At 69.3% G+C, this 57671-nt stretch carries 41 protein-coding genes (2 of these 41 only partly in view); 13 read left to right on the forward strand and 28 right to left on the reverse strand.

Features of this window, described 5'->3' with window-relative positions:
• Window positions 1-224, reverse strand: the beginning of a protein-coding gene (locus BO221_RS33625; protein ID WP_073564954.1) for a hypothetical protein. Its footprint begins 361 nt before the window's first position; the window shows 224 of its 585 coding nt (coding positions 1-224); it begins with the start codon at window positions 222-224; its stop codon lies beyond the left edge, outside the window.
• 146 nt (window positions 225-370) lie between these two features.
• Here BO221_RS33625 and BO221_RS33630 point away from each other — a divergent pair, with 146 nt between their 5' ends.
• From BO221_RS33630 to BO221_RS33640, 3 genes are all read left to right on the forward strand, one after another.
• Window positions 371-1660 (forward strand): GTPase family protein, encoded by a 1290-nt coding sequence (locus BO221_RS33630; RefSeq protein WP_073564955.1) that lies wholly within the window; start codon window positions 371-373, stop codon window positions 1658-1660.
• Window positions 1661-1796: 136 nt separating this feature from the next.
• Complete coding sequence (locus BO221_RS33635; RefSeq protein ID WP_073564956.1) at window positions 1797-2444, forward strand: TetR/AcrR family transcriptional regulator; 648 nt, start codon at window positions 1797-1799, stop codon at window positions 2442-2444.
• 11 nt (window positions 2445-2455) lie between these two features.
• The gene (locus BO221_RS33640) at window positions 2456-3373 is read left to right on the forward strand and encodes a sterol desaturase family protein (RefSeq protein WP_083681756.1); all 918 of its coding nucleotides are present in this window, start codon (window positions 2456-2458) and stop codon (window positions 3371-3373) included.
• On the opposite strand, the gene BO221_RS33645 is transcribed toward BO221_RS33640, so the two are convergent.
• Window positions 3293-4351, reverse strand: a complete 1059-nt coding sequence (locus BO221_RS33645) for a hypothetical protein (RefSeq protein ID WP_073565144.1) — start codon at window positions 4349-4351, stop codon at window positions 3293-3295. The two genes, BO221_RS33640 and BO221_RS33645, sit on opposite strands and share 81 nt — an antisense overlap.
• Before the next feature lie 121 nt (window positions 4352-4472).
• Here BO221_RS33645 and BO221_RS33650 point away from each other — a divergent pair, with 121 nt between their 5' ends.
• Window positions 4473-6299, forward strand: coding sequence for a hypothetical protein (locus tag BO221_RS33650; RefSeq protein WP_073565145.1), 1827 nt, complete (start codon window positions 4473-4475; stop codon window positions 6297-6299).
• A 178-nt stretch (window positions 6300-6477) separates the two neighbouring features.
• Here the strand turns inward: BO221_RS33650 and BO221_RS33655 are convergent, their stop codons facing one another.
• The 6 genes from BO221_RS33655 to BO221_RS33680 form a co-directional block, all read right to left on the reverse strand.
• On the reverse strand, window positions 6478-7854 hold the full coding sequence (locus tag BO221_RS33655) for a class II 3-deoxy-7-phosphoheptulonate synthase (protein ID WP_073564957.1): 1377 nt from the start codon (window positions 7852-7854) through the stop codon (window positions 6478-6480).
• Between the two features lie 38 nt (window positions 7855-7892).
• Window positions 7893-12203 (reverse strand): myxochelin non-ribosomal peptide synthetase MxcG, encoded by a 4311-nt coding sequence (mxcG, locus tag BO221_RS33660; protein WP_073564958.1) that lies wholly within the window; start codon window positions 12201-12203, stop codon window positions 7893-7895.
• 25 nt (window positions 12204-12228) lie between these two features.
• Window positions 12229-13134: an isochorismatase family protein gene (locus BO221_RS33665; RefSeq protein ID WP_073564959.1), complete on the reverse strand. Its 906-nt coding sequence runs from the start codon at window positions 13132-13134 to the stop codon at window positions 12229-12231.
• 13 nt (window positions 13135-13147) lie between these two features.
• A complete protein-coding gene (locus BO221_RS33670) occupies window positions 13148-14788 on the reverse strand; it encodes a (2,3-dihydroxybenzoyl)adenylate synthase (RefSeq protein ID WP_073564960.1) in 1641 nt (546 codons plus the stop codon).
• A complete protein-coding gene (gene dhbC, locus BO221_RS33675; protein WP_073564961.1) occupies window positions 14785-16011 on the reverse strand; it encodes an isochorismate synthase DhbC in 1227 nt (408 codons plus the stop codon). Before dhbC ends, BO221_RS33670 begins: the two co-directional genes overlap by 4 nt.
• Before the next feature lie 61 nt (window positions 16012-16072).
• Window positions 16073-16846, reverse strand: coding sequence for a 2,3-dihydro-2,3-dihydroxybenzoate dehydrogenase (locus tag BO221_RS33680; RefSeq protein ID WP_073564962.1), 774 nt, complete (start codon window positions 16844-16846; stop codon window positions 16073-16075).
• Between the two features lie 214 nt (window positions 16847-17060).
• On the opposite strand from BO221_RS33680, the gene BO221_RS33685 reads away from it, so the two are divergent.
• The 3 genes from BO221_RS33685 (at window position 17061) to BO221_RS33695 (ending at window position 19542) form a co-directional block, all read left to right on the forward strand.
• Complete coding sequence (locus tag BO221_RS33685; protein WP_073564963.1) at window positions 17061-18575, forward strand: HNH endonuclease; 1515 nt, start codon at window positions 17061-17063, stop codon at window positions 18573-18575.
• 2 nt (window positions 18576-18577) lie between these two features.
• Window positions 18578-19015: an SMI1/KNR4 family protein gene (locus tag BO221_RS33690; protein WP_073564964.1), complete on the forward strand. Its 438-nt coding sequence runs from the start codon at window positions 18578-18580 to the stop codon at window positions 19013-19015.
• Window positions 19016-19086: 71 nt separating this feature from the next.
• Window positions 19087-19542 carry an SMI1/KNR4 family protein gene (locus tag BO221_RS33695; protein ID WP_073564965.1) on the forward strand — a complete coding sequence of 152 codons (456 nt, stop codon included), beginning with the start codon at window positions 19087-19089 and terminating at the stop codon, window positions 19540-19542.
• A 49-nt stretch (window positions 19543-19591) separates the two neighbouring features.
• Here the strand turns inward: BO221_RS33695 and BO221_RS33700 are convergent, their stop codons facing one another.
• The 7 genes from BO221_RS33700 to BO221_RS33730 all read right to left on the reverse strand — a co-directional run bounded on the left by BO221_RS33700 (window position 19592) and on the right by BO221_RS33730 (window position 30062).
• Window positions 19592-20857, reverse strand: coding sequence for a reverse transcriptase family protein (locus BO221_RS33700; RefSeq protein ID WP_073565146.1), 1266 nt, complete (start codon window positions 20855-20857; stop codon window positions 19592-19594).
• Between the two features lie 212 nt (window positions 20858-21069).
• Window positions 21070-22683 carry an SWIM zinc finger family protein gene (locus tag BO221_RS33705; protein WP_073564966.1) on the reverse strand — a complete coding sequence of 538 codons (1614 nt, stop codon included), beginning with the start codon at window positions 22681-22683 and terminating at the stop codon, window positions 21070-21072.
• Window positions 22680-24572 carry a hypothetical protein gene (locus tag BO221_RS33710; RefSeq protein ID WP_073564967.1) on the reverse strand — a complete coding sequence of 631 codons (1893 nt, stop codon included), beginning with the start codon at window positions 24570-24572 and terminating at the stop codon, window positions 22680-22682. Before BO221_RS33710 ends, BO221_RS33705 begins: the two co-directional genes overlap by 4 nt.
• 34 nt (window positions 24573-24606) lie before the next feature.
• Window positions 24607-26973: an SH3 domain-containing protein gene (locus tag BO221_RS57445; protein ID WP_073564968.1), complete on the reverse strand. Its 2367-nt coding sequence runs from the start codon at window positions 26971-26973 to the stop codon at window positions 24607-24609.
• Window positions 26974-26976: 3 nt separating this feature from the next.
• The gene (locus BO221_RS33720; protein ID WP_073564969.1) at window positions 26977-27744 is read right to left on the reverse strand and encodes a PP2C family serine/threonine-protein phosphatase; all 768 of its coding nucleotides are present in this window, start codon (window positions 27742-27744) and stop codon (window positions 26977-26979) included.
• Between the two features lie 16 nt (window positions 27745-27760).
• A complete protein-coding gene (locus tag BO221_RS33725) occupies window positions 27761-28405 on the reverse strand; it encodes a VWA domain-containing protein (protein WP_233166369.1) in 645 nt (214 codons plus the stop codon).
• 127 nt (window positions 28406-28532) lie between these two features.
• A complete protein-coding gene (locus BO221_RS33730) occupies window positions 28533-30062 on the reverse strand; it encodes a collagen binding domain-containing protein (protein WP_158079958.1) in 1530 nt (509 codons plus the stop codon).
• A gap of 171 nt (window positions 30063-30233) precedes the next feature.
• Between BO221_RS33730 and BO221_RS33735 the strand changes: the two genes are divergently transcribed.
• Entirely contained in the window at window positions 30234-31640 is a 1407-nt protein-coding gene (locus BO221_RS33735) for a cytochrome P450 (protein WP_083681764.1), read from the forward strand.
• A 13-nt stretch (window positions 31641-31653) separates the two neighbouring features.
• On the opposite strand, the gene BO221_RS33740 is transcribed toward BO221_RS33735, so the two are convergent.
• The 3 genes from BO221_RS33740 to BO221_RS54170 all read right to left on the reverse strand — a co-directional run bounded on the left by BO221_RS33740 (window position 31654) and on the right by BO221_RS54170 (window position 35123).
• Window positions 31654-33708: an AAA family ATPase gene (locus BO221_RS33740; RefSeq protein ID WP_073564972.1), complete on the reverse strand. Its 2055-nt coding sequence runs from the start codon at window positions 33706-33708 to the stop codon at window positions 31654-31656.
• A gap of 207 nt (window positions 33709-33915) precedes the next feature.
• Window positions 33916-34701, reverse strand: a complete 786-nt coding sequence (locus BO221_RS54165) for a hypothetical protein (RefSeq protein ID WP_143195834.1) — start codon at window positions 34699-34701, stop codon at window positions 33916-33918.
• Window positions 34698-35123, reverse strand: a complete 426-nt coding sequence (locus BO221_RS54170; RefSeq protein ID WP_143195835.1) for a hypothetical protein — start codon at window positions 35121-35123, stop codon at window positions 34698-34700. Before BO221_RS54170 ends, BO221_RS54165 begins: the two co-directional genes overlap by 4 nt.
• 150 nt (window positions 35124-35273) lie before the next feature.
• Between BO221_RS54170 and BO221_RS33755 the strand changes: the two genes are divergently transcribed.
• The 5 genes from BO221_RS33755 (at window position 35274) to BO221_RS33775 (ending at window position 40848) form a co-directional block, all read left to right on the forward strand.
• Window positions 35274-36095, forward strand: a complete 822-nt coding sequence (locus tag BO221_RS33755) for a DUF2381 family protein (RefSeq protein ID WP_073564975.1) — start codon at window positions 35274-35276, stop codon at window positions 36093-36095.
• 11 nt (window positions 36096-36106) lie between these two features.
• Window positions 36107-37861 carry a serine/threonine-protein kinase gene (locus BO221_RS33760; RefSeq protein WP_073564976.1) on the forward strand — a complete coding sequence of 585 codons (1755 nt, stop codon included), beginning with the start codon at window positions 36107-36109 and terminating at the stop codon, window positions 37859-37861.
• Between the two features lie 302 nt (window positions 37862-38163).
• Window positions 38164-39477, forward strand: coding sequence for a transposase (locus tag BO221_RS33765; RefSeq protein WP_073565148.1), 1314 nt, complete (start codon window positions 38164-38166; stop codon window positions 39475-39477).
• 97 nt (window positions 39478-39574) lie between these two features.
• Window positions 39575-40015: an SMI1/KNR4 family protein gene (locus BO221_RS33770; protein ID WP_073564977.1), complete on the forward strand. Its 441-nt coding sequence runs from the start codon at window positions 39575-39577 to the stop codon at window positions 40013-40015.
• A 47-nt stretch (window positions 40016-40062) separates the two neighbouring features.
• A complete protein-coding gene (locus BO221_RS33775; RefSeq protein ID WP_233166370.1) occupies window positions 40063-40848 on the forward strand; it encodes a spermidine synthase in 786 nt (261 codons plus the stop codon).
• A 72-nt stretch (window positions 40849-40920) separates the two neighbouring features.
• On the opposite strand, the gene BO221_RS52985 is transcribed toward BO221_RS33775, so the two are convergent.
• From BO221_RS52985 to BO221_RS33825, 10 genes are all read right to left on the reverse strand, one after another.
• Entirely contained in the window at window positions 40921-42195 is a 1275-nt protein-coding gene (locus tag BO221_RS52985) for a hypothetical protein (RefSeq protein ID WP_158079960.1), read from the reverse strand.
• Window positions 42196-42839: 644 nt separating this feature from the next.
• Window positions 42840-43952: an FAD-binding oxidoreductase gene (locus tag BO221_RS33785; RefSeq protein WP_073564980.1), complete on the reverse strand. Its 1113-nt coding sequence runs from the start codon at window positions 43950-43952 to the stop codon at window positions 42840-42842.
• A 3-nt stretch (window positions 43953-43955) separates the two neighbouring features.
• Window positions 43956-46247 (reverse strand): lantibiotic dehydratase, encoded by a 2292-nt coding sequence (locus tag BO221_RS33790; protein ID WP_073564981.1) that lies wholly within the window; start codon window positions 46245-46247, stop codon window positions 43956-43958.
• Entirely contained in the window at window positions 46244-47752 is a 1509-nt protein-coding gene (locus BO221_RS33795) for a hypothetical protein (RefSeq protein ID WP_073565149.1), read from the reverse strand. The genes BO221_RS33790 and BO221_RS33795 overlap by 4 nt, the downstream gene beginning before the upstream one ends.
• On the reverse strand, window positions 47749-50052 hold the full coding sequence (locus tag BO221_RS33800) for a lantibiotic dehydratase (protein ID WP_073564982.1): 2304 nt from the start codon (window positions 50050-50052) through the stop codon (window positions 47749-47751). The genes BO221_RS33795 and BO221_RS33800 overlap by 4 nt, the downstream gene beginning before the upstream one ends.
• Window positions 50053-50088: 36 nt before the next feature.
• On the reverse strand, window positions 50089-53373 hold the full coding sequence (locus BO221_RS33805; protein WP_233166371.1) for a serine/threonine-protein kinase: 3285 nt from the start codon (window positions 53371-53373) through the stop codon (window positions 50089-50091).
• An 11-nt stretch (window positions 53374-53384) separates the two neighbouring features.
• Window positions 53385-54242: a hypothetical protein gene (locus BO221_RS33810; protein ID WP_073564984.1), complete on the reverse strand. Its 858-nt coding sequence runs from the start codon at window positions 54240-54242 to the stop codon at window positions 53385-53387.
• Between the two features lie 9 nt (window positions 54243-54251).
• Window positions 54252-56513, reverse strand: a complete 2262-nt coding sequence (locus BO221_RS33815) for a TonB-dependent siderophore receptor (RefSeq protein WP_083681768.1) — start codon at window positions 56511-56513, stop codon at window positions 54252-54254.
• Window positions 56514-56582: 69 nt separating this feature from the next.
• Entirely contained in the window at window positions 56583-57491 is a 909-nt protein-coding gene (locus tag BO221_RS33820) for a PhnD/SsuA/transferrin family substrate-binding protein (RefSeq protein ID WP_073564985.1), read from the reverse strand.
• Window positions 57488-57671 carry the end of a tetratricopeptide repeat protein gene (locus tag BO221_RS33825; RefSeq protein WP_073564986.1) on the reverse strand. Its footprint extends 2351 nt past the window's final position, so the window shows 184 of its 2535 coding nt (coding positions 2352-2535); its start codon lies beyond the right edge, outside the window; the stop codon is at window positions 57488-57490. Before BO221_RS33825 ends, BO221_RS33820 begins: the two co-directional genes overlap by 4 nt.

Consider the following 57671-nt stretch of genomic DNA (forward strand, 5'->3'; position numbering starts at 1 on the left):
AGGAAGTTGCCCTTCCGTTCATACGCGGCCTGCCACCGGACGCGGCGGCCGCTGCGAGAACACTCGAGCACCTCCTGCAACAGGTTGAGCGCGAGCCAGGGGGCGGGAATGACGAAGATCGAGCCCACGAGCACCACCAGGGTCCCGAGCAACAATCCCTCCACATTGGCCAGGAAGAAGTCCCACGTCCGCTTGAAGCGTTGATCAATCCGAGAGTCCAACATGATCCCACTCCTTCGGGAAAAGACAGGTTCCCTGTACGGAATCCCTGGCGACCCGTTGTGACTCCCCTCGGCCAGCGGAAGCGAGCCCCCGCCAGGCTGCCCGGTCCGGCCCCCTCCGCTGATATGTTCATCTCCGAGGAGCACCCATGGCCGACCCCACCCAACCCACGTTCCTCGAAATCTCCGAGACGGTCCGCCGCCTCGAGGAGATGCTCGACCGCGTCCCGGATCCGCTCGCCCGGGACATCCGTCAGAAGATCACCCACCTGCGCGCCCTGCTGCTCGAACAACGCTCGCCCAATCTCGTCCTCGTGGGCCGCCGCGGTGCCGGCAAGTCCTCCCTCATCAACGCCTTCTTCGGCGCCCGCGTCGCCGAGGTCGGCCACGTCAAGGCCCAGACCGGCCAGGGCCGCTGGTTCGATGTCCAGGGCGAGCTCGGCACCCTCTCCATCCTCGACACCCGCGGCCTCCAGGAGGGCTCCCGCCCCGAAGAGGCCGACGCCGCCGATACCCCCTTCGACTCCATCCTCGCCGAGGTCCGCCGCAAGGCCCCCGACGCCCTCCTCTTCCTCATCAAGGCCTCCGAGGTCGACTCCGCCATCGACGCCGACCTCGATGTCCTCACGCAGCTCGCCTCCGCCGTCGAGCAGGCCCATGGCTTCCGCCCTCCCCTCATCGGCGTCGTCACCCACTGCGATCTGCTCGAGCCCAAGCGCACCGACCTCCACCTCTCCGAATCGCAGGACCCCGCCGAGCTCCAGGAGAAGCTCCGTCACGTCGAGGCCGCCGAGCGCCAGTTGCGCGACAAGCTCCGCTCCCGCCCCGAGCTGCGCGGCGAGCTCGTGAACGTCCTCGGCGTATCCACCTACCTGTCCTGGCGCCCGGATGGGACGATCCGCTCGGATGAGCGATGGAGGCTGGGTGAGCTCGCCCAGGTGCTCTTTCGCGAGCTGCCCGAGCAGGGCCGGCTCGTCCTCGCCCGCGTGACGCGCGTGCGCTCCCTCCAGGAGGAGCTCGCCACCACCCTCACCCGCGCCATGGCCTCGCTCTGCATGGGCGTCGCCGCCGTCCCCCTCCCCGTCGCCGACATCATCCCCATCACCTCCGCCCAGCTCAGCCTCATCGCCGGCATCGGGTGGATCTCCGGCCGCCAGCTCGACCTCAAGGCCTCCGGCGAGTTCCTCGCCGCCCTCGGCGTCAACGTGGGCGCAGCCTTCGCCCTCCGCGAGGCCGCCCGCGCCCTCGTCAAGTTCGTCTTCCCCGGCGCCGGCAATGTCGTCTCCGGCGCCGTCGCCTTCGCCGGTACGCTCGCCATCGGCACCGCCGCCCGCGCGTACTTCCTGCGCGGCGTGTCCGCCGAGGAGGCCCACCGGCTGTACCAGTCCACCCGCTCCTCCGCCGAGGCCCACCCCGAGCGCGCCCTGACCGAGGGCTGAGCACGCGAGCATCCAGACCCTCACCCCGTCCCTCTCCCAGAGGGAGAGGGGTGGATTGCACGGTTTCCCCCACTGCCTCCATTTGGAGAGTGAGCACTCACTTTCTTTTTGGAGCCTCGGGCGCTACACTTCCTCCATGTCTGATTCGTCCCCGGGGCGGGAGGCGGCACCTCGCGTCCGGCGCACCCAGCAGGAGCGGCGGGACTCCACCCGCCTCAAGCTGCTCGAGGCCACCGTCGAGTGCCTCGTGGAGCTCGGCTATGCCCGCGCCACCACGCTCGCCGTGGCCCAGCGCGCCGGCATCTCCCACGGGGCCCTCTTCAAGCACTTCCCCACCAAGGCCGCCCTGCTCGGCGCCGCCGTCGAGCACCTCTTCCCGCGCATCATCGACGAGTACCGCTCCACCATCGACGCCACCGTCCCCTCCCCCGGAGACCGCGTCGCCCAGGCCATCGAGCGCCTCTGGTCCATCTACCAGCGCCCCGAGCTCCTCGCCGCCATCGAGCTGTACGTCGCCGCCCGCACCGACTCCGAGCTCGCCTCCGCGCTGAGCACCGTGGATCCGCCCCACCGGCGCCACCTCCACCGCGTCGCCCGGGAGCTCTTCCCCGACGTGGCCGCCACCCACCCCGGCTTCGACGCCATCATCGAGCTCATCCTCAACGCCGTGCAGGGCGCCGCCGTCGGCGGTGTGGCCCTCCCCGCCAATCCGGATCACCGGCGGATGCTCGCCCTGCTCGTCCAGCTCGCCCGCAGCGCGTTCTCCTCTCCACCCCCACCCTAGGGAGCCGCACCATGGCCGATCTCCAGTCCCTGGATCCCACCCAGCTCGCCACGCCGGCGTTCCTCCTCCTCATGGGCGTGGAGATCGCCTGGCTCGCCCGGCACCGCCAGGAGGGCTACGCCGGCTACACCGTCAAGGACTCGGCGGCCAGCCTCACCATGGGCACCGTCTACTCCCTCATCTACATGCTCTGGAAGGGCGTGGAGTACGCCTTCTACTCCGTGCTCTACGAGCTCACGCCCCTGAGGATGGGAGATGGGCTGCTGGCCTGGGTGCTGCTCTTCTTCGCCGAGGACCTCTGCTACTACTGGTTCCACCGCGTCCATCACGAGTCCCGCCTCTTCTGGGCCTCGCACGTGGTGCACCACTCCAGCGAGCACTACAACCTCTCCACCGCCCTGCGGCAGACGTGGACGCCCATGTCGGGTCTGCTCTTCTGGGCGCCCCTGCCGCTGCTCGGCTTCCACCCGGCCATGGTGCTCCTGGCCCATGCCATCAGCCTGCTCTACCAGTTCTGGATCCACACCGAGGCCATCGGCCGCATGGGTCCGCTCGAGTGGGTGCTCAACACGCCCTCGCACCACCGCGTGCACCACGGCGCCAACCCGCGCTACCTGGACAAGAACTACGCGGGCATCCTCATCATCTGGGATCGGCTCTTCGGCACCTTCCAGGCGGAGGACGAGCGCCCCATCTACGGGCTCACCAAGAACATCCACACGTACAACCCGCTGCGCATCGCCTTCCACGAGTACGCGGCCATCCTGCGCGACGTGCTGCGCCCCAACCCGCTGCGCGTGCGCCTGGGACTGGTGTTCCGCGGGCCGGGCTGGAAGCCGCCGGAGGCCTCAGTCCCGGCAGCAGGCGATGGCGCCGTCCTGCGAGCGGAAGAAGGCGGTGGTCAGCTGCCGTCCCACCCAGGCGCATAGCACCTCGTAGGTCCGCCGCCGCGCGCCGCCCACGCGCGCGGGCTCGCGGATGAGCGACTCGGGGTGCCGGATGAAGACGTTGTAGCCCAGGATGACGCCGTCCGAGCGCAGCACGGTGATGCCATCCGTGGCCATCATCCCGCGCAGCAACTGCGCCGCCGAGCTCACCGCCGACGCCGCCTCCACCTCCCGCGTCTCGTGGTAGCGCATCACCCGCGCCACCATGTCGATGGGCGCCTCCAGCAACACGCCGTCCACGAACAGCGGCGAGCCCTCGCTCCTCCGGGGCAACACCGCCACCAGGGTGCCGTGCGAGGCCTGCATCGCCTCGAAGAGGACGCGCCGGTAGAAGTCCCGCGTGTAGCCGCGCGCCGGCTCCGGTACGTCCGCCGTCAGCCCCAGCGCCAGCTCGTCCATGGCCACCGTGGGCAGCGTCGACTCCACTCGCGCACCCGACAGGAAGACGTGCCGGTAGAGGCCGCCCATGGCCCTCAGCTCGATGATGTTCTCCGCCAGCTGCAACACCCCCACCATGCGCAACGAGCGGTCTCCCGCTCGGCGCATGCGCTCCAGCGGCGTCTCCTCCAGCGGGAAGGGCTCCGTCCGGAACACCCCGTAGGCGAAGCCCTCCGGCACCAGCAGCACGTAGAGCGACCACCACCGCCCCTGCCCCAGCGGCGCGCACTGCTTGAGCGCCCGTTGGATCGTCTCCCGCGTCCTCGGGCCCCTGCCGATGGCCACCGGCTCCCGGCCACCCAGCACCCGCAGCATCCCCTCCAGATCGTCCCCGAGGAACGCCACGGGGAAGAGCGGCTCGCCCTCCTCGCGGTAGCGCGAGAGCGTCACGATGAGCTCGCTGAGGGGATCTCCCACGTCCGCGGGGCTCAACCCCGTCTCATGGAGGAACGAACAAACCGCATCCGACAGCATGTGCCGGAAGGACAGGACCGGGGACTCTCCCGGAGCCAAAGTGCTCATGGACGCCCACACTGTAGCAGCCCCCGGGGGTTTGACGGATTGCCGTAATCCAAGAAAATTGGGACGATAGGGCTGCAAAGGGCTGTTGCCCCTGCACGGTCCCTACCCCCCCGAGGTGGCTGTGAGTCAGCGAAGCGCGATCGCGGTGTTGGTCGATGGAGGCTCGCCCGCCGTGGTGCCAGGCCGGTCCATCGAAGTGGACGCTGGCGTGGCGCTGCCCGTGGCGTTCGGAGGACTGAGGAAGATCCTCCGGGCGTGCGAGGACGCGGCACCCGACGCCGTGCGTCCCCTGGCGCTCCAGCGCCCGGCCGAGTGGAACCGGCTCTTCCCCGGCGCCATCCAGGGCGCGCCGGATCTGACGGACCTGGCGCTTACCCCGTCCGAGCGCCGGCTCCACCGCGAGTCCGAGCAGATGTTCTGGGTGCTCAACCTGGGAGCGCGCGCCATCGTGGAGACGCTGCGGGTGAGCGGGCGGCCGCTCGTCATCCACGGCGCGGGCGAGTGCGATCTGGTCAGCCTGCGCGCGGTGATGCGCGCGGCCGAGTGGGGCCGGCTGGAGCAGTTGGAGGGCCGCATCCTGCTCACCGGATGGAACACGCGCCGGCAGCACTACGCGGCATTCTTCGAGCAGCGGCGGAGGGACTTCCTGGGCTCGCTGTGCGAGCGCATGCGCACCACGCCGCCTGGGGGCGGAGTGGGCCCCGTGTCCGGCCGGGCGCTCGAGCCGGCGGTGGACCTGGAGGGCCGCTACCTGGGCGCCGTGGTGGACGACGACGCTCCGCTGGAGCACCGCATCGCCGCGGCGGTGCTCGCCATCCGCAGCTGCTTCTTCACCACCAACTACGAGGGCGCGATGCTCGCCGCCGAGCGCGGGCTGGCGCTGCTCGACGCGGCGGGGACGGGACTCTCCCCCGCGCGCGTGGCCGAGGGCTGGGACGCGCTCGACACGGGCTTCTCCACGCCGGCCATCGAGATCGACAAGAGCAGCCTGGGGGACGCGGAGGAGCTGCGCGTGCTCTTCGAGCGCGGCATCGGCGTGGTGCACGTCTTCACGGGCCAGCACGACGAGGCCCTGGAGGCGTTCGGCCGGGCGCTGGAGCGGAAGGCGCCGCCGGAGCGGCTGGCGCACATGCGCATGTTCCGGGCGCTCACGCGGACCAAGCGGCTGGCGCAGCTTCCGGATGCCCGCGCCGAGGTGGAGGCGGGAATCGCGCTGATGGCGGGGCTGGACACGCCGCTGCGCAAGCTGCACGAGGCGTGGCTGCGCAACGTGTACGCGCTCACGTACTTCCTGGAGAAGAAGCTGCCCCTGGCGCAGGAGCAGGAGAAGCTGGCCATGCGGTGCGTGGGAGATCTGCACGACGCGAGCGCCACGCACCTGAAGATCAACCTCATCTCCAACGCCAGCTACCTGCAGGAGACGGCGAGGAACTTCGCGGAGTCCATCGCCATCTGGAGACGGTTCGAGAAGATCAGCGAGAACTGGGGCGCCAACTTCGCCAAGCACCACCGTTACCGGCTGGCCGCGCTGCAGATGGCCAACGGGGAGCGGGAGGCGGCCGTGGCCAGCTACACCGAGGCCTTCACGTGCGCCGGGGAGCTGGGAGACCCGCTGCACCAGCAGGTGATCGCCGCGGACCTGGGGCTGCACTTGCTGGCCACGGAGCCGGCCACCGCGGCGCAGTGGTTCTCACGGGCGGCGGAGCAGGCGCGGGCCATCGGAGATCCGCTGCGGGCGGCGCAGAGCCTCGCGGGACAGGCACTCGCCGAGGGCAGCGGGGATTGGACGGAGGCCCTGCGCTGCGCCCAGGCGAGCACCACGACGCCAGCGGAGACGGAGCCGCTGGTGCAGGCGCTCTCGCGCGGTGACGCCGAGGCCGTGCGCAAGGCCCTGCCCCGCGCACGCAGCAAGCTCAACCGCCCCTTCGACGCGGTGAACCTCTACTGAGAAGAATGGGCCTGCTGCGGAGCTGGCGCTACCGCGGACTCACCCGCCCCCCTCGGACGGAGGTTCTTGCGCCTGGGCCTCCCCGGCAACGAGGAGTCACGCACAGAAGAGAATGAAAATGGTTCTCATTCTCATTTTTACGTGGCGACTCGTCGCGGAGGGGCCGCTTCGTCTCCCCTCAGGCCGCCCGGGCCTCCTGGGGAAGGCGCTCGGCGCGGAGCTTCTCGGCCACCATGAAGGCGAGCTGCAGCGCCTGGTCGGCGTTGAGCCGGGGATCGCAGTGCGTGTGGTACCGGCTGGAGAGGTCGTCCTCGGTCACCGCCCGGGCACCGCCCAGACACTCGGTGACGTTCTGTCCGGTCATCTCCAGGTGCAGGCCACCGGGATGGACGCCTTCCGCCTCGGCCACCAGGGTGAAGGTCTTCACCTCCGACAGGATGCGGTCGAAGGGCCGGGTCTTGTAGCCGTTGCCCGCCTTCTGCGTGTTGCCGTGCATGGGGTCACTCGACCAGACGACGGGGCGGCCATCGCGCCGGGTGGCGGCCATCAGCCGGGGCAGACACTCGGCGGCCTTGTCCGCGCCGAAACGGCCGATGAGCGTCAGCCGGCCAGGGATGCCCTTGGGGTTCACGATGTCGATCAGCCGCAACAACTCGTCGGGCTCCATGGTCGGGCCGCACTTGATGCCGATGGGATTCTGGATGCCGCGCACGAACTCCACATGGCCCCCATCGGGCTGGCGGGTCCGCTCGCCGATCCACAGCATGTGGGCCGAAGCGTCGAACCACTCGCCCGACACGGGGTCCGCGCGGGTCATGGTCTCCTCGAAGTTCAGGAGCAGGGCCTCGTGGCTGGTGAAGAGATCCACCGGGACCGGCGAGGACTGCGTCTCGGGGTGCACATGGAGGGCGCTCATGAAGGTCAGCGACTCGAAGATCTGATCCGCCAGCCTGCGGTAGCGCTCTCCCTGGGGGCTGCCCGCGACGAAGTCGAGCGTCCACCGGTGGAGGTTGCAGAGGTCCGCGTAGCCGCTCTGGGCGTAGGAGCGCAGGAGGTTCAGCGTGGCCGAGGACTGGTGATAGGCCTTGATCAACCGCTTCGGATCGGGCGTGCGCTCGGCCGGGTTGAACTCCATGCCGTTGATGTTGTCGCCGCGGTAGGCCGGCAGGGTGACACCGCCGATGGTCTCGACGGCGCTGGAGCGGGGCTTGGCGAACTGGCCGGCGATGCGGCCCACCTTCACCACCGGGCGTCCGCCCGCGAAGGTGAGCACCACCGCCATCTGGAGGATGAGCCGGAAGGTGTCGCGGATGTTGTCGGCGGTGAACTCCTTGAAGCTCTCCGCGCAATCACCGCCCTGCAGCAGGAAGGCCTTGCCTTGGGAAACCAGGCCGAGCGCGGTGGTCAGGCGGCGCGTCTCCGCCGCGAACACCAGGGGAGGCAGACGCGACAGCTCGTCCTCGACGCGGGCGAGCGCTCGAGGATCGGGGTAGTCCTCGGGCATGTGCCTGACGGGCATTTCCCGCCAGGAACGGGGGGTCCAGTTTCGGGTCATCACGGTAGGGCTCTTCAAGCTGGGGGGAATGAAAGGGGTCAGGGAGCGGGCAACAGGCCCTGCTCCACGCAGGAATCCAGGTAGCGGAACAGCAGCTGGCGGTCGGCCGGCGGGCAGGAGATGCCGGTCCCCGCGAGCGCTCGGGTCAAACGTTCGCAGCGGGTGGGCCCCAGGCCGAAGGTGGGCTCCGATGAGCCCGAGCGCAGCTCGAAGAACGCCAGCGTGGCCTTGTGCGCCGCGCCGTCCTTGCTCTCCGCCACGCGGGTGCACCACTCGGGGACCGGAAGCAGGTCAACCGGGTAGCCGTAGTCGCGGACCTGGCGGAACAGCTCGCTCAGCCGCACCTCCGGCGCGGGCGTGAGGTTGAACACCGCACCGGGCTGGGGCACCAACGAGAGCCGGACGAGCGCCCGCGCCACGTAGTCCACCGGCGTCCACGCCTCGCTCACGTCGAGCTGGGGCAAGGCCCCCGCGGGGATGCCAGCCAACAGGATGCGCCAGACGAGATCCTGCGGATTGATGGTGCCGGTACCGGGAGCGCCCACGACCCGCCCCAGCCGGTAGACAGACACCGGCAGGCCCCGCTCCGCCGCCTGTTGCACCAGCCGCTCGGCGATCCACTTGCTCTGCTGATAGCCATCGCGCAGCCCCGCGTGGGCTGGCACGAACTCCTCGGGAACCTCGGGGGCGAGATTCGCCGGCGGGGCCACCGCCAGGGTGGAGACGTAGTGCAACGGCTTGGGCCGCACGGCGGCGGCCAGCCGGAGCAGCTCGCGGGTCCCCTGCACATTGACGGCCCGCAGGCTGCCGTACTCGCGCACGACGCTGACCACCGCGGCGTTGTGGTAGATGGCATCGCACTCGGCGGCCAGTCCGTGGAAGCGCGCGGAACCCAGACCGAGCCAGGGCTGGGTCAGATCGGCCGGCAGTGCCAGCACCCGCTCGGCGAGGCCCGTGTCCGGGAGCCGCCAGGCCTTCATGGCCGCGCGAATCCGCTCCATCGCATGCGCCTCGTCACGGGCACGCACGGGACAGACCACCCGCGCATCCGTCTGGCGCAACAACTGGTCGAGCAGATACGCGCCGACGAAGCCGGTGGCGCCGGTCAGCAGGACCTGCCGCGGTTCCCGGGCGTCCGTCCCCTGCCCCTTCCCCACCTGCCGGGGAACGATCTCCTCGGGGAGCTCGGCATCCACGAGCATGGCGGGCGTGAGACCGCCGCCGTCCGAGCCAGACTCCGCGCCACGCTCGAGCGCTTGCGCCAGCGCGGCGGCGGTGGGGTAACGGAACACCGTGGCCACGGGCACCTCGCGGCCCAGCGCGACGCCGAGCCGGTTGGCCACCTGGATGCCCTGGAGCGACTGGCCTCCGAGCTCGAAGAAGTCGTCCTGCGCCGACACACCGCTCACGCCCAGCACCTGCTCCCAGGCGTTCAACACCACGCGCTCGAGCTCCGTGGCCGCGGTGGTCACCGAAGCGGACTCACCGGCGGGTGACACGTGACGCAGCGCGGCCCGATCGAGCTTGCCCGTGCTGGTCCGGGGCAACCGCTCGGTGAACACGAAGGCGCTGGGGACCATGGGCGCTGGCAGCTCGGACAGGAGGAACCGGCGCAGCTCCGCCGCCGAGGGAACAATCTCGGCCGCGACGATGTGCGCGCACAGCCGCCGCGAGCCTCCGGGCAGCACCTGCCCGACCACGGCGGCCTCGCGCACCCCCGGGTGACCGAGCAGCGTGGTCTCGACCTCGGCCGGGTCTATCCGGTGGCCGCTGATCTTGAACTCGTCATCCACGCGGCCGGCGAACACCAACTGCCCATCCCCGCGAAGCCGGACCTTGTCACCGGTGCGGTAGGCGCGTGGGCTGCCGGGCAGTGCCTCGAGGGGGATGAAGCGCGCCGCATCCCGCTCCGGACGGCCCAGATAGCCTCGCGCCAGAGCACCGCCCAGCAGGTAGAGTTCTCCCTCGGTGCCCGGAGCGGCGAGCCGGCCATGCGAGTCGATAACCGCCGCGCTCACGCCGGGAAGCGGACAGCCGATGGGCACCTCGTCGTTGGTGGACGCGGTGCTGGTGCCGCCGCTGAGCGTGGCGGCGGTGGCCACCACGGTGGCCTCGGTGGGACCATAGGTGTTGAGCAACAGCACCTCGGGCCCCACGGCGGCGCGCCAGCGTGCGACACGCTCGGGCAGCGCGGCCTCGCCTCCGATGATCACCAGGCGGAGCGAGGAAGGAAGGCGGGCCGCGTCCGTCGAGACGCTGTAGGCCAGCTCGTGCCAGAACGCCGTGGGCAGGTCCAACACGGTGATGCCATGCGCCGCGCAGGCACCGAGCAACCGCGGCACCGACTGGAGCATCTCATCGGTGCGCAGCACCAGCCTCGCGCCCGCGCACAGGGTGAGGAAGATCTCCTCGACGCTGGCATCGAAGTGCAGCGGTGCGAACTGAAGCACCCGGTCCTCGCGGTTCACGCCGTAGCGCTGCGTTGCCCCCGCCACGAAGTGGGCCAACGCGCCCCGGGAGATCTGCACCCCGTTGGGCTGACCGGTCGAGCCGGACGTATAGATGACATAGGCCAGCTGCTCGTCCGCCTTCCGTGGCGCCTCCCCGGAGACACGGTGGGTGGCCTTCTCATTCCTGCTCACGACCAGATGGCCCGGGGCCACCGGGCCCGCACCGGGCGTCGTGCCTTGGGAAGAGGTGATGATCAACCCGGGCGCGGCGTCCTCGAGAATCGCGGTGGTCCGGGACGAGGGGCCGAAGGGATCGATCGGCAGGTAACCGGCCCCGGAGAACAGCACACCCAGGCTCGCGACGATCGCATCGATTCCTCGCGGAACCATCACCGCCACGGGAGTGTCGGCCTGAACACCCGCCGCGACGAGCCGGCCCGCCAGCGCGTGGGAGGCCTCGATCAGCTCGCGGTAGCTCAGCCGGTGCGGGCCGTGCTCCACCGCGATCGCGTCGGGCTGCTCGTGGGCCTGCTCGGTGATCAGATTCAGGACCGGACGCGCGGGCACGGGGAGTGGCCCGCCATCGAGAATGGACGAGAGCGGGCTGGAGCGGCCCACCGCCTTCTCGGGCGCGGCGACGCACGACTCCAGGAACTGGAGGAACTCGCGCTGATGGGAATCCAGTGTGTCGGCGCTGTAGCAGGCCGGGTTGGCGTCGAAGTCGATTCGCGGTCCACCGCCGTCGGACCTGGCGTACAGGCCGATCGACAGATCCTCGACCGGGCCCGCGGAGAGGTTGTGCGCGATGGCCGGCATGCCCGCGAAGCGCAGCGCGTAGTCGAACGGCATGATGTTGACCACCGGGCCGAACAGCCGGCGCTGCCCACCGACCAGCCGCAGATCCCGCCGGAGCTGCTCGTAGCGGTAGCGCAGATGGGGCCGCACGGTGCGGAGCTCCGAGGCCACCTCGCGGGCCAGGTCGATCAACCCGGTCCCCGGACGCACCGGGATGCGCAAGGGCACGATGTTCATCGCCATGCACGGCACCCGCAGCGCGGCCGAGCCCAGCCGCGACATCACCGGCAGGCCGAGCACCACCTCCGGCGCATCGGTCCTCCGGTGCAGCCAGGCCGCCGTGGCCGCGAGCACGAGATCCGACCAGGCCAGGCCCGCCTGGCGCGCGGCCGCCTGCAGCCGCTCCATGTCACCGGGTGACAGGTGGCGCGTCTGCCGCACGAAGCTGGCCGACATGGGCGCGGGCTCCGCGAGGCCCACCGGGGTGGGCCGGTCGGCGAAACGCTCCGTCCAGAAGGTCCGGTCGAGCTCGAACTGCGGGCCGGCCCGGTAGGCCGCGTCCTCGTCCAGCACGGCGCGCAGCGGGCCGAAGCCGCCCGTGACAGGCCGTCCCGCGGCCCGCGCGGTGTAGAGCTCGGCCACCCGCCTCGCCATCAGCGAGAAGCCAAAACCATCCAGGGCGATGTGGTGAGCGCGCTGGTACCAGAAGAACCGGTCGGGCGCGGCCTTGAACAGCGCCTGCGCGAAGAGGGGTCCCTGGCTGAGCTCCACGGGCCGGGCCAGGTCATCGCGCATCCACGACCGAGCCGCCTCCCACGGATCCGGAGTCCCGCTCAGATCGGCCACATGAAGTGTCCAGTCCTGTCGCGGCTCGAGGAGCTGCACGGGCCGCTCCCCTTCCGTCACGAAGCGAGCGTGCAGCACCTCGGCCTCCGAGACGGCCTGCCGCACCGCGGCCTCGAAGAGCGCCGGGTCGACGGGACCGCGGATCTCGATGCACTCACCGGCGTTGTACACCGGGCTCGTGCGGTCGAACTGTTGGCCCAGCCAGATTCCGTGCTGGGCCGCTGACAGAGGCCAGCGGACATTCTGTGGATCGTGCATCGCTCGGGACTCCATGTACCGCTGACTACGAAACGTGATGGGAAGGACGCTGGGGGGCCGCCGAGGACAGCAGCGCGTACCAGTCGGTCAGGGTCGGGCGCTCGGCGAGCTCCACGAAGGAGATCTCCGCTCCGGTGCGCCGCCAGCGCTCGACCAGGCTCATGAGCCGGATCGAATCGAGCCCCCGCTCCAGCAGGTTCTCGTCGTCACCGATGGAGGCCGCCTCCTGGAGCAGCTCGGCGACATCCGAGCGCACCTGCTGGCGGCTCAGGGGACCGTCTTCCCGCGAGGCCACGGGCCGCAGCTCGTCGATGACCTGCTGCGTGGTGGTGGTGACGGCGCACAGCTTCGCCGCGTAGTTCAGCGCCAGCATGTGCTGCTCGCGCGAGAAGTCGCCCAGCGCGTCGGCGACCAGGAAGGCCTTCACGTCGTGCATGAAGGCGTGGCTGGCCGTCTGCAGACAGCCGATGTGGGCGTAGATGCCGGTGATGATCAGCTGGTCGCGCCCGCGCTCACGCAGCAGCTCCAGCAGCCCGGTCTTGACGAACGCGCTGTAGCGCCACTTGGTGAGGAGGATGTCGCCCTCGCCCGGGGTGAGCGCGTCGACGATCTGCTTCTGGTCCGGACCGCCGTTGATGCCCGGCCCCCACAGGTCCAGCTGCAGGCCCCGCTGCTCGGGCGTCTGGCCGCCGGGCTGGGCCGAGTACACCACGGGGATGCCCAGCGAGGCGCAGTGCTGCCGCAGCCGCTGGATGTTGGCGATCAGCTCCGGCACCGGCGACTGCCCCTCGGTGAAGGCGTTGACGAAGTAGCGCTGCATGTCGTGGATCAGCAGCACGGCGCGCTGGGGATCCGGCGTCCACGAGACCTTGTTCTTGGGAAGGTCGGCCGTGCCGGGCATGGAATAGGGGGCGATGGAGGGGAGTGCCATGAAGTGACTCCTTTCAGGGGGTGGAGGCGGTATTCCGCCGGGTGAGCGTTTCGCGCAGGGCCTTCTTGCTGACCTTCCCGACTCCCGTTTTCGGGAACGCGTCGACGAACTCGACCCGATCGGGAATCTTGAAGGCGGCCAGTCCGCGCTCGCGCAGGAAGGCGGTGAGCGCCGTGGTGGGCGGCGGTGCTTCGCGGGGAATGACGAACGCGCAGGTGCGCTCGCCGAGGAACGGATCCGGGATGGCGACCACCGCCGCGTCGTGGACGGCGGGATGGGCCAGCAGGTGGTTCTCGATCTCCTCGGCCGCGACCTTGTCGCCGCCCCGGTTGATCTGATCCTTCTCGCGGCCCTCCACCACCAGGTAGCCCTCGGGCGTCACCCGCACCACGTCTCCGGTGCTGTAGAAGCCGTCGGGGGTGAACGCCCGCGCGTTGTGCGTCTCGGCCTTGTAGTAGCCACGGATGGTGTAGGGGCCGCGCGTCAGGAGCAGGCCCGTCTCACCGGGAGCGACCTCGCGGCCGTCCTCGTCCACCACCCGGATCTCATCATCCGGGGAGATCGGCCTGCCCTGGGTGCTGACGATGATCTCCTCGGGGTCATCCAGCCGGGTGTAGTTGACCAGACCCTCGGCCATTCCGAAGACCTGCTGCAGCGTGCACCCGAGCGTGGGGCGCACCCGCCGCGCGGCCTCCTCGCTGAACTTCGCCCCACCCACCTGCAACACCCGCAGGCTCGACAGGTCGTGCCGCCTGGCCGCGGCGGCCTCCAGCCAGATCATCGCCAGCGGAGGCACCAGCGCGGCGATGGTGACGCGCTCCTTCTCGATCAGCGGGAACGCCACGTCGGGGCTGGGATACGGCGACAGCACCGCCGTGCCTCCCGCGTACAGGGTGCCGAGCACGCCCGGCGAGCTGAGCGGGAAGTTGTGCGCGGCGGGCAGCGCGCACAGGTACACGCTGGAGCCATCGAGCTGGCAGATCTCCACGCTGCCGCGCAGGCTGTAGATGTAGTCGTCGTGCGTCCTCGGAATGAGCTTGGGGATGCCGGTGCTGCCACCCGACAACTGGAAGAACGCCACGTCACTGGGGCTCGGCCCCTGCAACTCGACCGGCTCGGCGTACAGACTGCTCAACGAGGTGAACGGACCGGCCTCACCGGCGACGAGCACGTGCCGCAGACCCGGCACCCTCTCGCGGACCTGCCCGGCCAGCGTGCGGTAGTCGAATCCCCCGTGCTTGTCCGGGATGATGTAGGCGGCCGCCTCGGTGAACGCGCAGAAGTAGCTGATCTCCGCGCTCCGGTGCGCGGGCAGCGCGAACACCGGCAACGCGCCCAGCCGGAACAGCGCGAAGATGACCTCGAAGAACTCGGCGATGTTGGGCAGTTGCACCACCACCCGGTCCCTCGGCTTGATTCCCAGTGCCTGGAGCCCGGCGGCCAGCCGGTCCGCCCGCTCGTCGAGCTCGCGGTAGCTCCAGCGCTGGGCTCCGGCGACGAGCGCCGTACGCTCACCGTGGCTCCGGGCCCGATCGCGCAGCAGCTGTCCGAAGGTCTCGCCGCACCAGTAGCCGGCCCGCCGGTAGCGCCTGGCGAACTCCTCGGGCCACGTGGGGCAGCCCGGAAGTGGAGCGGTTTCCAGATGCGCCGTCATCGCTGCACCTCGACGCCCTGCCCCAGCCCCATCGCCTGGAGCATGGTGCGGAACTTCGCCTCGGTCTCGGCCAGCTCGGACTCGGGCTTCGAGCCCGCCACGATTCCCGCCCCCGCGAACAGCCGCAGCGAGTTCTCGCCGGCCTCGGCGCAGCGGATGGTCACGGCCCACTGGCCATCACCATTCGCGTCGCACCACCCCACCGTGCCCGTGTAGAAGCCCCGATCGAAGGGCTCGATCGAACCGATCGCCTCGTGGGCCAGCTCGGCCGGGTAGCCGCACACCGCCGGCGTGGGATGCATCGCCACGGCCAGCGTCAGCGACGAGATGGATGGATCCAACAGCTCACCGCTGATCCGGGTCGACAGGTGCCACAGGGTCGGCGTGCTGACGAGCGACGGCTCCTTGGGCACCACCAGGTTCTTGCAGTACGGACGCAGCGCCTCCGCGACCGAGTCGATCACCACGGCATGCTCGTGGAGATCCTTGGGCGAGACCCGCAGCGCGGCGGCCCGCTCCTGATCCTCGACGGGGTCCGCGCTCCGAGGAGTCGTGCCCGCCAGCGGGTTGGCCACCACCTGGAACCCCGAACGGGAGACCAGCAGCTCGGGACTGGCGCCAATCAGCGTGCGCCGCCCCGCTTCGGGCGCGGAGCCCTTCAGCGGGGGCAGGTCCACCGCGAAGGTGTAGCCCGAGGGATTGCGCCGGGCCAGGTTGCGCAGCAGCTGGCGCAGGTCGATGGGCGTGGCGGTGCTGAGCTGGAGCGCGCGGGACAGCACCACCTTGCGCAGCGGCCCGCTTCCCATCAACTCCAGCGCCCGGCTCACCCCGTTGAGATACGCCGCGGGCTCGGGCACCGGCTGGACCGTGTAGCGCTCGGCCAGCGGGCGCTGCGCGGGAACGTCCGAACCGAACTCGAGCGGCCCCGCGCGCTGGAGCGTCATGGGCACCACCAGCTGGGCGGGAATCGAGCTGTCGAAGGGCACCGCGCCAACGGCCACGGGAATGTCGTGGTCGGCATCGCGGGCCTCGTTGAGCACCGCCGCCACGCGCTCGGGCAGGCGCGTCAGCGCGTTGGTGCCTCCGGAGTGCGGCACCGTGGCGAACGTGCCCCTCGCCAACAGCGTCCGCTTGGGCGAGGCGAAGAAGAACGACGAGCCCGCCTCGTAGCTCTCGAGCAACTGCGTCGCCAGCATCCGCGACGCACAGGAAGTTCCGACCATCTCAATCACCTCTTGAAATTGAAAATGACAACCAATCGCAAATTCTGGAGACACCAAGGCGCTACGCGCCCAGGGTCGCGCCCCCGTCGACACAGAGGTCATGCAGGGTGATGTGGCGGGCGCGGTCCGAGACGAGGAACGCCACCGCCTCGGCGATATCGGCCGGGGTGGCGATCCGGCGCAGCGGAATGCCCACGCGGAAGGTCTCGGGCGAGCCGGCGATCACCGCCTGGGCGCCGTGCTCATCGGCCCAGAGAGCGCGCTGCATGGCCGTGTCGGTGGAGCCAGGAGACACCACGTTGCAGCGGATGCCGTGCTGGGCCAGTTCGAGCCCCAGGCACTTGGTGAACATGGTGGAAGCGGCCTTGGAGGCGGCGTAGGCGGCCATCTGCATGCGGGGCACGCCAGCGGCGTTCGAGCCCACGGTGACGATGGTGCCCGACTGGCGCGGCACCATGCGGCGGGCGACGGCGCGCGAGACGTGGAAGACGCCGTGGGTGTTGACCGCGAAGGTGGCCGCCCAGTCCTCATCGCTGAGGGACACGGCCGGGGCCATCCGCAGCACACCGGCCACGTTGACCAGGATGCCAATGGGACCCAGCTCGCGCTCGATCCGCTCGACCGCCGCTTCCACCGCGGCGCTGTCACTCACATCGGCAGGAAAGGCGGCGGCGCGGCAGCCGCGCTCGCGCAACTCCGCGACCAGGGAGGACAGTCCCTCCTCCCGCCTGTCGAGCGCCGCGATCGACGCCTCGCCGGCCAGCGCCCGTGCCACGGCCGCACCGATGCCCTGCGCGGCCCCGGTGACCAGGGCCACTCTGGTGGTTGTTCCCATGTGCTCCCTCCCACGGCCCGGAACGCCCGGTCCGCGCGAGAATCAGAAGTTGAGAATGGTTATCATTATCATTCTCTAGCCGCCTTGGTGCCATGCTCTGGCACTCCTAGTCAAGAGGTATTCCTCGCAAGTCGTGCCAGATGGCAAGACGTGGGAGGTGGCATCAGCGGCCGCTCACCGCGACGAGAGAAGGCTCGTAAGCTGCCGTGCCACCATGCCGGACACCCATCGCAAGAGCATCCTCGGGACGAGGCAGGTGACGGCACGCCTGTTGGTGGCGAGCCTGCTGCTGGCCGCCTGCGCGACGGATGGGGCACGGGTGGCCGAGTCCGACCCCGGCGCGATGCAAGGTCCTCACAGCCGCATCCAGGTCCGCGTGGAGACGGAGGAAGGAGCCTCGCGGACTCTCGTCCCCCCACGCGCGATGCCCGTGGAGGTGACCGCGGCGCAGTTCGACTCGGCCATGGCCCGGCTGGTGGCCGGATTGGAGCTCCCCTCCCCTTCCCGCCATCGGCTGGCGCTCACCTCATGTGGCCAGCCTGGGCAGGAGGACCAAGGCGCGGCAGTGACTCGGGGCTATCGGTTCTGGTGCGAACGCCGGGGCACCCCCGGCGACTGCCTGTCACTGCTGGGTAACGCGCGCTCCCTGGGAGCCGAGGCACGGCGCACCCTGGCGCTGACCATTGCCCTGGGTTCTGTCTGGGAAGGCTCGGTGGATGTCTGGGCCAGCATGGTGGACCCGGTGGCACTGCAATCCATGGTGATGACTGCCCTCGCCGGCTACCTCGCCATGCTCGCGTTTCCCAATCCGGTGACCCAGGCGGCCGCCGTCTCCTTCGGCTGCTTCATGGTGGCCTGGCTGGGCGTGGACACGGTGTGGAGCTTGCTGCAGGGCTGGAGGCAGTTGGAGCTGGAGACCCAGCAAGCGCGCACCTTCGCCGAGGTGCGCGAGGCGGGTGAGCGCTTTGGCCGGGTGATGGGCGCCCAGGTGGGGCGCCTGTTGGTGATGCTGGCCACGGCCGCTCTCGGCTCTACGACGAACCTGTTCATGAAGGGGCCGGGTCTGCCGGGTTACGCACAGGCCTCCCTCATGGCCAGGACGCAGATGGGCCTGGAGCTGGCGGCGGTGGGTCAGGTGCGGCAGGTGCTGGTGGGCCAGGGCAGCCTCACCCTGACACTGGCTCCGGGCGCCCTCGCCATGGCCTCCCAGGGCAAGGACGGGGGCGGAGACGCTCCTAGCAACCACCGCCTGCCGTCCATCGAGTCATGGCGCAAGCCGAGGTTCACCGAGGATGGGAAGATCCTGCCCTACCCTGGTACAAGAAATCCGCCCAAGCCCATCACGAACCTGGGCCGTAACCGGGCTGGGCAAACAGTCACCAATGGCAAGCGCACCCTCCGCTTTGACAAAGATGGCTTCGCGGAGTTCAATACCAAATTTGAGACTCTGCTGGATGACATCCATATCGGTAGCGGTCAGCGCTTTTCACATTACAAAGCCGCGAACCAGAAACTCTCCCAAGCCATCAAGAAAGCCCCTGGTCTGGCCAAGGAGCTTGGGCTCAGCACCGAAGCCATCGAGAAGCTCCCTACCTCCACAAAGCCACCGGAGGGTTACTCCTGGCACCATCATCAGGATATTGGAAGAATGCAACTGGTGAACCTCGATGAACACCAGCTTGCTGCGCCACACACGGGTGGCATGGCAATCTGGGGAGGAGGTCAGTAGCCGTGAAGATCCAATGGGAGCCCTACTTGTGGACCGAACCCCATCCAGTGGACTCGCAGGTTCTCGACCAGCTTGAGCAACAGTGGAAGCTCAAGCTACCTGATTTGTACAGAGAACTCGTCTCCACATACCAGGGAATGGGGCCGGAACCTTGCGCCTTCAATGTCGGCACAGGCAATGACGCGTTCAGCGTCTTGTTGATCGTCAGCGCGGACCGAGAAAAGGAAGCGTACTCCATCAGCAGGGCGCATGACGTATTGAGTCCGCATGTTCCAGCGGGGATTTTCCCCTTCGCCCTTACTCCCGGCGGTGAGTACTTGTGCTTCGACTACAGAAACGCACCAGAGCAGCCCAGGGTTGTCCTGGTGACGGCGGAAATGTCCATCCACCCCATCGCGGACAATTTCATGTCGTTCATGAATAGCCTCTACAATGGATAGACCGTCTCCAAGAAATACACGTGACACCATTTGCTCACGGGAAGCATGAAAATCTGGAGCGGAGGACACTGATGACGACACTGAAATGGATACCCTATCTCTGGGACGAGCCCCACCCTGTTCCGTCTGGAGAGTTCGAGCAACTCGAGCATCAGCTGGGTATTACTTTTCCCAAGGACTACAAGGAAGTAGCCGCTCAGTACCAGGGGATGACTCCCCATCCTGATGTTTTCAACGTGGGCAGAGGCACCAATGTCGTCAATGTGCTGCTGACGATCATCGAAGACCATAAGTGGTGGACATACTCCATCATGAGTGCGTACGAGGCAGTGAAGCCACATGTCCCCGGCGGCGTCTACCCGTTCGCCAGCACCCCTGGTGGCGAGTACTTGTGCTTCGACTACAGAGAATCATCGGAGCAACCCAAGGTCACCCTGGTCACCGTGGAGATGTTCATCTACCCCGTAGCAGACAGCTTCACTGACTTCATGGCCCGCCTGCATGACGGCGAGGACCTGCCTGGGTAACCTCTTCACGCCCGGCGGCAAATACATGTAGCACCGGGCTGAGTTGCACCTACCCGGACGGCTTCCACCGCTTGCGCAGGACGGCGGCCTGCTCGGGGTTGAGCATGGAGAGGTAGGCCAGCTTGCCCTCGATGCGCGCGGCGGCCTCGGGGGCGGTGCCCTCCTTCCGGGCCTGGTGGATGGCGGCGCGCAGCTTCCGGCGCTCCTGGCGCGACAGGCCGAGCGTCTCGTTCACCACCACCCCTGTCACCTGCTGCCGGCGCCCACGCCGGGCCACTCGCGTCTTGGCCTCGTTCACCCGGAAGCCCTCCGTCTCGATGAGCCGCTTCGCCCCGGCGCGCAGATCCTTCAGCGCATCCAGCGAGCCTCCCGAGAAGCACAGGTCATCCGCGTAACGTGTGAAGGAGAATCCGTGCTTGCGCGCGAGCCCCGCGAGCCGCAGGTCCAATCTCCTCACCACCGCGTTGCACAGGCCCGGGCTCGTCGGAGCCCCCTGTACACAGGCACGCGGACCCACCGGCACGTGCAGCCGGACTCCGTTCACCTCCACCGGCTGGCGCTCGGCCTCCGTCATCAGCGCGGCGAGCGTGGCCGCCACCGTGTAGCCATAGCCCAGTGAGATCAACAGACCCCTCACCCGCACGTACGTGACCGAGGGGAAGAAGTCGGCGAGGTCCATCTTCAACACCACGGCCTTGCCCACGTGCGGTTCGGCTCCGGTGCGGATGGAGCGCCCCGCCCGGAAGCCGTGCGCGTGCCCGCTCACCGGCAGCTTGTCCACCAGCAACGGCAGGAGCTTGCGCTGCAGCGCCTTCAGCCGGCGCTTGGGCGCCATGATGAGCCGCCTCCCCCCGTTTCGCTTGGGAATGGCGAAGGTGACGTAGTGCGGAACGCGCTCGGCCTCGCGGTGGATGGAGAAGAAGCGCAGTTCCTTCACGGAGACGCCCAGTGCCGTGGCCATCGCTCCCTCGTCCCGCCACACAGGGAGGCCGAGCCGCTGCAGCTGCTCCTCGTCTGGGAGCAGATCGCTGATCTGCCGGTTGCGCGTGCGCAGCGTCCCAGCGAACAACCGGCGGGACTCGCTCGCAGCCATCCACTTCTTGCGCTTCCCACGCAGCGGAACCTTCGGCTTCGGCTTGGGCAACAGCCGGGGATCTCGCCGGACCGTGCGGCGGTGGCCCGGCTTGAGGGGGCCGGACTCGGGCCGCACCTCCTCCACCACCGTGTCGAGTGAGCCGCCCTCCCGGTCCAGTCGCGAGACGTCCCGCACCAGCTTGGGACGGAAGAGCCCCTTGAGCCAATCAACGAAGCCCATGGCACTCCCCTCCTCTGGCTCGAACGCCTGCATCCGAGGGAGCCGGTCGCGCGTCACTCTCGAAGCTCTGGACCCATGGGTCCCAGCGTTCCGTACGCTGGGTCCCGTGGCGAGGTGAAGGCAACATGACACCGCCGCAGCGAAACACCACGGCACGAATGGCTGACTCCCGGGCGAACGGCTCCCTCGGATGAAGCTCCGCCCTTATCGTCCTACGTCTCTTCACCGTCAAGCTCCTCTCCGGCTCCGCCACTCCCGCCCTCCTCCGTGAGACGTGGAGGCTTCGACAACGCCTCGGCCTCCGGCGACACGGCGGCCGAGGTCGCCATGTCCCGGCGTGCTCCCGCGCTCGCCGTCAGCAGCGCCAGCATGTGCTCGCACGGCCCCTGGTTGAGAATGTTCTCCAGGAAGAAGTCACAGCCACAGGTGGCGAAGATGAGCCGCTCCTCGTCGTTGAGGACGAGCTCCACCCGGGTCTGCTCCGCGACCGCACCCACCACCACCTGGTCACGATGGATGATCTCCCGGCGCTCCGTTCCCTCGGGCGTGCGCAGCCACTTGATCTTCCGCGTCTCGCGCGGCGTGACGGACTCCACCTTCACCCGGCCCTCCTGGAGCAGCGCGTGGGCCCGCTCGCGCCGGATGTCCGGTGGGAAGAGGCGCTCCTCGTCCACGGGTGTCTCGAAGAGCTCGCGGTGGCGGTACTCGCGGCGCTGCACGTCGAAGATCGTCATCCCCGCCCGGCACAAGTGGAACAGGGCCCGGCTCGTGTCCGGCTTGTCCGCCCCCACCGCCTGGGACAGGGCCTCCACACTCGCGGCCTGCCGCTCGCGCAGCACGGCGAGCACCCTCTCCTTCAACCCCGGAGGCACTGGCGCATCCGGCGTGAGCAGATCGAAGCTCCCCGTGCCGCTGAAGCGCTGGCCGCTCCACCCGGTGAGCCCCAGCACCCATGTCACCCCGGGCAGCTCCACGGCATAGAAGCTCGGCAGGGCCCGGCCCTTGAGGAAGACGTCCACCTTGTTCGCGTAGGGCAGCAACGGCTCGAGCAGCCGCAACCGGCGGCGCCCCCAGGTGCGGATGGTGCGCGGCTCGTCGTAGCCGTGCTCCGCCCCTCGCAGGACGATGCGCTCCTCCCACGGCTCCAGCACCAGCGCCGCGGGCTGGCCGGGCTCGAAGACGTAGCGCAGCGCTCGCGGCGACACCTTCGCATGGCTGAAGCGCAGGAAGCGCAGGGCGGCGACCAGATCCACCGGGCGCACGGTGAGCCGCGTCCCCGGCAGCGCCATGGCCCCCTGGAGCTGGAGGAAGCCACGCACCCACGACTCCGGCAGCTCCACCTTCTTCTCGAAGCGGCCTCCAGCGCCTTCCGTTCGCACCTCGAGGCCGGGCTTCTCGATGCGCAACCACGTGTCACGCGAGGAGCGCATCTCCCCCAGCGCCGCCCACAGCCACGCCGTGAAGTCGACGTTCGTGGTGCCGCACTCCACCGCCCCTTCCGTCTCGAACAGCTCCCGATCGACGATGACCAGGCCGTAGGCGCTCTGGTCCTGGCTGAAGGCCTCGAAGAAGACACGGTCGCGATGCACGGTGACGACCGGGTCGAGCACGCCCCAGAGGTATTCCTCCGTGGAGGCCCAGGAGTCATCGGACCAGATGAGCTCGCCGAGCGCCTGGAGCGCGAGCCTCACCGAGAGGACGTGCTCGCGGATGCGGCCGTGGAAGCGCAGCGGGCGGCGGAGGTTGGGAGACAGGCCGAGTTGCGCCCGGTCCCGGTCCGAGGTGAAGGCGCTGGGGATGGCGTAGTCGACGAGGAGCGGAATCACGCGGCACCTCCGTACACCACCGGCTGCTCGGAGGGGCCCCGGAGCGCGGGCCAGCGGTGGAGGATGCCGGCGAGTATCCCGAGCAGCGCCTCCTTCGGGTACCGCTGGTCCGGCAGGTCCAGGGCATCCCGGATGCGGCCCACGAGCTGACGCGCGGCGGCCTCGTCCCGGGCGGCGTTGCGCAGGGCCCCCAAGGCCATCAGCCGCGTCTTGCGATGCAGGGGACGCAGGAGGGTGGCCTGGAGCAGATCCACGTTCCGCGCGGCCAGGGTCCGGGCCCGCTCGTCGTCCCGGCCGAGCACCCGGAAGGCGAGCGCCTGCACGTGGATCTGCGGTGACTCGAGCAGGTCCCTCATCGCGCGTGCATCCGCCGCGTAGTGCGCATGGGCCCGTTCGAAGAAGAGCCGGGCCAGCCGGTTGTGGCGGACCAGCATGCCGTAGTTGCCGATGGCGAAGGCCGGCATCTTCCCCAGCACGGTGGCCGCCCGGGACACGAACGCCTCGGGCGAGCGTGCCAGCAACGCCTCGTAGGAGGCCGAGAGCCGCTCGATGACCTCGGCCCACTTAGAGGGCTGCTTCGAGGCGCCGTAATGGACGCTCTGGAGCGCCACGCGGCTGGCGAGGTAGTCCACCAGTGGCTCGTCATCCCGCTCGATGGCTCGGGTGGTGAGCTTCGGATAGGTGCCACTCCACCCGGGAGAGACGTGCCGCAGGAAGGGGCCGCGCACGAGGTCCGGGAACCGCTCGTACAGCAGCACCGCCGTCTCGTCCTTGAGCGGCTGCACCTGGACGAGGCCGAGGCCGGGGAAGTTGAGCTCCCTGCCCACTCCCGTGAGCAGCAGGAGCCGCCTCCGCACCTCATCCCCGGGCAACCGCGAACGCTGGATGAGGCCGAGCACCTCGCTGTCATAGGTGTCGGGTGACGCCGAGGTGCACATCAGCGCGGACCACAGATCGAACCATTCCCGCTCGCGCGCCAGCTCCACCAGTTGGGAGAAGCTCCGGTTCAGGGGCACCCAGGGCTGGCGTACGTCGCGCACGTGGCGCAGCAGGTAGGGCACGGCATCCCGGCCGCGCTCGCGGGCGAGTGCGAGGAACGTCGTGGCCGCGTCCTTGAGCCATTGCGCCGGGTGCCGCTGCTCGAGCGCCTCCACCAACGCTCCAGGCTCCCGGACGCTGCCGCACAGCGCCAGCACGTCCTGCTTCCAGGTCTCCTCCGGCACCTGCCGGCGGTAGAGGTCGAGAGCGAGCGCCTCGTCGCCGCGCTCGCGCGCCAGGACGGGCAGCTTCTGCCAGGGGGAGCTCCGGCCGAAGCCGTGCCACCGCCCCCAGGGCAGGTGCGCGAGAATGAAGCCGCGCGAGACCACGGCGTCCGCGGTGTAGAGGGTGATGGCCGCCAGCTCGTCGAGATTGAAGGGGAAGTCGAACTGGTTCAGCACGAGCTGGCGCTGGGTCCGGGTGGAGGCCGCGCCGTAGCGGGCCAGCAAATCCCCGAGCCAGCGCTTGCGACGCGCATCCCAGGAGAGGTCCTGAAGCTGGAGCCGGTACAACCGGCGGAACAGCTCCACGTCTCCGGATCGCTCGACGTCCTGGAGCCACTTCTCGAAGAGCTCCGCGGTGGGCCCCTTGAAGACGGATTTGGGGCGGCCTCGCGTGTCGAAGGTGAACTGCGGGAACCGGGCGAGGATGAAGGGACGGAAGACGGTGCGGTTGCGGTAGTAGAGCCCGGGACCCCAGAGGGCGATCAGCCCCGGGAAGGGCCAGCGCGTGGCCATCTCCTCCATCCCCTGCCGCAACTGTCCGTCATCCAGGTCCATCGCGAAGAGGCCCCGCAGGGCCTGCTCCACCTCGCGGCTCTCCCGTAACCACCGTTGCTGCGGAGTTTCCACGCGATCCCTCCCGGTACGAGCGTACCCGAAGGGCTCACGGAGGTGACCAGCAACCTGGACCCGTCCACCCCTCGCGGCCTCCCGCGAGCACCACCTTGCGCCACCCGCCCTCCCTCGCCACCACCTCCAACAGGCTTCCCGCCGTCAGCCGCTCCACCACCGGCGCTCCGGTGGTGGCCTCCTCCCGCGCCAGGCAGTCCAGTGGCAACACCGCCGCGGCGGGCTCCTCGGGAGCTTGCGCCACGGGAGGCGGAGCCACCTTCACCGGATCCACCGTCCCCGTCGTGGCCCGGTTCACCAGCCCCACCACTCCGCCCAGCATCACCGCCAGCAGCATGGCCAACAGGACGCGCCGGTCCTCCCACGCCGGAGGCTTCAGCGCCGCCTCCACCGCCGGACGCGTCGCGGGCATTCCCAGGTTGGCCCGCATCACGCCCTGCCAGGCCTCCTCCAGCTTCGCCGCCAGCTCGCCCGAGCGCTTCGTCATCTCCCGCGACCACGTCCGCAGCGGCGCAACCTCCGCCTCCAGCCGCGAGCGCAACGACGCCTTGCGCTGCAGGAAGTGCGACACCAGCGCCCGCCGCTCCGCCTCGCTCACCGCCAGCCCCGGATCGAACCGGAAGCCCTTCTCCACCTCCTTCGCCCAAGCGATCAGCTTCGTCGTCCGCACCTCGCCGAAGCCCGGCACCTGCCTCACGTCCTCCTTCAGCACGTCGTACGCGGACTCGATGCCCCAGCGCACCAGGTTCGCCTTCAGCACCTGCTTGATGCCGTCGATCTCCTGGTCCTCGATGAGCACACCGCGCAGGAACTGCTCGCGCTGCATCGCCTCACGGTGCTGGAGCTGCCGCCGCTGCTCGGCCTCGAACTCCGGCTGCAGCTTGCCGTACTCCGCGCGCAGCCCGTGCAACAGCTGGCGCGCCCGATCCGCCATCCGCTGGAGCTCGTCCTTGAAACGCTCGGACTCGGCCTGCGCCGCGAACAGGCCCGCCTCCGCCTGCCGCAACAACCCCTGCTGCTCGGCCACCTCCACCGGGAGCCGCTGGCGCTTCCGGCTCAGCCACCACACGACCGCGGCACTGCCCAGCAGCGTGCCGCCCGGCACCAGCAGCAATCCACCCACCCTGGCGGAAACCAGCATCACCAGCCACCAGCCCACCGTGGCCAGCACCCCGCCCACCAGCATGGCCACGCTGGCCTGCCGCACCCGATCCACCTCGGCCTGGAACTCCGCCGGCAGCCGGTCCGGTAGCGCGGGCATCGGCGGCGGCGCCACGGGCGAAATGAGGTTCGGCGCCAGCAGCCGTTGCGACTCGGTCCACAGCGGCTCCAGCTCCTGGAAGGTGCAGGTGAAGCCCTGGGGCCCCGGGGCCGTGTTCTGCGGCGCGCCGAAGAAGGCCACCCCGCGCGTGGCCATCATCTGGCACCACGGGCAGGTCGGCAGGTGCTGCGGGTACTTGTGCGTGGGCTCCTGGGCACAGCTGCGCAGCGAGCGCGCCAGGGCCTGCAGGGCCCGGTACCACTCGGTGGCGCCCGGCCGGCCCACCCTCGGTGCATCCGGGGCGAAGGCATCCTCGAAGAGCCGGCCCAGCTCCGGTGTCAGCGTCTCCAGGGGCAGGTGGATGGCCGGCGGCGTCATCTGCAGCGCCCGCGCGTTGCGGCCATAGGCGAAGCGGAACTCGCGGATGGCCCGCTCCGGCGTCATCTCCCCCTGCCCCGTGAAGACGCCCGTGAAGGGATGGCGCCCCAGGAACAACAGGTGGAAGAGCAACACCCCCAGGCTGAAGCCCTCGTGCGACGGCGTCCGCTCCAGCCCCCCGAAGGGCTGGCCCTGCAGCTCGGGAGGCGTGAAGAGCGGCACGCCCACCTCGCAGCGGAACACCCGTTTGTCCGTGCGAATCTGGAACGAGTCGCAGTCGATCAACCGCACCGTGGCGTCCCGCGGCGACACCAGCAGGTTGCTCTCGTTGACGTCCCCCACCAGGTGGCCGACCGCGTGCAGCTCCTCGAAGACGCTGGCGCAGTTGAGCGCCGTCTGCACGAGGAAGGACCAGTCCGCGGTGGGGAACTCCTTGCGGCGGCTGGCCGTGGAGTACAGCAGGTGGATGGGCTTGAGGCCGCTCACCCGGGGCATGGTGAAGCCCCGCACCGGGCCTCCCGCCCGGCCCTCGTGCAGCACCTCGTGCGGCCAGGCCGCCAGCTTCTCCACGCCCGGCGGTGCATGGGCCGCCATCCACGTCAGCTTCTGGCCCTGCTCGGCCGGCGGCGCCGTCAGGTACACCTTCGCCACGCGCGAGGCGTCCTTCGGCAGCACGTACACCACGCCCTCGCCTCCACGCCCCACCTCGGGGCCCAGGGCCACCCGCTCACCCCGCGAATTGAAGAGGACGGGCTGGGACACGTGCTACCCGGCTTCTGGCGAGGACTCGCGCACGGCGAGCACGAGCGTCTTGTCATCATCCGTGCGCTCGTTCACCGCGGGCGAGTCCAGGAACGAGCGCAGGGGCACCACCAGATCGTCCGGATTCGCGGCGCCACGCAGCGCGGTGAACAGGGGCTCGAAGAAGGGACGGTGCACCGAGCGCGAAGCGAAGTGCAGCGCCAGCATCTGCAAACCATCGGTGAACAGGGCCACCTCGTCCACGGACTCCCGGCTCACCACCTGCAGCACCTGCTCCAGGTCCGCCGAGGTGAGGAACCACGTGGTGTTGGCGTACTCGCCCGCCTGCGGCCAGAAGATGGGCACGTACCCCTCGCCCTCGCGCACGACGATGGCTCCATCCCCCACCTGCGCGAAGACGGCGGCGTGCTCGCCCACCACCGCCGTCAGCAGCGTGCAGGAAAGCTCGCGCAGCGGCACCTCCCGCCGGGCGGCCTCCTCCTCCAGCGCCCGCCGCACCTGCCGGTACCAGTCACGGATGCGCTCCGGATCCCGCACGGCCTCCGGGCCCTCGCGCTCGAGCGCCTCGCAGGCCACCTGCACGAAGCGCCGGCACGCCAGCGCCGAGCCTTCCTGGCTCAACCCGGCGCTGCCCGCCCCGTCCGCGCAAGCCACCACCAGGAAGGTGTCCTGCCCGGGACTCGTCACCGTCCCGTCGCAGCTGTCCTGGCAGGGCGTGGCCGAGCGCCGGTGCGAGGTTCCCTCCAGGGACTGCTGGAGCAGCCTCCACATCGCGATACTCCCCGCCCTACACGGAGGCCCAGCCGCCGGGTGCCGCCGGGTTGGCCAGCCGCACCTCGTCGGTCGTCTGCGAGCGCGAGACGGCCTTCTGCGAGTTGGACAGCCACTGGAACAAGTCCCGGAAGCGCAGCCCGTCCAGCTTGAGCGGCTCGCGCACGGAGATCTGCTTGAGCACGTCCAGGTTGGCCCCCTCCACGCCCACGGAGAAGAAGGAGAAGGCCTTGCTGGCCTCGCCCTGGCGCACGCGCTCGGCGGCGGCCTGCCACGCGTCCGTGGGGCCTCCATCCGTGATGAGGAAGATCCATGGCCGGTAGAAGAGGATGCCGTTCTGCCGGTAGAGGCTCTTGCGCGCCGACAGCATGTCCGTGGCGCGGACGATGGCCTCGCCCATGGGGGTGTTGCCCTCCGCCGTCAGCGCGGTGGGGAAGAAGGCCTCGGCGGTGGAGAAGTCGTGCAGCGTCTGCACCTGGCCCCCGAAGGTGACCACCGCCACCTCCACCCGCTTGGAGGCGAGGCTGTCCGCGGCCAGCTCGTCACGGTACTGGAGCAGTCCCGCGTTGAGCGCCTCGATGGGGCGCCCATTCATGGACCCGGAAGTGTCCAGCAGCAGCACGCACGGGCAGCGCGGCTCCGGGTTCTCGGCGAACGACAAGGCTCCAAATGGTACTTGCTCGGCCACGAGGCTCCCTCTCGGGTGCGCGGGGCGGATCTCCCCCCCTGGGTCGAGGGCGGATCTACCAGGGCTGCCCCGGGTTGAACAGGCACGGTTCGTCCAACCCTCACGGGCGGCGGTCCTCCACCGCGGGCCCTCGAAGCAGCTTGAGCCGCAGGTTCGCCGCCGGCAGGCGTACCTCTCCCCTGGCCGCCTGGAACCGCTCACCCGGCGAGAGCTCGTACGCATAGCGGCCCGGCGCCAATCCATCCACCTCGAAGCTCCCATCCTCGGCCGTCGTGGCGCTGCCCCCGCTCCGTCCATCGAGCGCGGTCAGGACGATGCGGACCCCGCCCACCCCGCGTCCCCCGGGATTCACGATGCGCCCCTTCGCGGGCGCGGCTGGAGGGAGGACGGCGTCGGCCGGGAAGGTGTCTCCCGCCTTCAGCTCTCCGGCGAGGGGCTCCGGCGGGGAGACGTGGCCACGGGCCTTGAAGGAAAGCCGCACCTGGCCCCGCTCCACGCATTCGAAGCGGAAGCGCCCCTCCGTGGAGGTGGTGGCGAGCATCTTCCGCCAGCTGCCCTCGCGGCCGAGCAGCAGCTCCACCTCCGCCCGGGGGATGGGCTCCCCGGTGGGACGCGAGACACGCCCGGCGACTTCGGCGCAGGGCTCCAGGGTGAGCCGGATGTCCGTGGCGTCCCGGTCCTCGGGGATGAGGACCGTGGCCATCGCGAGCTCCCGCCCCTCGCGCACCGTCAAGGCGTAGGAGCCGGGCGGGAGTCCCGCCAGGTGGAAGTCGCCCTCCTCGCGGGTCTGGATGAGCCCTTGCAACCCCTGCCCCTCGAGCCGGACGCGGAGGCCGGCCTCGCCATTCCCACCCGGGCGGAGCACGCGGCCCGAGAGGCTCCGGGGCACATGGAGGTGAAGGGTGGTGCCCTCGGCCCCCACCGGGCCCGCGTCCGCGAGGCGCCCGGAAAGCGAGGCGACCACGTGGTACTCGCCCGTGGGCACCGGGGAGAAGGTGGCCTTTCCCCCGGCATCCGAGACCGTCAGGAAGGCCTGGCCACCCACCTGGGGCAGCAGCGCGACCCGGGCCCCGGACAGAGGCCTCCCCGAGCCTCCATCCTCCACGGCCACCTGGATGCTCCTGCCCTTCTCCAGCGACACCCCGACCACGTTGGCCCCGGCGGGAACGGCGGCCAGGAAGGCGGTCCCCTTCGGGCCACTGGCCCAGAGGTCATAGGTGGACTCCCGGAGCTGGGTGAACTCGAACCAGCCATCGGCACCGGTCACGGTCCGGGCCATGGGCGCCTCGAGGCCGAGCCACTCCGCGGTCCGCGCCAGCTCACCCTTCATCGCGCCGCACCCGGGGTCGAGCATGGTCATCCCGGGCACCCCGGAGGAGCAGGCCCGCGCGGACAGGGGCACATCGGCATGAGGGACGGCGCTCACCGTCACGCCCCCCGCGGGCTTGCCCTCCCAGGTCACCACGCCCCGGAGGACGAGCGAGCCACTGGGGAGCGGCTCCCGGGAAGGCCCGGCCGGCCGCTGGGGCGCGGATTCCCCGGAGGACGGGAGCGTACCGGTCTCGTGCGCACAGCCCGCGGCCCCGAGCACGAGGACTCCCACCACCACTGATGCCAACAGGCGCGACACACCAGACTCCCGGACGTTCATGAAGACGGCGTGGACTCTACCCTGCTCCCCCTCCGCCGGAGTGACCGGGGCGTGACGGACCGGCCGGCCCCTCGCGCCCGGGGCGGTCACCCGGGAATCACCGCCGTGCGGCATCTCTCCGCGCACGACCCTTTCCGGAGGATACCCACCTTGCAGCCCACGCCCATCCGCCGCACCCCACCGGGGCCGCCTCCCATGCCGCTGATCGGCGAGTTCGGCAGCCAGTTCCGCCTCTTCAGCGACTTCATTGGCGGGCTCTCCGAGCTGCAACGCCATGGCCCGCTCGTCAGCCTGGCCAGTGGCTCCGGCCGGCACATCCTCGTGTTCGCTCCCGAGTACGTCCAGCAGGTACTCAGCAACCCGGGCCTCTTCCTCTCGCTCGAGCCGGCGAAGAACGCGCCCCCGGGCTCGTCCCTGCGGCGCCTGTGGACGGGGCTCGGCACCACCAACGGCGAGGTGCACAAGAAGGGGCGCCGGCTGATGCTGCCCGCCTTCCACAAGAAGCGCGTGGAGGGCTATCGCGACGACATGGTCTCCCTGTTCCAGCGCATGCTCGACGGCTGGCGGCCCGGCGAGACGCGCGACCTCTCCGCGGACATGCGGCGCGTCACCCTGCTGGTGGTGACCAAGGCGCTCTTCGGACTGGAGGATGAGCAGGAGTGCCTCGCCCATGGCGAGCTGCTCTCGGAGTGGTTCCGCCTGTTCGGCAGCGCCTCGGTGCAGTTACTCCAGCACGATTGGCCGCTGCTGCCCTACCGCCGGGTAATGCGCATCTCCGAGCGGGGCGAGGCCGCCATCCGCGACCTCATCGCCCGCAAGCGGCGCGAGGGCGGCGGAGGCAATGACGTGCTCTCGCTGCTGCTCGAGGCGCGTGACGAGGACGGGGGCTCGCTCTCCGACGAGGAGTTGGTGGGGCACATCACCATCCTCTTCATTGCCGGCCACGAGACCACCGCGAACGCGCTCACCTGGACCCTGTTCCTGTTGGATCAGCACCCCGAGGTCCACGCCGCCCTGGTGGACGAGCTCCAGGGCACCCTGCGGGGCGAGGCCCCAGCGCTCGAGCAACTGGAGCAGTTGCCGCTGCTGGACCGGGTCATCAAGGAGAGCATGCGGCTCCTGCCTCCCGTGCCGCTGAGCCAGCGGGTGGCGGCGGCTCCATTCGAGATGGGCGGCTACTCCTTCGACGCGGGCACGGAGCTCATCTACAGCCCCTACGTCACCCACCGGATGCCCGAGCTCTACCCCGAGCCCGCGCGCTTCCTCCCCGAGCGCTGGAAGACGTTGGATCCGCCCGTGTATGCCTACATCCCGTTCGCCAACGGGCCCCGCCGCTGCATCGGCGCCACCCTGGCGATGATGGAGCTCAAGCTGGCCCTGGCCATGATGCTGCAACGCTACCGGCTCGCCCTGGTGCCCGGCTCCCGCATCGATCGCGAGGTGTTGATCACCCTCAGCCCCAAGCACGGCATGCCCATGACGGTGCACGCCCAGGATCGGCGCTTCACGCGCGCACCTTGGCGCGGCAACGTCCGCGAGATGCTGGCGCTCGAATGAGGCGTGGCCGCTGTCAGGGCTCGCTGCCTCGCAGGGAGGCGGCGCGCTGACGGCAGCGGGCTTCCCGGGCCCGGACGAGTGCCGCCTCGTCATGGCGGCCCGCCTCGAGGAGGAGCGCGGCGGCACGGGCGTACAGCTCCGCGGCCTCGGCGGGGAGGAGGACCTCCTCGTCATCGTTCGCAGCCCGGAGCAGCGAGGGGAGCGCACGCTGGGGCTCGCCCGCTTCGAACCAGTGGTGCGCCACCACCACGGGCGGTGCCTTCATGCGCTCGAGCACCTCGCCCAGACGCACGTGGAGCATGCGGCGCAGGGGCTCGGGGATGGCCCCCGCCACCGCCTCGTGGACGAGATCGTGCGTGAAGCGCTCGCCCGCCATCACCTGGGCCGACTCCAGCTCCACGGCGGCCTCGCCCACCTGCAGCGCGCCCACCTCCAGCACCGCGGACGCCAGCGAATAGGAGAACCACGTGCGGGCCAGGGCCGCCACGCGCGCCAGCCGGAGCGCCGCGGGGGACAGCGCCTCCAGCCGCCGCTGGATGAGCCGCCCCACCCTGCCAGGAGGAGGCAGCCGCTCGGGCCAGTCCCCCTCCAGTGCGCCCGTCTCCACCAGGTGCTTCACCGTCTCCACCGCGTAGAGCGGATTGCCACCGGTGTAGCGCGCGATGCGCTCGGCGTGCCGCTCCGCGCCGCCCAGGCCCAGCCCGGCCAGCAGGGACCGCACACCTTCGGGCCCGAGCGGCCGCAGCTCCACCACCTGGGCCACCCCCGCGTCCTCCAGGCCGCGCACCAGGCTCCACAAACTCTCCGAGCCCTCCCCTTTGCGCAGGCCCTGGATGCACCGGGGGAGACCCGCGCCATTCGTGGGGTACATGCGGCCGAAGGAATAGCGGGCCAGGGCCAGGTCCGCCTCGGAGAAGTAGTGCATGTCGTCCGAGACGAGCGTGTCGTAGGTGCCCATCAACCGCGTGGACATCTCGGTGATGGCGTCGAAGAGACGCATCCGGTCCGGCTCGCTGCTCACCGGAGGCAGCGCCTCGCCCGGCTCGGCCAGCTCGGGGAGCAGCCGCGACAACTCACGGCGAGCCCATTCTGGAATCTGGACGTCCGGGCGTACCGCTCGCCATTCCCGCAGCGAGCGGACCGTGGTGGCGAAGGGCACCTCCCTGTCTCCCGGGCGCCCCTCACAGCGGACCCAGCGCCCACGCGACTCGGCGAAGTCGGTGATGAGCCGGCTCTTGCCCACGCCCGGCTCTCCGACGATGACGAGCACCTGGCCCGCCTCCCATGCATCCAGGAGCACCTGCCACTCCGCCTCGCGCCCGGCGAGGACGGGAGGGCGCAGGATGTTCATCGGCAGGGGCCTGCGCGTGGCGGTGGCGCCGGGAAGCTGGGTGCCCTGCTCGAGGAGCCGGGCGAGCGCGAGTGTCTCCGGCAGGGGCTTCACGCCCAGCTCGCGCTCCAGGGTGCGCTCGAGCCGCTCGAAGACCTTCAGGGCGGCGCCGCGCTGGCCCTGTAGGTAGAGGAGCCTCATGAGGTGGCGGCCGGCATCCTCGGACTCGGGCTCGCGGCTGGCCCAGGCCTCTGCGAGCGCGAGCGCACCCGCCAGGTCTCCCGCCGCCTCTCGCCGGGAGAGCTCCGCGACGCGCGCCTTCCGCCACCAGCCCTCCACCCTGGCCCGGGCCCCGTCGAGCCAGCGCGCCAGCTCGGGGCTGTCATCGAATTGCAGACCGGCGAGCAGCTCTCCCTCGGACGCCCCGAACGGGAGGACGGCGTCCCGCAGTTGCAGCGCGTCCACCACCACGTTCCCGGAGAGCTGGAGTGACTCCTCGCCCTCGAGCAGCTCGTCTCCATCGCATGCGAGCCGCAGCCGGCGCTTGAGCTGGCGCAGGTTGTTGCGGGCCGTCGCCTCGGGAGAGCCGGGCCACAGCAGGGCGGACAGGACGGCCCGGGAGCACTGCCCCTCCAGCGCCACGTAGGCGAGCGCCACCGCGCCGGTATCCGCGAGGGAGACCTGACGCACACCATCGGAGAGCGAGGGAATGCCGAGGAGAGACAAGCGCCAACGCATTCCAGGTGGACGGGCCACCCCCCCGGGGGCCCCAGCTCTCACAGATGGCGGGCTCATGTGTGAGCCATGATTCTATCACGCGCGCGCAGTGGGGAGCGTGCGCTCCGAGGCAGGTAGAAAAAAACCGGCGAGGATTGCTCCCCGCCGGTTCCGGCACTCCGCTCTGCCGGCTGTCCGGGGACCTCGGCGAGGCCACCCCGGCCCCCGTCATTCACTCCGGAACCACTCCACCGGAATGCCCAGTGCCGCGAGAATCCGGTCGGGTGAACGCTCGCCCTTGATGTCGTCAACAACTGGGAAGGGTGGCACCTCATACGGCGGCTGCGCGAACTGTCCAATGCACGCCCCTCCCCGAAGTACGTTGACAAAGAATATGTCCAGGCTCGGTGAGGCTGTCACCCCATATACGGTCGCATGTGGGAGTCGTTCTGAAAGAGTAATATGAGCGAAGCCCAAGCTGCCTGTTCCGCCAGTTAGAAGGAGCCCTTGCGGCGTATCCTCCAAGCGGTAGAGCCCTGGAGCGAGTGGCGCGCCAGCCTCTTCCCCCAGTACGAGGTGTGCCTCCCGCGCACGGATGCCTTCCACCAGTGCGGCTTTCCGGAGCGGTTTGCTCACAGCCATGTCCGACGTGTCCTCGCTGTCCGGCAATGGGCAGCCCAGAGACTTCGCCAGAGCCTCTGGAGCTACTTCCTTGACCTCGCCTACGCCGTTTCGCCAAGACATGACGAGCCATGGGTCGTTGGCACGATCAATCGAGTACACGGGCTCGTCACATTCGAGCGAAAGTTCCTTGGCGATTTGAATCTCGGCGCCGACGTCAACGGGGTTTGTCCCCACGAGGGCGTGGTAGCGGCCACTTCCCAGGCTCATCTCAAAAGGCGACCCTTCTTCGTCCTCCTCACCTTTTTCCAAACACAATGCATCGTAGGCGCGGCTCTCCAGCCATGTCCGCTCACCTGAAGCCAGGACCGCCCAGAGTGGCCACCGGTTCATGGTGCACCTCCAGACAGTTCCTCCGGAAGCCTGAGAGTCGCGCGCAACTGCTTCGTTTTATTCAGGATCTCTGAGTCCTCGACATTGAGCGGGTATTCGACGAGCACGCTAAACCCGCCATTGGCGCATACCTCGGCGAGGTTCTGGTGCGCAACCTCGGTGGCGAATGGATACCTCGCCGGAAACTCGACGAGGCACAGGTTCGAGAACGTCCGGCACAGGCTGGAGCCCGGAGGCGTCGCGGAGCACAACCTCGCGCTCGAGGAGCAATGGAGCGTGGCGTCGCGAATCGAGACCTTCGCCCGGGCTCCGTCGAGCCAATGCGCCAGCTCGGGGCTGTCATCGAATTGCAGGCCGGCGAGCAGCTCCCCCTCGGACGCCCCGGCCGGAAGGACGGAGTCCCGCAGTCGCAGTGCGTCCACCACCACGTTCCCGGGCACTGCTCCGGGTTCCCGGGCTGTGGTGTCCCGCTGGAACTGGGGCCGCTCGGGTTCGACATCTGCTAGGGTGGACTCTGGAGGTATCCTACTCTGGTACGACTTCTCCCGTGGCTTCCACTCACCCTCGTCCTGGTGGGGAGTGCAGCGGCAGCGCAGCAGTCCCAACCCGTCGCCCGCGAGCGCCAGGAACGGCAGGTCATCATCCTGAGCAGTTCGAGCGAGCCGGTGCCGGAGGTGCGGGTGGCGGCCGACATCGCCACCACCCTGGTGTTCGACGCGCCCATCGACAGGGCCTCCGTGGAGGTAGAAGGACAGCGGACGCGCTTCCGGTTGGTGGACGTGGGCGAGCGCACGCTCTTCCTTGAACCTCTCGTGGTTCCTGGAGATGGAGAACGGCTGGGCGTACGGGTGCGCTACAAGGATGGAGCCTCCCCGGCGTATGCCGTCCTCGCGCTCGTCTCCCACCCCACGGAGGTGGACACCCGGGTGGACATTGCACGCATGCAACGTTCCCCGGCGGCATTGGAGGCGGCATTGGCCCGGTGCGAGGCGGGTGAGCCCGCCAACCTGGTGCTGTCGGGTCGGTTGGACCGGAGGGGCGTCCGAGCAGAGCGCATCATCATCGCCTCGGGTTCTCAAGTCCAAGCTGGCATGAAGCTGGAGGATGGCATCGGGTACCGGGCAGGCACCTGGGCGTTGGCCACGATCCGGGTGCACAACCTGCCCGGACAGCAGCCGTGGACGGCCGGGGAGGCGCGACTCACCAGGGCAAACGGCACACCCGTGCGGGTTGTCTCCGTCCGCATGGACAGGCCGCTGCTCGCTCCAGGAGACGTCGGCCTGGTGGTGGTGGAGACGGAGATGCCCTACTGGACGGCCGGGGAAGTGTTCCGCTTCGAGCTGCGGGAGAAGGGCGGTGGACGGCACCTTGTCATCGGCGCAGTGGAACTCTAGGAAGGTCGGCCATGACCGCTGACGCCCTGCACCCGGACCACCTCAAGGTGGGTGACATGGTAGGCCCCTGGCGCATCGTCCAGGTGCTGGGTCGCGGAGGCTCGTCCCGTGTCTTCAAGGTGGAGCGGGACGGCCGCCCCTACTCCATGAAGATGGCGCTGCTCCCCCTCACCCAATCCAAGGAAGCGCTTTCCGAGGAAGCGTACGTGGAGGAGGAGAGCGCCTACCGGCGGCTGGCACGCGAGGCGGCGGCCCTCTTCATCTACGCCTCCCACCCCAACCTGCTGGCCGTGTATGCGGTGGACTTCTGGCCCAACCCCACTCAGGGCTACCCCTTCATCGTCACCGATTTCGTGGACGGAGAGGACTGGCACCGGTGGCGCTGGAGCAAACACCCTCATGCCGCCAAATTGGTGGAAGCCTTTTCCAGCGTGGTGCGCACCGTGGGTGTTCTGCATGCACGCGGCGTGTACCACCGGGATTTGAAGGCGGAAAACATCCTCATCCGCCGGCACGATGGCAGACCCTTCCTCATTGATTTCGGCACCGTACGCCTGCCGGGAGCCCTGACGAAGACGCTGGGCTTGCCCGAGGGCGTCCTCCACCTGCTGCCGCCCGAGCTCCTGGCCTACACGCGCACCGAGGCGTGGAAGCGGGGCGAGCCCTTCCAGGGTGGCGTAGCCGCTGACCTGTACGCCCTGGGAGTGCTGCTCTACCAGGGCCTGACGGACCTGCATCCGTTCAACCCGGAGCTGCCTGACAAGGAACTGGTGGCCGCCATCTCCACCATTCCGCCGGCCGCGCCCCACCTCCTCAACCCCCTGGTGCCCCACTCCCTCAGTGGCATCACCATGAGGCTGTTGGAGAAGAGGCCCGAGGACCGGTACCCCAACACCGATGCGGTGCTCCAAGCGCTGAATGAGGCCGCCGAGGAGGAAAGGGCGTCCCCGGCCTGGAAGGTCCCCCTTACCGTCCCGGAGAAGAGCCCGGCGGAGGCGCCGCTCGAGCAGGCACGGAGTGCTGAGCACCCGCGGGCAGCGCAACCGCAAGAGGCGCCCCCAGGAGAAAAGGCGAGCCCCACCGCGCGCAGCTCGCGGAGGAAGTGGCTCCTCATCGCCCTGGCCTGCGTTTTCCTGATGGGTGCCATCGGCCTGATCATCGGACGAGCGCTGCTCAACCCCTCATCCATGACGCCTGGTGCGTCCGCCACTGCCCAGAAAGGAACCCCGCCCGTGCCTGACTCCACTCGCCCTGTCGCCGCCCCCCGCAGCTCCTCACTCTCCAGCATTCTCGCCGCATGGCTGTGCGCCGCCACCGGCGTGGGGTGCGCCGGGGCCCAGGTAAGGCCCGAGCCGGCCGACTGCCCAGCGGACGCCGTCGAGGCCATGTTCAAGGAGCTCAAGATGAGCGCGGGCGGCTTTACCAACGCTCTCATCGACGTAAACCAGCCGGTGGAGGGTGGTGACTACGGGATCTACGCGGACGGCCCCATCGTTGGCCGCGTCACGAAAGGAGAGGGGCTGCTGGTGGAGGGCACGCTGCTGTATGGGCGGCTGTGGACGGGCCCCGGTCTGACAGATGACCTTGGCCGGGAGTCCGTCATCGGCCGCTACACACGCGCTGTGCTGCCGAACGGCAAGGAGTACCCCGTGTGCATCGCTCTGGGCGGTCCGTACGGGCGTGTGCGCCGACAGCCTGGCCCCAAATCCGGCACCGTCCAGCTCGTGCGAATTGATGCAATCAACGCCGTGTGGCGGTGGCCTTGAGACGCTCAAGGGTTGGCAGGTGCTCCCGACTTTGGACGCGGTGAAAGGCGGTCAATGACGAGGGCAATAAGTTCGAGTTTCGCAGTTTGTGGCGGACTGGAGGGGCGAGCGGCGGATGCGCTGGTGGGCTGAGTAGCCCTCGCGCCCAGTGACGCCTTCCAGCTTGCCTGAAGATGGCGCAGGGAAGCGGAGGTGGAGCGGGCATCGGCAGGACATTAGAGGTCATGCTGGAGGAGATGATGGGAGAGGTGGGCTGCTGGAGCCAGGGGCAGACACCGCCTCAGCCCAACAGGAGGCCCGCCATGATGCTGCCCGACATGTTCCTGCAACTCGTCCTGCAAATGGGCGCCAGTATGACGACGCCGACGCTCAACTCGTTGGCGACGGTGGTGAAGGGGTGGCTGTTCGCCGGCAGGCACACCCTCACCGGGGTGCTGGTAGCGGTAGGTGCCGGTGGCCCCAAGCACCATTCGGCCTACTACCGGCTGTTCGCCGCGGCCCGCTGGAGCCTGGACGTGCTGGGCCTGGCGCTCTTCCACCTCATTGAGACCCTGCTGGCCCCGGGCCCCGTGCCGCTCACCCTCGATGACACCCTGGCGCGCAAACACGGGCTGAAGGTGTTCGGCGCCGGCATGCACCATGACCCTCTGGCCAGCAGCCGCAACTACGCGGTGACGAGCTGGGGGCATTCCTGGGTGGTGCTGGCCGTGCGCGTGCAACTGCCCTGCATCCCGGGCCGCTTCTTCAGCCTGCCCATTCTCTTCCGGCTCTACCTCAACCAGAAGGCCGCCGCTCGCTGGCGCATGGCGTACCGCACCCGGCCCGAGCTGGCCGTCGCGTTGCTGGAGCGCTTGTGCAAGAGTTGCCCCGAGCGACACTTCCACGCGTACGCCGACTCCGCCTACGGAGGGCAGAGCGTGCTGGCCTGGCTGCCGGCCAATTGCGACCTCACCAGCCGCCTGCCTCGGGACGCGCGCCTGTACGCACCGCCCCCTGAACATCGACCCGGCACGCGTGGCCGGCCTCGCAAGCGCGGCGAGCGCCTGCCTTCGCCGCAACAGATGCTCGAGCAGCAACAGGCACGCCGCCTGACTCTGCAACTCTATGGACGCCAGGATAAGGTGCGCCTGGTGGAGGCCGTGGCCTATTGGTACTCCGTGCCGCACCGTCCTCTCAAGGTGGTGGCCGTCGAGCCCCTGACGGGAGGTCGCCCCGTACAAGCCTTCTATTCCACCGCGACCGACGAGCCCGCCGAGCAGGTACTGGGTGGATACGCGGGGCGCTGGTCCATTGAAGAGGCCTTTCAGGGCAGCAAGAGCCACCTGGGTTTCGAGGAGCCGCAAGGCTGGAGTCGTCAGGCCGTACGGCGTACCGCGCCCCTGGCCATGCTCCTCTACAGCCTCACGGTGCTGTGGTTTGCCCAGGAGGGTCACGCCCTCTACCAGCCTCCCTTCCGGCCCTGGTATCGGCACAAGGTACGTCCCTCCTTCGCCGACATGCTCACCACCCTGCGCTACGCCTGCCTCCAGGCCGCAATTTCTGCGAACCCTCATGGCAACCAGGGTCGACAAAACCTCCTCCTGCTACTGCCCGGCTCCTTGAAGGCAGCGGCTTGAACGCCGCTAAAAAGTGCGAAACTCGAAATAAGAGCGCCTAACAAAAGTAAGGTTTGAGCGGCATGGTCCCTCTGGAGGGAACGCCCAGTTCTTACTTTTGTTAGGCGCTCTAAGCTGGAAGCCCTATCTCTGGGATGCACCACGGCCAGCAGGCACGGGGGAGATCGAACTTCTCGAGCGGGAATGGGGCGTGACGCTTCCCGGTGAATACAAGAAGCTCATCTCGGAGAATCAAGGCATGGCCCCAAGCCCATGTATCTTCAACGTGGGCAGGGTCGAGGATGTGATGAGTGTTCTCTTGACCCTCATCACGGCGCCAAAGCACGAGTCCTATTCGATCAGAGATTCGTACTGCGTCTTGAAGCAGTACATCCCCGCCAAGGTCCTTCCCTTCGCATTGACCCCGGGCAGCGAGCATCTGTGCTTCGACTACAGGGACTCATCCGTCGAGCCCAGGATCGTCCTGGTCACAGCCGAGATGGACGTCCACCCCATCGCGGACAGCTTCTCGGAGTTCCTGGCCCAGCTACACGAGTAGCGCATCCGGCTTCGACAGCGCCCGCCCGTCCGTGCTACCGAGAGGGTGTGAGTGTCTCGGAAACAGTGGTCCACGAGGCCGACTCGCCCTTCGGGCCCGTGTACGTGGTGGACGTGGGCGACGAGCGCACACTCCGCTTCGACAGCCCCGAGGGCACACTCCAGAGCGCCATCCTCAAGAGCGATCCCCTGGCGGTCCCCACCAGCTATGTGCGCGTGGCCACCGCCGGGCTCGCGCTTACCGAGGGCCGTGCCCGCATTCTGGTGGTGGGCCTCGGCGGGGGTGCGTTCCCCATGCTGATGCACCGGCTCCTGCCCCGCCGGTCGCAAGTGGACGTGGTGGAAATCAACCCCGTGGTCGTCGACGTGGCCCGGCGCTTCTTCGGTGTCCGACCGGATGCCCGGCTCCACATCTCGGTGGAGGACGGGGCCGACTTCATGGCGCGGCAGGGGCCCCTCTACGATCTCATCCTCCTGGATGCCTTCTGGGATTACGGGACGCCGGACCACTTGAAGGAGTCGCTCTTCTTCCAGGACGTCCGGCGAAGGCTTGAGCCCGGAGGCGTCGCGGTGCTCAACATCGCGCTCGAGGAGCAGTGGAGCCTGGAGTCGCGAATCAAGACCTTCGCCACAGCCTTCGAGGACTGCGCGATGCTGCGCGGAGTCTCCCGGTACAGCAACCTCATCCTGGTGGGTACCCAGACGCCGTTGCCCTCCGAGTCCCTGTTCCGGCAGCAGCTCTGGCGGCTCGCTCGCGAGCTGGATTTTCCCGTGCTGATGGAGAGCGTGATGACCTTCGACCGGGTCAAAACTCTTTGCCCAACACACGAGTAGGGCCTCACGGAAGCCTCCGAAAACTCCGCGAAAGAATTCCCCTCGGAGAACGCTCGAAGCGACCGAACAGCATCAATCCCCTTGCTGCGTTTCGTCTGGAAAAAGATTCTCCCATTCCTGCGTCAGGAATCGGTAACAAAATTCAGCAGCCGTATACGCAGCGTAATGCTGCCAACTATCTGCTTTCTTATGAGCAAAATCACAGATTGACTTAAGACATAGAAATTTGGGCTCTGGAGACACAGTATCGTGGCACGCTCGATGAACTGCGTAAGCCTCCATCTCAATTCCTATGAGTTTTCGCCAGTGCGTCATGATGTCGGAAACCACCTGCGGATCATCAATGACCGAAGCACCTGACCCAAGGGACCCCACATGCAAATTTAGAACTGTCTGAGGCTTTTCTGCCGGCCAAGATTCGTAAATTTCGTCAAGTTCAGTGCGGTGGCTCTCCCAAATTTTCAATCGCGACTTGAGTCGAGCGTCAATCGGCAGAGGCATAGGATCTGGCTGAAATTCGACCACTCCCTTGTTATCCATGACTTTACCTGAACCGTAGTCAAAAGTAGTGTCTGCTGCCAAGATATTGCCGTAGCCTTGCTTGTCTCCGCTGGCGCCTGCGGCGATACCAACCATAGCAACGAGTTTTGGCTGAAAGCGTAGAATCATCTTGGTTGCGAGCACGGCCGATGCCGAAAGCCCCATTTGGGTTGGGGCACTCGCAACAACATTGAGTTTACTCCCCTTTTTTGTTGTGTATGTTGTTCTGAAATAGGAGTGCGGATCTGTATAGTGAGCAGGGAGTGGCTCCCACTTCGCGCCACCTGCGAACTTTACTTTCTCTAGTTCCGGCTTGTGGAGAGCACACACGATCACTACGTCAGTTACGCCAAATTCTTTCTGCATGGTTTTTTTCACACCCGATGAGGTCTCCTGCTTCTTGCCGATCATTTCACTTGGAACATCGTGTTGGCCTGGGCCCATTTGAGCGGCTGCTTGCCAAGTCTTTTTGGTGACTTGGTGCGCTGCAGTGGAAGAAGGCCCATCACCGTTGAACTCTGATTCCTCGGTCGGATCAGACTCTGGATCAGCGTCTTGACATAGCTCGCGCAGACGCTTTTCATCGGAGAGTAGATCACGCCGCAAGCGAGGTTGAATTGGCCCCTCGCCCAATACAATGGCAATCAACTCCGAAAACTTTCGACCTGGAGTGCCTCGAATAATGGCCCCAGCCAAATCATACGGAGACAGCGTGGAACTGCCAATCTCGACTCCCAGTTCGTCGACTATTTCCGCCAGGCGGAGCATGTTGAATTTTTCTGACAACAGCTTGCGCAGCAGCTTCATACCTTCTTCTGTGCTTGGCTTTGAGTATTCTTTTGCCATTTTGAGATTCACCCCAGCCTTGCTGCTTTTGGTACCTATATACGCAAGCGTTCCATACTACTCGATATGGTATAACCGCCGCCCCACAGAAGCATAGAGGGAAAGAACTCCTGATTTCCGACCTCCATCACGTATCGGGCTTAAATAACCACTTGATCCACCGAGTGATCCCCACCAACCCAAGGAGCGGAAGCATTGCAGTCAAGGACCAAAGGAACTCTGGCAGGGAATCTCCGAACTTCGGAGATCCATTGATCCATGCACGGGTTGATATTGGATCAGGCAGGCCACTAATGTGACAATGTTCCTGCAGTTCTTTGCGTCTCTCCAATTCGGCTTTCGCTGCTATTCTGAGTTGAGCCTTCGCGTCTCGGAGCTTGCTGCCCTCCATAATCTGCGCGGTCCTCCTCTCAGACCACTGGACTGACTTCTGCGCCATGCACGCAAAGTCTTCTTGCACCACTACGTGGTCGTGGAGGCGTGTGACTCCTACGAATGCAGGCACCATCACGGCCACTATAGTGAGCACCCAGAACGCGCTGATGTAGAGACGGTTCAGGACAGTTTTGACGGCGGGCATGGGACCAGCCTACACCCCACCTCCCCTACCTCCCAGGCTGTCGGCAATCGTCCTTGAGCACGCTCTCCGGCTCGAAAGCAGCGGCGATCTCGCTGCGCCCGTGCTCGATGAGCTCCGCCACGGCCCGGCCCGTGAGTGCACTCGTGAGAATGCCTTGCCCCGCGTGCCCGCTGGCGATCAGCACCGCTTTCGTCCCCGGGTAGCGGCCAATCAGCGGCTTGCCCCCCGGTGTCACCGAGCGCAGTCCCGCCCACGCCCTCCCGAAGCGCGCCTCGCGCAGCCTCGGCGCCAGCTTCGCCACCGTGGCTCCCAGGTGCATCAGGCCCGTCGGCGTCACGTGGCACGCGAACCCCGCGTCCTCCTCCGTGGCCCCCACCACGATCTCCCCCGTGCGCCAGGGCGCCAGGTACGTGGGCCCCGACACCACCCGCGTCAGCCTCACCTCCGGGTGGAAGATCGTCAGCATCTGCCCTCGCAAGGGCTTCACCGGCAGCGGCGGCAATCCCGCGATTCCTCCCGACCACGCCCCCGCGCACACCACCAGCCGCCCCGCCCGGTGCGTCCCCTGCTCCGTCCGCACCTCCACCCCACCCTCCACCTCGACCACCGAGCGTGCTCCCTCACCCAGGCGCACCTTCACGCCCCTCCGGTGCAGGTCGTGCAACAGCGCGTTGAGATAGGCCTCCGTGTCCACCATGAAGCCCTGCTCGGTCACGAAGGCCCCGAGGATCGGTGTGCCCTCCAGCGCGGGCTCCAGCTCCACCACTCGCGCCGCGTCCATCCACGTCCCCAGCCACTCGGGATGGTTCGCTGCTTTCTGTCCGAGCGCGTCCCGCCCCTTCGCGTCCATCGCCACCCGGAGCACGCCCTGCCCCCGGCGCAGGCTCGGGCCGTCATTCAGTGACGCCAGCTCATCGGCCAGCGCTCCGTGCGCCGCCCGCGTGAAGGCGAGCATGTCCGGGTCATCCAGCAGCCGCACCGAGGGAATCGCCACCCCCGCCGCCGCTCGCGAGCCCTGCCCTCCTGGCTCCACCGGGTCCAACACAGTCACCCGTGCCCCCGCCGCCGCCAGCCGGCGTGCCACGGACAGGCCCATCACTCCGGCCCCGAGAATGACGACGTCCTGGGTCACACTCATCGCTCAGCCCCGCTCCTCGCTCCAGCGCACCGCCTGCATCCGCATCTCACACGTGTAGCGGCCCCGCTCGTCCTTCAGCCACAGCTGCTCCGGTGCCGGGTACATCTCCTCCACCGAGAGCTGCTCCGCTCCTCGCGACAGGTACAGCAGCAGCTCCAGCGCGAACGGCGACGCCGTGTCGATCAGGTACGGCTTGCGCTCCACCGTGCTCCGCATGAACACGAAGCGCGGCCAGCCGCTCGCCCGGCGCTCGCGCTCCACCGCGAGCAACAGATCCATCCCGCTCACCTGGGAAAACAGCGTGGTCGGCAGCTCCCACCGCTCCCGCTGGTACACCGCGCCGCCCACGTGGATCCTCGGCAGGTGCCGGCCCTTGGTGCGCAGCTTCGCGTGCAGCACCTGCGGGTGCGCCAGCGCCGCGAACGGTGCGTACGTGTTGAAGTCGTCCAGCGGCATGTACAGCGAGAGCCGCTTCCCCTCCCCGTCCACCAGCACCGGCCCCTCGCGCGTGGGCAGCACCTTCACGTCGTGCGGCTTGAGCGCCCCCTGCTCCACGTCCAGCACGTCCGAGACCGAGTACATCAGCTTCCGTCCCGGGTAGACGTAGAAGCCCTTGTTGCGCCGGCGGATGGCCAGTCCCACCAGCCCCTTCGCCGCGGGCTCGCGCTCCAGCCACTGGCCCGCCACCGACTCGTAGCGCGCACGGTCCGGGTAGAAGGCGCTCAGCCAGCTCCACAGCATCAGGTGGTGGTGCACTCGGGCGCACATCACCTCGAAGCCCTTGTCCGTCGCCGCGAGGCACACGTCCGGCAGCGAGTAGCGTCCCCCCGGCCGCGAGGTGCCCAGGAAGTCCTCTGGCAGCGTCCGGGAGCGCGACAGATCCTCGTCGAGCAGGATGGGCGGCACCGGTGCGAAGCGGCTCCCCGCCACCTGGTCCGGCCGCAGCCGCACCGCGTACTCCAGGAAGTCCAGCGGGCGCTCCTCCGAGCCCAGTGCATCCCGCACCTGCTCGCGGTAGCTGCGCTGCACGCTGTCCCCGTACGCCGCCGAGAGCCCCAACGCCCCGGACAGCTTCGCCGCCATCTCCTCGCTGAAGCGCTTCCCCAGCTTCAGCCGGAAGGGCGAGGACGCCTCCTCGTAGAGGATGAGCCGGTCCGAGTACACCTGCCCCTCGCCTCGCCGCGCGGGCTTGCCCGTGTATTCGGTGAAGCGCGTCTCCAGCGCTTGCAGCAGCTCCCGGCGGCGGACCAGGCCGGCGCCCTCGAATTCGCCGCGCAGGCGCTCCAGCTCATCCAGCCTCGACCCCCAGCGCTCCCGGGCCTCGGACGCGGGCAGCGCCGCCACCGCCTCGCGCAGGCTCGAGAAGGTGCCGAAGTCGTTCGCCACGAAGGGCAGCCCCAACAGCACCAGCGCCGACTTCATCATCGGCACCACCAGCCGTTCCACCGCCTCCACTGGCTGGCCCAACGCACTCGAGGCAGCGCTCAACGTCGGCGACTCGGACAGCACCGCGAGCAGCCGCTCCGCCTCCGGCGACAGCGCCACCTCCAGCTTCAACGGCTCGCAGCTCGCCCGGCCCGCCTCCACCTTGAAGAGCGGATTGAGCCGCAGCGGCAGATGCCGGCGCACCTCGCGCTCCCGGGCCACGGCCCTCGCCAGCTCGGTGATGGCCCAGAACGTCAGGAAGGTGCGCCGCCGCGTGCTCCCGCTCGGCACCACCCGCACGTCTTCACCGTCCTCACCGTCGCACTCGCCGTAGGAGATGGGACCGAAGAAGCTCGTCGTCTCGTTCTTCGAGCAGAAGCGCTGGAGGTACGTGTAGACCTGCCGCTCCACCCGCCGCGCATCCGAGTTGTCCGGCCGCTGCTCCCCCTCCAGGTAGCGCGACCAGACGTTCTCGTACATCGCCGGGTTGGAGAAGAAGACGGCCTCCTGGATGGCTGGCTCCGCCGCTCGCTCGCGCAGCCTTTTGCGCAGCGCATGCCGCTCCTCCGTGTAACGGGCCGACAACGCCGTGCGGTGTGCACGGTAGCGCTCCAGCGCCTGGGCACATTCGGGCCCGTACTTCGCCTTGAGCGAGGGCTCCTTGCCCTTTTCCAGCGCCTCGCGCGCCGAGCGGGCCGCGTCCTCGCCCACGGCGGTGCGCACGGCCTCCACCAGTGCCCGCTCATCCTCGAGCAGCGCCGCCACCTCGGAGCGCAGCCCCTCCGAGAAACCCAGGCCCTCCAGCCAGTCGAACGGAAAACCCGCGTGCCGGAGTACGAAGACCTCGCCCAGCGTCCAGCGCTCGCTCATGCGTGCACCCTCTCGAGGACCGCGCGGCCCACCAGCGCCGCTTCCACCTTGCCGCGCTGCGCCTCCGGCAGCGTCGCGAAGAGCTCTCCCACCGTCACCGGTTGCTCCGCCCTCGCCACCAGGGGCGCCAGCCGCGCGTCCATGGCCAGCACCCCTCCCGTGCGCAGGTTCGCCGCGTACCAGGAGGGTTTCACCACGCCGTCCATCGTCGCCGGCAGTTGCACCAGCGCGCAGTCACCATCCAACCGGATCCGCTCGCCGCCAGTCGCCACCGGAACCGGCGGGTGGAGAGAGGCCCAGGCGACCCGGCCCGGGCTGAGTGGCGCGCGTTGCAGCAGCTTCCCCGCCAGCGAGGTGAGCAGCTCCGCCTGCCGGGCATGGGGCACCGTCCCCGGCGCATCGAAGGGCACCGTGCGCGCCAGATCCCGATCCTCGGGCGGCGCGAGGAAGCGCACCGGCAGGCCCGCGAAGTCATCGCCCGAGCGCCCGCGCGTCCAGTGGAACGGCCGCACTCCCGACACCCAATCGAACACGAGCCGCTGGCCGAGCAACACGAAGGTCCGCTCGTGCGCGGCCTCGTCCACGCCGGGAGCCCCCACCCACCACTCCGCCACCACGCGTGCTCCAGCGGCGCGCAGGCGCTCCACCGCGGCGATCAGCGGCTCCAACGGCACTCGGCTCCCGTCACTGCCCACGGCTCCGCCCTCGTCCACCGAGCAGAAGCCCACCACCGCCGTGCGGCAACCACTCGACGCGAGCGCCTCGGCATCGAGCAGGGCCCGCAGCGGCACATGTCCCGCCCAGGGCCCACCATCCGCCGGTGGACGAGCCCCCTCGGGAACCCAGGTGAGGGCCTCCGGCTCCACCGCGTCCAGGGCCGCCACCCGCCAACGCAGAGGGGCCACGTCCTCGGGAAAGGAGGCCCGCTGGAAGGCGGGAATCGTCGCCAGGACCGCGCGATGGGTGACAGCGAACGGGCCCGCCACCTCCAGCGGCACCGAGGCCGGACACGCCGCCGCCAGCTTCACCGCCGCGGGAAGTTGCAGGTCCTTCTCCAGCCACAGCCGTACCCGCCCGGCACCCGGGAACTGCCCGGCCGCGCGGGCCAGGTCCTCGTCATACAGCGCGGGCCCCTGAATGATCCGGAGCACGTCCGCCGAGCGCTCGGTGGTGCCCCCCTCCAGCTCGATGTCATCGAGCCGCAAGTGCACCCCCGACGGTGCACCTGAAAGGGCCGTGAGCACCGCGCCGAGGGCACGCAATGGCCGGTGCGCGTCCGCCCTCCCCCGCTTCCACAGCACGAGCGCCGCGCGCAGGAGCAACAGCTCGCGCATCGTCTGGGGCGTGGCGGGCTCGCGCTCCCGCGTCTCCACCGCTCGCGACAGGAGCTCCGGAGCCATCACCCGCTGGCAGAAGGCGCGCGCCACGTCGAGCACCCGCCAGCCCTCGGGCGCGTCCGGCACACACGTCACATCCCGGTGGGGAGGCAGGACGAGCAGCTTCATGACGCCGAGCCCCACAGGAAGCAGCAGCGCAGCTCCGCCGTGTGCCGCCCGCCCGAGGCGCCCAGCCACAACTGCCCGGGCGCGGGGAGCATCTCCGACAACATCACCTCGCCCTTCTGCTCGAGCAGGTTGACGAAGACGCGCAGCAGCGCGGGGCTGCGCACGTCGACGAGCACCGGCTTGCGCTCGCCCGGGAACTTCGCGAACACGTGGTCCGGCAGGCCCATGCGCGCCCAGATGCCCACCGCCGTCTGGAGCCGCGCCTTGTCGTCCTTGCACGCGACGAGCGCCTCGGCATCCGCGGCCTCCAGCCTCCACTGCTCGCGCTGAAGCACCGCGCCGCCCAGCATCACCCGGGGCGTGTGCGCGCCCAGGGACACCCTCAGGGGACGGATGCGCGGCAGGGCGAAGGCCGTCTGCACCAGGCTCTCGATCTCCCCGTTGTAGAGGCACACCTCCGTGCCCAATCGCGTGGACAACAGCCGGGCCGTGCGCCCGTCACTCTCCACCTGGAGGTCATCGAAGGGCAGCCGCCACGCCGAGGCCCGGGCGCTCACGCCTCCCAGCTCGACGATGGGGCCGGGGAACTCCGAGGGCAGCAGGCCCGTGCGCCGCGAGGCCAGCACGGTGACGAAGGGCATCGGCCGCCGCAGCGCGCCGAGCGCCCGCAGCATCTCGCCCTCCACCCGCCTCCGCTCCTCGTGGAACTGCAACGCCCAGCCCCACACCAGGGCCGTGTCGTGCACGTCTCCCACCACCAGCTCGTACTCGCCGCGGCTCCAGGCCTCCACGTCCGGGGCGCCCACGAGCAGATCGATCGAGGTGACGATCGGCAGCTCCGTCCCGGCACGAGGCGCGGGCAGCGCCGCTGGATCCAACTCCACGCACCGGGCCGCCGGCTCGGAAATGGCCGCCGCGAGCGCCGAGGCCACCGTGGTGTCGTACGGCACCGGCCTGTCCCCGTACGCCGCCACCACCTTCCAGAAGGGCACCGTCCGCGCGCCCACCAGCGCCGCCACGGCGGACCGGGACGCCTCGCGCGTGCGCAGCGCCGCCTCGCCCATCAACCCGAGCGCCGGCTCCAGCTTCCGCGTGAGCTCCTCCGCGCGCTCGCCGCCGAGCGAGAGGCGCAGGTCTCCGCCGCACTCCTCCCGCATCGGGAGACGGTCCTGGTAGAAGTTGTGGCTGTCGGACGTGGAGGCCGCCGCCACGGGCACCACACCCCAGCGCTCGCGGGCGCGCTTCGCCAGCTCCTCGTTGAGCGCCATCTTGCCCGCCGCGTCCGCCGCGCCATAGCGCGCCATCACTCCCAGCACGCCCTCCAGCTCGCGCAGGTGCCCACGGGCCGCCGGGCCTGGAATGCCAGCGAGCCGCTCGGCCAGGTCCTCCAGCGGGTGGTGCGAGGCAGAGGGCACCTCGAGCTGGTGGGTGAACAGGTTGCGCTGGAGGCCGAAGCGGACGGCATCGAGCAGCAACGGCCACTCCACCCCGAGCACCTCGCGCAACGCCGACAGGGGCCGCGTCCCATCCACCGCCTCCACCAGCCGAGGGAGTACGTCCTCCACGCTGGCGGGGTTGGGCGCGGCCCCCTTGCGCGGAGGCATCGCGGCGAAGGCCTTGCGGCGCAACACGAGCCAGGGGGCCACCTCCGGATCGGCGGCGATCGCGCGCACCAGCCCGAGCACCAACCACGAGGCGGCGAAGGTGTTGCGCCCCACCAGCACCTCGGGGCCGGACCAGCGCACGGTGACACCCGTGGGCGCGCCGGGCTCCACCCGCCCGTAGTTGATGGGGCCGAAGAAGCTCATCGTCTCGTTCTTCGAGCACAGCCGCTGCAGGTAGCTGGCCACCTGCCGCTTCAGCCGCGCCCCGTCCCGGCCGGCGGCCAGGTCCCTCGCCACCGGAGGGCTGGAGCTGGCCACCGCCTCCAGGAAGCGCGGCTCGGTGCGCAGCGCCGCGAGCGACTCCTCCACCCGGGCCGACTCGCGGGTGAACGCCTCCTCGAAGGCGGCACTGGCCTCCTGCGCGGCACGGGCGTGGACGTTGTAGGTGGCGAAGAAACCGGGGGACTCCAGCCCCTCCACCTCCACCGGGCGCCCCGCCTTCAGCGCGGCCAGCACCGCGGACGGAGGCCGCCGCAGACGCGGGCCACTGGCCTTCAGCGCCTCCAGCTCACGCCGCTCGGCCCACAGCCTCCGGGCGCTCTCCGCCGACTCGGGACAGCGCAGCCGCTCCAGCCGCTCGAGGGGAAAGCCGGTGGTGCGGACGACGAGGTGAGGAAACAGCTTCCAGCCCTTCATACGTGACGCACCCTGGCCCGTGGGCCTCCGAGAGGCCTACTTCTTTGGCAGCGGAACGACCTCCAACTCCTGCCCCGGCACCGCCATCACCCAGCGCGACCACACCGGCTGGTTGGGACAGGTGACGATGACCTGCAACTCCACACCGGCGTCGATGGGAGCCGACACCGGCGTCGCGCCGGGAAGCATGTCCGGGCCCAGCTTGACGAAGCAGCCCGGCTGCCCGCCGATGCGCAGCGTGCCCTTGCTGCCCGGCTCAGGACGAGCCTCGGGCAGGGTGCGCACGTCGATGACGTCCGTGCTCACCGGAATGCCGAAGCGGTGCAGGCGGCCATTCATGGCCGTGGAGACGACGAGCTGACTGACGCCCTCCAGGCTGAGCGCCTGGGCATCCTCCACCCGGAGACCCGCGATGTAGATCTGCTCGCCCGGCCCGCGGTTGACCACTTCTACGCCCTTGTCCGAGAGCAGCCTGGGGCCCAGCACGGCGGCGCCACCCACGACCAGGAGCCCGGCGACGCCGAGGACGGCCCACTTGACCGCGGACGAGCGCGCGGCGGGCCTGGCGGCGGCGGCCTGTGGAGCCGGAGCGGCCGGGGCCCTGGCGGGAGCACCCCCGGGAGCCGCGGAGGGAGCCACCTGGGTCGACGTCCGGGCGGACACCGGCACCGAGGGCTGCAACGCGGGCCGGGAGCCGGTGCCGGGCACGCCGGACAGGGACGCGCGGGGCGGCACCGCGGCGGGCGTGGGCCCGGAGGCACGCGGCGGCACCGCGGGCGTCCCGGACAGCGAGGCACGAGGCGGCACCGCGGGCGTCCCGGACAGGGACGTGGGACGGGACGCCACGGTCGGCGGCGGGGGCGGCACGGTGGGCACACCGGACAGGGACGGACGCGCCGGGGCGGGCGCTGGCACCAACGCCGGAGAGGACTCCGTGGGAGGCTCGGGAGGCAGGGCGTTGGGGGCGATGAGGCCCTGCTGCGCGGGCCGGTAGACCTCGGTGCGCTCGTCCGGGCCCTGAGCGCCGGGAAGAGGAGGAGCCGGAGGACGCGCGGCCTGCGCCGGTGGAGGCGGCGGCACGGCGCCATACTGCCCGGTGCCGGCGCCCAGGGCGGGCCGCGAGCCAGTGCCGGGGGGCGCCACCATCTCGCCGGTGCCACCCGTGGGAACGCGCGTCGCGTTGCCCGAGCCCGTGCCCGAGATGCTCGGATGCGAGCCGGTGGAGCCCGGGGGGGCGTTGTTGGTGGGCCCGAACTCCGCGAGCCTGTCTCCCAGCGTGGCCTTGAAGAACTGGGCCACCGCCGCCGGCGACGAGTTGAGCCGGTGGTGGGCCATCACCGCTTCGATCTCCTCGCGCATGGCCGAGGCGGAGGGCGTGCGGCGCGCCGGATCCTTCACCAGGGCGCGGAGGATGAGGTCCGACACGTCCTGGGGGATGTTCGGCTTGAGCTGGGACGGCACGGGCGCCGGCTCGCGCACGATGGCGTTGAGCGTGGCCGCGTCGTGGTCCCGCTTGAAGGGCAGCGTGCCGGTGAGCAGCTCGAAGAGCACCACGCCCAGGGCGAACACGTCGTTGCGCGCGTCCAGGGCGCGGCCCGCGGCGGCCTCGGGGGAGATATAGGAGATCTTCCCCTTGAGCACGCCGGCCTGGGTGTTCTCCTCGCCCTGCACCTTGGCGATGCCGAAGTCGCTCAGCTTGATGGCGCCATCGAGCGAGATGAGGACGTTGTGGGGGCTGACGTCGCGGTGCACCACCGGGTGGGGCACGCCGGCCGGATCCACATAGCTGTGCGCGTAGTGCAGGCCCGCGGCCGTCTCGGCGACGATGCGCAGCGCGTGCTCCAGCGGCAGGGCCAGTCCCTTGCGCCGCAGCTCGTTCATCAACTTCTTGAGGTCCGGGCCGCGCACGTACTCCATGAGGATGTACGCCACGCCGTCGTTCATGCCCACGTCGAACGTCTGCACGACGTTGGGGTGCGTGAGGCGCGCGTTGGCCCGCGCCTCGGCGAAGAGCATGTCGACGAATTCAGAATTCTCCGCGAACTGCGGGAGAATCTTCTTCATCACCACGAACTTCTCGAACCCCTTCACGCCCACCTGCTTGGCGAGGAACACCTCGGCCATGCCGCCCTGGCCCAGCCGGCGGATGATCTGCAGCTTGGTGGCGCTGATGGAGTTGCTGATCTCCGAGCTGCCGCCCTTGTTGGCGTTCGGATCCACGTTGGTGGAGCCGAAGAGGTACTGGCTGAGGGCGCGAGGCTCGAGCGCCTCGATGTCATCCAGAGGCTTGTCCACCAGAGACGAGCGGCTGAGCAGCGGCACGAGCTGGGGGATGGAGGGAAGACGCGCGGAGCCGCCGCAGATGGGGCACTGGCGCTCGGGGCTGGCGTTGGCGCGCAGCTTGGCCAGGTACTCGGAGGCCAGGGCGCGCTGCTGGTGCTCATGGCCGCAGTTGCGGCACTCGCAGGGCAGCCACAGGGTGCCGATCTGCGCGGTGAGCGGTTTGGTGAAACGGGTGAGCGCGTTGAGCACCGGCACCGGCACGCGGCACAGCACCACCTTGGCGCCCTGCGCGGCCGTGGCGAGCACCTGCTCCAGCTTCGCGACGGCCTCGGGCTCCACCTTGTGGACGTGGGAGAAGTCGAAGGCGACGCGCCCCTCCAGGCCCGACGCCAGCCGGCGCACGTTCAGGTCCGCCTTCAGCTCGCTGGCCAGGGAGACGTACGTGATGTCGTCCTGGACGATCTTCAGGTGCGTGGTGAGCGCGCTGGGCGCGCTGGGCGTGGTGGCGCGCAGGTAGCGCATCACCACCGGATCCACCGTGCCGAACTGCTGGCGCTTCGCGTAGTCGAAGAACTCGCTCGGCAGATCCGCGAACTCCAGCTTGCCGGCGCACACCGGACAGGAGTGCTCGGGGGCGCGGCCCTCGGCGATGATGGGCGCCTCGGCCTGCAGGTCCACCACGCGCAGCCGGTCCTCTCCACAGGTGCGGCACGTGTAGGGCGCCAGGACGGACAGCACCCGCGCCACGCCGGAGAAGCCCTCCACCATGTTGAGCTGGTCCACCATCACCGGTGGCGCGTTGACCACGTACAGCGCGATGCCCCCGGCGGGCAGCTTGCTGGCGAACTCGATCCACCGCCGCACGCCGAAGGAGCTGATGCGCTCCACCTGGCCGAGATCGACGATGAGCAGCCCGCCCAGGTCGGGGGACGAGGACGTCAGCGGGAACGTCTCGTCGATGATGCCGGCGATGCGGACGTGGTTGATGGTACCCACGCGCGCGCGGCTGATAGTGGCATTGGAACCCTGCGTCTCCACCGTCCCGCTCCTCATTCCGACTGGAAGTACAGCAAAGACTTGGGAAGTCCGGCCCGGCGGCGCGCCTCCCCCCATCCCACCACGCCCAGCATCCGCGTCTCCTTGCCGGGAGTCACGCGGACGGCGATCAGATCACACGCCTCCAGGATACGCCGCATGCCCAGGCCCGCCCCACCGCCCGAGGCATTCACCTGCATGCGTCCACCCAGCGAGGCCAGCGCCCGTGCGATGGGCCCGGGCGTCAACCGCCCGAAGAGATCCACCGCCTCCAGGAAGATGCCGCCCTCCCCCACCGCCAGCGACACCTGGCACACGTGCTCCGGCGCCACCGCCTGCACCGACTCACGCCGGTGGGCATACAGCGGCGTGCCCCGGTCATCCACCGGTGCGTCCAACAGCGCGTTGGCGGCCAGCTCGTGCATGACCTCGGCCGCGAGGTTCGCCGCGCTCCGGCTGCCCTTGGAGGCCTCCACCAGCGCGGCGGCCTCGGACGAGGCGGCCTTCAAATCCAGCACCCGCTCCAGCCACAGCTTCGCGACGGGAGCCCCCTGGGGCATCAGCACCTCACCGCGCAGGAGCGAGCCCAGCACCCGCATCTCCCACGCGGACGGGAGGCCCCCCGGCTCACGCGTGGCCAGCAGCAGCGCCGGAGGCTGACGCTCCAGCATCGCCGCGTGGGCAGGCCCCAGGCGGCCGTCGAAGAGGATCAGCTCGCGGGCCGGGGCTCGCGGGCTTCCCCCTCGCGCCACCACGGACAGGCCGCTGCGCACGAGCGCGGGGGCGGCCTGCTCCAACGTGGCGGGAGCCAGGGAGGCATCTGCGATGAGGTGGAGGCCGGTGGTGGCCCCCTGCGGGTGGGCTGCTCTCACGATGACGGCTCAGTACTGGAACTTGATCTCGCTGAAGAGGCTCAGCGGAGGCGCGGGGAAGCCGAAGGACTCATCGTACTTCGCGTTGAAGAGGTTGGAGCCGACCACGGACACCGTGAGGCCCTTGGTGACGTTGGCGCCCACGCGAGCGGTGGCGGTGAAGTAGCCGGGCAGCTTCACCTGCTCGAACTTGCCGGTGGCCGGGTTCTCCAGGGAGCCCGGGTCGAGCCGGTCGCCCACGTACAGCGCGTAGACCTCGGCGAAGGCGAGCTTGCCGAAGTTCGTCCGGCCACGCGCGTACACGCGGTGCTGGGGCGCGTATTCGAGCGGCCGCTCCGGCCGGTTGTCGAAGGCGAGCGCCCGCGCGTCCAGGAACTGGTAGGACACGTCGAAGGAGGAGTTGATGGCCGCCACCTGTGCCGCCGCCTCCGCCTCGAAGCCCATCACGCGCGCATCGCCCACGTTCTTGAACTGCGAGGTGGCGCCGAAGACGAGCTCCTGGTTGATGAAGTTGCGGGCCAGGTTGTAGAAGCCCGTGCCCGTCAGGCGCACCGTGCGCTCGAAGGGCCAGAAGTCCACCGAGGCCTCGACGGTGTCGAGCGTCTCGGCGCGCAGGTTGCCGTTGCCGATCAGCGTGGCCGCGTACATCTGCTGGTTGATGGCGAGCTCGGCCAGCGTGGGGGCGCGGAAGGCGCGGCCGTAGTTGGCGCGGAAGGTCAGCTCGGGACGGGCGTGGAACACCACGCTGGCGCGCGGGGAGATCTGATCCGTGCGCGCCTGCCAGACCTTCTCCGGAATCATGTACTTGTCGTAGCGGGCGCCCGCGCTGAGCACGAGCTGGCTGAAGGGCCGGTACTCCGCGTCGACGAAGCCACCGAGGATGTCCTGGGTGGTGTCCTCCATGGTCAGGCCGGGGAGGATGTTGGGGTTGTTCACCAGGTCGTTCTTGTAGTCACCACCGAAGGTGACGGTGAGATCGCCCAGGGTGAGCAGGCCGCGGGCCTCGCCGCCGATCCGGCGCCGCTTGCCCAGCGGCGTCTGGGGGTTCTGCTCGTCGAAGGCGTTCTCCATCACCACTTCGCGGCGTTTGAAGAAGGTGTACGCCTGGGCGAACAAGCGCAGGTTGTCCGTCACCTGCTGATCCACCTGCGCGCTCGCGTTGAAGTTCTGCACGCGCTCCACGTCGTTGGGCGTGTAGTGGCACTTGCCGCAGTTGCCCACGGTGGCGAGCTGGTGGCCACCCGGACGGCCGATCTCTCCGTTGGTGAAGCTGGCGTCCAGCGTCAGGCTCTTGATGTTCACCCGGCCGGTGACCTGGTGCACCAGGGAGTCCTCGTTGTCGTCCACCCGGCCGATCCTCGGATCATTGAAGAGCTGGGGGCCGTCCGAGCCGAAGCCGTAGTAGCTGACGAGCGCCTCCACCGGGCCGCCGCGTCCGGCCGCGGTGGCCTGCGCGCGCCACGTCCGGTCCTGGCCCAGCAGCAGCCGCATGTCCGAGCCCCAGTCGCGCCCGTCCTGCATCAAATCCTTGGGCTGGCGGGAGATCATGTTGATGACGCCGCTGAAGGCGTTGGAGCCGTACAGCGTGGAGCCGGGGCCCCGGATGACTTCAATCTGCTTGAGGTTGGTGAGCGGCGTGGTCTCGTCCGCGTAGAACTGGCCCGTCCAGGGGTCGGTCAACGGGCGGCCGTCCTGCAGCAGCAGGAGCCGGTTGGAGAGGTAGTTGGAGCCCAGGCCGCGCGCGCTCACCGCCGCCTTGCGCATGGCGCCCCGGCGGCACTCCATGCCGGGGAAGTACTGGATGGCCTCGCACAGCGAGAACTGGCCGGTGCCCTCCAGCTCCTCGGCGGGAATCCAGGAGATGGTCATCGGCACGTCGGCGATGCGCTGGCTGCGCTTGGAGGCCGTGGACACCACCGCCTCACTCAGCAGCTGCTGCACGGACTCCTCGAGCGAGGCGGCCTCGGGAGCGGCGAGCGGATCCGGGATGTCCACGCCGGCCAGGGCCGAGGGCGGAGGCAGCGGCCGCGAGGTGGCCGGGCCGGTGAAGGGCGCGCGCTGCGGGACGTTGGACGACGAGGAGGGAGGCGGCAGCGGCAGCGGCTTGCGCGCCTTGGGGGCATCCGACGCCGTGGTGCCAGAGCTGGTGCTGCTGCTGCTGGCCGCCGCCGGCGGGGTGGACTTCGTCTGCGGCGTTCCAGCGGCGTGGGCGGTGAGGCCGCACATGAGCCCGACGAGAGCGGGGAGCCAAGCGATTCGAGTCGAGTGCATCGTTCTCTACGTCCCGAGATTGGAGAAGGAGTTTAGCGGTTCCAGGAGGGGAAAGTCGCCCCCGCACTGTCAGTCATCCGGCTGCTCGGCGGACACATCCAGGGCGTCCGCGAAGGACGGCAGCACCGGCTGGAGGACGGCGGGCTCCAGGAAGGCCCGGGTGTCCACGCGCAGTGCGGGTACCTCCACCAGCACGGGCTGGCGGCGGGGAGGGCCGCTCTGCAGCAGCTTGCGCAGGTCCTCCAGTTCCTTGCCCTGGATGGAGACGAAGGCGCCGAAGGGAGCCACCGGCTCGAGCTTCTTGAGGTTCTCCGTCAGGTCGTCCTCGTCGCCGCGCATGCCCACCAGGACGGCGCCGGGCACCTTGCTGCTGCGGTAGAGGACGCGCACGCCCTCGGGGACGTGGGCCAGCGGCACCAGCGCGGCCTCGGCGCCCTTGGCCTCCAGCATCTTCAGGGCGGACTCCACGTTGGGCACCGGGGTGAGCTTGAAGTGCTTCTTGGCGTCCAGGTCACCGGCGAGCACCACGTTGGTGACGAACTTGGGATCCGCCGCGCCCGCGCCCTTGACGATGGCGAGCCGCTTGCCCGCCAGGTCCTTCACCGAGCCGCGCGAGGTGGAGACGATGGCCCAGCGCTGGGCCGTCTCACCGGAGAGCGGCGCGAGCGCCACCGGGGTGGCCTTGGAGCCCAGCTGCACGGCGGCCCAGGAGTCCAGGACGGCGAAGTCGACGATGCCCTCGCCCACGGCCTTCGAGAAGTCCTCGTAGCGGGCGAAGCTCTTGGCGGCGGTGGGCCGGCCGGTGGCCGCGGACAGCTTCGCGGCGAGCGCCTCGGCGAACTGGAAGCGCTGCTGGCCATCGGTCAGCGTGGTGGGCAGGAAGACGCCCAGGGTGGCCTTCTTGGGGGCCGCGCCGGCGGCGGGCACCCACGCGCACAGCAGCGCGAGGCCCAGGAGGAGCGAGCGGGGGGAAATCATGGCGTGGTATCCGAAGCGGTGGCGCTGGAGGGCTCGGGGTTGGGGGTCGGGGCGGTGGCGGGCTCGGCCAGGCCGTAGATCTGCTGCAACCGCTCCTTCCACTCGCGGACGGCGGCGGCGCGAGGCGCGGCGCCCGAGGCGAGGTAGCGGCGGTAGGAGTCGACGGCCTGCGTCATGTCG

It is taken from the genome of Archangium sp. Cb G35, from assembly GCF_001896145.1.
GTDB classification, from domain to species: Bacteria; Myxococcota; Myxococcia; order Myxococcales; family Myxococcaceae; genus Archangium; species Archangium violaceum.

Excerpts from the sequence above, each read along its gene's own strand:
- BO221_RS33630 (WP_073564955.1), top strand. The coding sequence starts at position 371 with ATGGCCGACCCCACCCAACCCACGTTCCTCGAAATCTCCGAGACGGTC.
- BO221_RS33635 (WP_073564956.1), top strand. The coding sequence starts at position 1,797 with ATGTCTGATTCGTCCCCGGGGCGGGAGGCGGCACCTCGCGTCCGGCGC.
- BO221_RS33640 (WP_083681756.1), top strand. The coding sequence starts at position 2,456 with ATGGCCGATCTCCAGTCCCTGGATCCCACCCAGCTCGCCACGCCGGCG.
- BO221_RS33645 (WP_073565144.1), bottom strand. The coding sequence starts at position 4,351 with ATGAGCACTTTGGCTCCGGGAGAGTCCCCGGTCCTGTCCTTCCGGCAC.
- BO221_RS33655 (WP_073564957.1), bottom strand. The coding sequence starts at position 7,854 with ATGACCCGAAACTGGACCCCCCGTTCCTGGCGGGAAATGCCCGTCAGG.
- mxcG (WP_073564958.1), bottom strand. The coding sequence starts at position 12,203 with ATGCACGATCCACAGAATGTCCGCTGGCCTCTGTCAGCGGCCCAGCAC.
- BO221_RS33665 (WP_073564959.1), bottom strand. The coding sequence starts at position 13,134 with ATGGCACTCCCCTCCATCGCCCCCTATTCCATGCCCGGCACGGCCGAC.
- BO221_RS33670 (WP_073564960.1), bottom strand. The coding sequence starts at position 14,788 with ATGACGGCGCATCTGGAAACCGCTCCACTTCCGGGCTGCCCCACGTGG.
- dhbC (WP_073564961.1), bottom strand. The coding sequence starts at position 16,011 with ATGGTCGGAACTTCCTGTGCGTCGCGGATGCTGGCGACGCAGTTGCTC.
- BO221_RS33680 (WP_073564962.1), bottom strand. The coding sequence starts at position 16,846 with ATGGGAACAACCACCAGAGTGGCCCTGGTCACCGGGGCCGCGCAGGGC.
- BO221_RS33685 (WP_073564963.1), top strand. The coding sequence starts at position 17,061 with ATGCCGGACACCCATCGCAAGAGCATCCTCGGGACGAGGCAGGTGACG.
- BO221_RS33695 (WP_073564965.1), top strand. The coding sequence starts at position 19,087 with ATGACGACACTGAAATGGATACCCTATCTCTGGGACGAGCCCCACCCT.
- BO221_RS33700 (WP_073565146.1), bottom strand. The coding sequence starts at position 20,857 with ATGGGCTTCGTTGATTGGCTCAAGGGGCTCTTCCGTCCCAAGCTGGTG.
- BO221_RS33720 (WP_073564969.1), bottom strand. The coding sequence starts at position 27,744 with ATGTGGAGGCTGCTCCAGCAGTCCCTGGAGGGAACCTCGCACCGGCGC.
- BO221_RS33740 (WP_073564972.1), bottom strand. The coding sequence starts at position 33,708 with ATGCGTTGGCGCTTGTCTCTCCTCGGCATTCCCTCGCTCTCCGATGGT.
- BO221_RS54165 (WP_143195834.1), bottom strand. The coding sequence starts at position 34,701 with ATGAACCGGTGGCCACTCTGGGCGGTCCTGGCTTCAGGTGAGCGGACA.
- BO221_RS33760 (WP_073564976.1), top strand. The coding sequence starts at position 36,107 with ATGACCGCTGACGCCCTGCACCCGGACCACCTCAAGGTGGGTGACATG.
- BO221_RS33765 (WP_073565148.1), top strand. The coding sequence starts at position 38,164 with ATGATGCTGCCCGACATGTTCCTGCAACTCGTCCTGCAAATGGGCGCC.
- BO221_RS52985 (WP_158079960.1), bottom strand. The coding sequence starts at position 42,195 with ATGAAGCTGCTGCGCAAGCTGTTGTCAGAAAAATTCAACATGCTCCGC.
- BO221_RS33785 (WP_073564980.1), bottom strand. The coding sequence starts at position 43,952 with ATGAGTGTGACCCAGGACGTCGTCATTCTCGGGGCCGGAGTGATGGGC.
- BO221_RS33790 (WP_073564981.1), bottom strand. The coding sequence starts at position 46,247 with ATGAGCGAGCGCTGGACGCTGGGCGAGGTCTTCGTACTCCGGCACGCG.
- BO221_RS33795 (WP_073565149.1), bottom strand. The coding sequence starts at position 47,752 with ATGAAGCTGCTCGTCCTGCCTCCCCACCGGGATGTGACGTGTGTGCCG.
- BO221_RS33800 (WP_073564982.1), bottom strand. The coding sequence starts at position 50,052 with ATGAAGGGCTGGAAGCTGTTTCCTCACCTCGTCGTCCGCACCACCGGC.
- BO221_RS33815 (WP_083681768.1), bottom strand. The coding sequence starts at position 56,513 with ATGCACTCGACTCGAATCGCTTGGCTCCCCGCTCTCGTCGGGCTCATG.
- BO221_RS33820 (WP_073564985.1), bottom strand. The coding sequence starts at position 57,491 with ATGATTTCCCCCCGCTCGCTCCTCCTGGGCCTCGCGCTGCTGTGCGCG.